Source organism: Streptomyces cyaneofuscatus, assembly GCF_042718795.1.
In the GTDB taxonomy this organism is placed as follows: Bacteria; Actinomycetota; Actinomycetes; order Streptomycetales; family Streptomycetaceae; genus Streptomyces; species Streptomyces cyaneofuscatus_A.
Window position 1 is genome coordinate 115,343 of the sequence record NZ_JBHXOX010000019.1, and the last position, 54,412, is coordinate 169,754.

The 54,412-nt window shown below is 72.4% G+C and carries 55 protein-coding genes (2 of these 55 cut by a window edge); 31 read left to right on the forward strand and 24 right to left on the reverse strand.

From position 1 onward, the window contains the following. The 3 genes in view from ACFWRT_RS22350 to ACFWRT_RS22360 are tightly spaced (each overlapping or abutting the next) and all read left to right on the forward strand, a layout consistent with a single transcriptional unit that may run on beyond the window. On the forward strand, positions 1 to 527 hold the 3' portion of the coding sequence (locus tag ACFWRT_RS22350; protein ID WP_380949357.1) for a Zn-ribbon domain-containing OB-fold protein. 439 nt of this gene lie to the left of the window's left edge; only the last 527 of its 966 coding nucleotides appear in the window; its start codon lies off the left edge, out of view; the stop codon is at positions 525 to 527. Beyond that, positions 528 to 1,580 carry a thiolase domain-containing protein gene (locus ACFWRT_RS22355; RefSeq protein ID WP_380949358.1) on the forward strand — a complete coding sequence of 351 codons (1,053 nt, stop codon included), beginning with the start codon at positions 528 to 530 and terminating at the stop codon, positions 1,578 to 1,580. Further along, positions 1,573 to 2,739: a thiolase domain-containing protein gene (locus ACFWRT_RS22360; protein ID WP_380949359.1), complete on the forward strand. Its 1,167-nt coding sequence runs from the start codon at positions 1,573 to 1,575 to the stop codon at positions 2,737 to 2,739. The genes ACFWRT_RS22355 and ACFWRT_RS22360 overlap by 8 nt, the downstream gene beginning before the upstream one ends. 24 nt (positions 2,740 to 2,763) lie before the next feature. On the opposite strand, the gene ACFWRT_RS22365 is transcribed toward ACFWRT_RS22360, so the two are convergent. Further along, positions 2,764 to 4,359, reverse strand: a complete 1,596-nt coding sequence (locus tag ACFWRT_RS22365; RefSeq protein WP_380949360.1) for a hypothetical protein — start codon at positions 4,357 to 4,359, stop codon at positions 2,764 to 2,766. A gap of 281 nt (positions 4,360 to 4,640) precedes the next feature. On the opposite strand from ACFWRT_RS22365, the gene ACFWRT_RS22370 reads away from it, so the two are divergent. Beyond that, a complete protein-coding gene (locus ACFWRT_RS22370) occupies positions 4,641 to 5,141 on the forward strand; it encodes a hypothetical protein (protein WP_026242033.1) in 501 nt (166 codons plus the stop codon). 168 nt (positions 5,142 to 5,309) lie between these two features. Here the strand turns inward: ACFWRT_RS22370 and ACFWRT_RS22375 are convergent, their stop codons facing one another. From ACFWRT_RS22375 to ACFWRT_RS22385, 3 genes are all read right to left on the reverse strand, one after another. Then, complete coding sequence (locus tag ACFWRT_RS22375; protein WP_380949361.1) at positions 5,310 to 7,523, reverse strand: terpene synthase family protein; 2,214 nt, start codon at positions 7,521 to 7,523, stop codon at positions 5,310 to 5,312. Between the two features lie 207 nt (positions 7,524 to 7,730). Further along, the gene (locus tag ACFWRT_RS22380; protein ID WP_380949362.1) at positions 7,731 to 8,441 is read right to left on the reverse strand and encodes a transglycosylase SLT domain-containing protein; all 711 of its coding nucleotides are present in this window, start codon (positions 8,439 to 8,441) and stop codon (positions 7,731 to 7,733) included. 444 nt (positions 8,442 to 8,885) lie between these two features. Next, entirely contained in the window at positions 8,886 to 10,022 is a 1,137-nt protein-coding gene (locus ACFWRT_RS22385; protein WP_380953759.1) for an aminoglycoside phosphotransferase family protein, read from the reverse strand. A gap of 231 nt (positions 10,023 to 10,253) precedes the next feature. Here ACFWRT_RS22385 and ACFWRT_RS22390 point away from each other — a divergent pair, with 231 nt between their 5' ends. Beyond that, entirely contained in the window at positions 10,254 to 11,750 is a 1,497-nt protein-coding gene (locus ACFWRT_RS22390) for a DNA-binding protein NsdB (protein ID WP_380953760.1), read from the forward strand. Positions 11,751 to 11,852: 102 nt separating this feature from the next. On the opposite strand, the gene ACFWRT_RS22395 is transcribed toward ACFWRT_RS22390, so the two are convergent. Beyond that, positions 11,853 to 13,277, reverse strand: coding sequence for a PP2C family protein-serine/threonine phosphatase (locus ACFWRT_RS22395; RefSeq protein ID WP_380953761.1), 1,425 nt, complete (start codon positions 13,275 to 13,277; stop codon positions 11,853 to 11,855). Between the two features lie 371 nt (positions 13,278 to 13,648). On the opposite strand from ACFWRT_RS22395, the gene ACFWRT_RS22400 reads away from it, so the two are divergent. From ACFWRT_RS22400 to ACFWRT_RS22410, 3 genes are all read left to right on the forward strand, one after another. After that, positions 13,649 to 14,497, forward strand: coding sequence for a phosphotransferase (locus tag ACFWRT_RS22400; RefSeq protein ID WP_380953762.1), 849 nt, complete (start codon positions 13,649 to 13,651; stop codon positions 14,495 to 14,497). Between the two features lie 127 nt (positions 14,498 to 14,624). Beyond that, entirely contained in the window at positions 14,625 to 14,789 is a 165-nt protein-coding gene (gene rpmG / locus ACFWRT_RS22405) for a 50S ribosomal protein L33 (RefSeq protein ID WP_380953763.1), read from the forward strand. An 85-nt stretch (positions 14,790 to 14,874) separates the two neighbouring features. Further along, positions 14,875 to 15,135 carry a type B 50S ribosomal protein L31 gene (locus tag ACFWRT_RS22410; RefSeq protein ID WP_380953764.1) on the forward strand — a complete coding sequence of 87 codons (261 nt, stop codon included), beginning with the start codon at positions 14,875 to 14,877 and terminating at the stop codon, positions 15,133 to 15,135. A gap of 224 nt (positions 15,136 to 15,359) precedes the next feature. Here ACFWRT_RS22410 and ACFWRT_RS22415 read toward each other — a convergent pair whose 3' ends face one another. Continuing rightward, positions 15,360 to 15,995, reverse strand: a complete 636-nt coding sequence (locus ACFWRT_RS22415; RefSeq protein ID WP_380953828.1) for a DUF1275 family protein — start codon at positions 15,993 to 15,995, stop codon at positions 15,360 to 15,362. A 222-nt stretch (positions 15,996 to 16,217) separates the two neighbouring features. Next, complete coding sequence (locus ACFWRT_RS22420; RefSeq protein ID WP_380953765.1) at positions 16,218 to 16,718, reverse strand: tetratricopeptide repeat protein; 501 nt, start codon at positions 16,716 to 16,718, stop codon at positions 16,218 to 16,220. Positions 16,719 to 16,864: 146 nt separating this feature from the next. Between ACFWRT_RS22420 and ACFWRT_RS22425 the strand changes: the two genes are divergently transcribed. From ACFWRT_RS22425 to ACFWRT_RS22455, 7 genes are all read left to right on the forward strand, one after another. Further along, a complete protein-coding gene (locus tag ACFWRT_RS22425) occupies positions 16,865 to 17,599 on the forward strand; it encodes a VanZ family protein (protein ID WP_380953766.1) in 735 nt (244 codons plus the stop codon). 237 nt (positions 17,600 to 17,836) lie between these two features. Further along, entirely contained in the window at positions 17,837 to 18,622 is a 786-nt protein-coding gene (locus ACFWRT_RS22430) for a DUF4389 domain-containing protein (RefSeq protein ID WP_380953767.1), read from the forward strand. A gap of 114 nt (positions 18,623 to 18,736) precedes the next feature. Then, entirely contained in the window at positions 18,737 to 19,441 is a 705-nt protein-coding gene (locus ACFWRT_RS22435) for a DUF4230 domain-containing protein (protein WP_380953768.1), read from the forward strand. Positions 19,442 to 19,716: 275 nt separating this feature from the next. After that, positions 19,717 to 20,232, forward strand: coding sequence for a lytic polysaccharide monooxygenase auxiliary activity family 9 protein (locus ACFWRT_RS22440; RefSeq protein ID WP_380953769.1), 516 nt, complete (start codon positions 19,717 to 19,719; stop codon positions 20,230 to 20,232). Between the two features lie 192 nt (positions 20,233 to 20,424). Beyond that, on the forward strand, positions 20,425 to 21,093 hold the full coding sequence (locus tag ACFWRT_RS22445) for a TNT domain-containing protein (protein WP_380953770.1): 669 nt from the start codon (positions 20,425 to 20,427) through the stop codon (positions 21,091 to 21,093). A gap of 6 nt (positions 21,094 to 21,099) precedes the next feature. Further along, on the forward strand, positions 21,100 to 21,333 hold the full coding sequence (locus ACFWRT_RS22450) for a hypothetical protein (protein ID WP_380953771.1): 234 nt from the start codon (positions 21,100 to 21,102) through the stop codon (positions 21,331 to 21,333). 168 nt (positions 21,334 to 21,501) lie between these two features. Next, positions 21,502 to 22,506 carry an alpha/beta fold hydrolase gene (locus ACFWRT_RS22455; protein WP_380953772.1) on the forward strand — a complete coding sequence of 335 codons (1,005 nt, stop codon included), beginning with the start codon at positions 21,502 to 21,504 and terminating at the stop codon, positions 22,504 to 22,506. 7 nt (positions 22,507 to 22,513) lie between these two features. On the opposite strand, the gene ACFWRT_RS22460 is transcribed toward ACFWRT_RS22455, so the two are convergent. Further along, on the reverse strand, positions 22,514 to 22,879 hold the full coding sequence (locus tag ACFWRT_RS22460) for an iron chaperone (RefSeq protein ID WP_380953773.1): 366 nt from the start codon (positions 22,877 to 22,879) through the stop codon (positions 22,514 to 22,516). Between the two features lie 74 nt (positions 22,880 to 22,953). Here ACFWRT_RS22460 and ACFWRT_RS22465 point away from each other — a divergent pair, with 74 nt between their 5' ends. The 3 genes from ACFWRT_RS22465 to lepB all read left to right on the forward strand — a co-directional run bounded on the left by ACFWRT_RS22465 (position 22,954) and on the right by lepB (position 24,710). After that, a complete protein-coding gene (locus ACFWRT_RS22465; RefSeq protein ID WP_380953774.1) occupies positions 22,954 to 23,463 on the forward strand; it encodes a mycothiol transferase in 510 nt (169 codons plus the stop codon). A gap of 112 nt (positions 23,464 to 23,575) precedes the next feature. Continuing rightward, a complete protein-coding gene (locus ACFWRT_RS22470; protein ID WP_380953775.1) occupies positions 23,576 to 23,887 on the forward strand; it encodes a hypothetical protein in 312 nt (103 codons plus the stop codon). A gap of 133 nt (positions 23,888 to 24,020) precedes the next feature. Next, a complete protein-coding gene (gene lepB / locus ACFWRT_RS22475) occupies positions 24,021 to 24,710 on the forward strand; it encodes a signal peptidase I (RefSeq protein WP_380953776.1) in 690 nt (229 codons plus the stop codon). A gap of 3 nt (positions 24,711 to 24,713) precedes the next feature. On the opposite strand, the gene ACFWRT_RS22480 is transcribed toward lepB, so the two are convergent. The 5 genes from ACFWRT_RS22480 to ACFWRT_RS22500 all read right to left on the reverse strand — a co-directional run bounded on the left by ACFWRT_RS22480 (position 24,714) and on the right by ACFWRT_RS22500 (position 29,532). Continuing rightward, positions 24,714 to 25,151 (reverse strand): protein-tyrosine phosphatase family protein, encoded by a 438-nt coding sequence (locus ACFWRT_RS22480; RefSeq protein WP_380953777.1) that lies wholly within the window; start codon positions 25,149 to 25,151, stop codon positions 24,714 to 24,716. A gap of 78 nt (positions 25,152 to 25,229) precedes the next feature. Beyond that, positions 25,230 to 27,224: a PTS fructose transporter subunit IIABC gene (locus ACFWRT_RS22485; protein WP_380953778.1), complete on the reverse strand. Its 1,995-nt coding sequence runs from the start codon at positions 27,222 to 27,224 to the stop codon at positions 25,230 to 25,232. A gap of 100 nt (positions 27,225 to 27,324) precedes the next feature. Further along, positions 27,325 to 28,272 carry a 1-phosphofructokinase gene (gene pfkB / locus ACFWRT_RS22490; protein WP_380953779.1) on the reverse strand — a complete coding sequence of 316 codons (948 nt, stop codon included), beginning with the start codon at positions 28,270 to 28,272 and terminating at the stop codon, positions 27,325 to 27,327. Beyond that, positions 28,269 to 29,030 (reverse strand): DeoR/GlpR family DNA-binding transcription regulator, encoded by a 762-nt coding sequence (locus ACFWRT_RS22495; RefSeq protein WP_380953829.1) that lies wholly within the window; start codon positions 29,028 to 29,030, stop codon positions 28,269 to 28,271. The genes pfkB and ACFWRT_RS22495 overlap by 4 nt, the downstream gene beginning before the upstream one ends. Before the next feature lie 253 nt (positions 29,031 to 29,283). After that, positions 29,284 to 29,532 carry a DUF6296 family protein gene (locus tag ACFWRT_RS22500; RefSeq protein ID WP_380953780.1) on the reverse strand — a complete coding sequence of 83 codons (249 nt, stop codon included), beginning with the start codon at positions 29,530 to 29,532 and terminating at the stop codon, positions 29,284 to 29,286. Between the two features lie 189 nt (positions 29,533 to 29,721). On the opposite strand from ACFWRT_RS22500, the gene ACFWRT_RS22505 reads away from it, so the two are divergent. Next, on the forward strand, positions 29,722 to 30,558 hold the full coding sequence (locus ACFWRT_RS22505; protein WP_380953781.1) for a PepSY domain-containing protein: 837 nt from the start codon (positions 29,722 to 29,724) through the stop codon (positions 30,556 to 30,558). A gap of 98 nt (positions 30,559 to 30,656) precedes the next feature. Here the strand turns inward: ACFWRT_RS22505 and ACFWRT_RS22510 are convergent, their stop codons facing one another. From ACFWRT_RS22510 to ACFWRT_RS22525, 4 genes are all read right to left on the reverse strand, one after another. Continuing rightward, positions 30,657 to 31,784 (reverse strand): serine hydrolase domain-containing protein, encoded by a 1,128-nt coding sequence (locus ACFWRT_RS22510; RefSeq protein WP_380953830.1) that lies wholly within the window; start codon positions 31,782 to 31,784, stop codon positions 30,657 to 30,659. Between the two features lie 488 nt (positions 31,785 to 32,272). After that, a complete protein-coding gene (locus ACFWRT_RS22515) occupies positions 32,273 to 32,776 on the reverse strand; it encodes a GNAT family N-acetyltransferase (protein WP_380953782.1) in 504 nt (167 codons plus the stop codon). A 64-nt stretch (positions 32,777 to 32,840) separates the two neighbouring features. Further along, positions 32,841 to 34,874, reverse strand: a complete 2,034-nt coding sequence (locus ACFWRT_RS22520) for an ATP-binding protein (RefSeq protein ID WP_380953783.1) — start codon at positions 34,872 to 34,874, stop codon at positions 32,841 to 32,843. 150 nt (positions 34,875 to 35,024) lie between these two features. Further along, complete coding sequence (locus ACFWRT_RS22525) at positions 35,025 to 36,005, reverse strand: LLM class flavin-dependent oxidoreductase (protein WP_380953784.1); 981 nt, start codon at positions 36,003 to 36,005, stop codon at positions 35,025 to 35,027. Between the two features lie 99 nt (positions 36,006 to 36,104). Here ACFWRT_RS22525 and ACFWRT_RS22530 point away from each other — a divergent pair, with 99 nt between their 5' ends. From ACFWRT_RS22530 to ACFWRT_RS22555, 6 genes are all read left to right on the forward strand, one after another. After that, the gene (locus ACFWRT_RS22530) at positions 36,105 to 36,809 is read left to right on the forward strand and encodes an alpha/beta fold hydrolase (protein WP_380953785.1); all 705 of its coding nucleotides are present in this window, start codon (positions 36,105 to 36,107) and stop codon (positions 36,807 to 36,809) included. 349 nt (positions 36,810 to 37,158) lie between these two features. Further along, the gene (locus ACFWRT_RS22535; RefSeq protein ID WP_018515143.1) at positions 37,159 to 37,320 is read left to right on the forward strand and encodes a hypothetical protein; all 162 of its coding nucleotides are present in this window, start codon (positions 37,159 to 37,161) and stop codon (positions 37,318 to 37,320) included. Positions 37,321 to 37,934: 614 nt separating this feature from the next. Further along, positions 37,935 to 39,287, forward strand: a complete 1,353-nt coding sequence (locus ACFWRT_RS22540; RefSeq protein ID WP_380953786.1) for an ABC transporter substrate-binding protein — start codon at positions 37,935 to 37,937, stop codon at positions 39,285 to 39,287. Between the two features lie 2 nt (positions 39,288 to 39,289). Next, positions 39,290 to 40,258, forward strand: coding sequence for a carbohydrate ABC transporter permease (locus tag ACFWRT_RS22545; RefSeq protein ID WP_380953787.1), 969 nt, complete (start codon positions 39,290 to 39,292; stop codon positions 40,256 to 40,258). An 18-nt stretch (positions 40,259 to 40,276) separates the two neighbouring features. Next, positions 40,277 to 41,230, forward strand: a complete 954-nt coding sequence (locus tag ACFWRT_RS22550; protein ID WP_202547390.1) for a carbohydrate ABC transporter permease — start codon at positions 40,277 to 40,279, stop codon at positions 41,228 to 41,230. A 155-nt stretch (positions 41,231 to 41,385) separates the two neighbouring features. Next, on the forward strand, positions 41,386 to 42,987 hold the full coding sequence (locus ACFWRT_RS22555; RefSeq protein WP_380953788.1) for a glycoside hydrolase family 13 protein: 1,602 nt from the start codon (positions 41,386 to 41,388) through the stop codon (positions 42,985 to 42,987). An 84-nt stretch (positions 42,988 to 43,071) separates the two neighbouring features. Here ACFWRT_RS22555 and ACFWRT_RS22560 read toward each other — a convergent pair whose 3' ends face one another. Continuing rightward, a complete protein-coding gene (locus tag ACFWRT_RS22560; RefSeq protein ID WP_380953789.1) occupies positions 43,072 to 44,025 on the reverse strand; it encodes an aminoglycoside phosphotransferase family protein in 954 nt (317 codons plus the stop codon). 238 nt (positions 44,026 to 44,263) lie between these two features. Here ACFWRT_RS22560 and ACFWRT_RS22565 point away from each other — a divergent pair, with 238 nt between their 5' ends. Next, positions 44,264 to 44,911, forward strand: a complete 648-nt coding sequence (locus ACFWRT_RS22565) for a lysophospholipid acyltransferase family protein (protein ID WP_380953790.1) — start codon at positions 44,264 to 44,266, stop codon at positions 44,909 to 44,911. Positions 44,912 to 45,007: 96 nt separating this feature from the next. Next, positions 45,008 to 45,829, forward strand: coding sequence for a VOC family protein (locus tag ACFWRT_RS22570; RefSeq protein WP_380953791.1), 822 nt, complete (start codon positions 45,008 to 45,010; stop codon positions 45,827 to 45,829). A gap of 26 nt (positions 45,830 to 45,855) precedes the next feature. Here ACFWRT_RS22570 and ACFWRT_RS22575 read toward each other — a convergent pair whose 3' ends face one another. The 4 genes from ACFWRT_RS22575 to ACFWRT_RS22590 form a co-directional block, all read right to left on the reverse strand. After that, positions 45,856 to 46,704 (reverse strand): endo alpha-1,4 polygalactosaminidase, encoded by an 849-nt coding sequence (locus ACFWRT_RS22575; RefSeq protein WP_380953792.1) that lies wholly within the window; start codon positions 46,702 to 46,704, stop codon positions 45,856 to 45,858. Positions 46,705 to 46,777: 73 nt separating this feature from the next. Beyond that, the gene (locus ACFWRT_RS22580) at positions 46,778 to 48,103 is read right to left on the reverse strand and encodes a sensor histidine kinase (protein ID WP_380953793.1); all 1,326 of its coding nucleotides are present in this window, start codon (positions 48,101 to 48,103) and stop codon (positions 46,778 to 46,780) included. Next, positions 48,100 to 48,762, reverse strand: coding sequence for a response regulator transcription factor (locus ACFWRT_RS22585; RefSeq protein ID WP_380953794.1), 663 nt, complete (start codon positions 48,760 to 48,762; stop codon positions 48,100 to 48,102). The genes ACFWRT_RS22580 and ACFWRT_RS22585 overlap by 4 nt, the downstream gene beginning before the upstream one ends. A 66-nt stretch (positions 48,763 to 48,828) precedes the next feature. Next, positions 48,829 to 49,764 (reverse strand): LysR family transcriptional regulator ArgP, encoded by a 936-nt coding sequence (locus ACFWRT_RS22590; RefSeq protein WP_380953795.1) that lies wholly within the window; start codon positions 49,762 to 49,764, stop codon positions 48,829 to 48,831. 66 nt (positions 49,765 to 49,830) lie between these two features. Between ACFWRT_RS22590 and ACFWRT_RS22595 the strand changes: the two genes are divergently transcribed. Next, the gene (locus ACFWRT_RS22595; protein WP_380953796.1) at positions 49,831 to 50,442 is read left to right on the forward strand and encodes a LysE/ArgO family amino acid transporter; all 612 of its coding nucleotides are present in this window, start codon (positions 49,831 to 49,833) and stop codon (positions 50,440 to 50,442) included. Between the two features lie 43 nt (positions 50,443 to 50,485). Here the strand turns inward: ACFWRT_RS22595 and ACFWRT_RS22600 are convergent, their stop codons facing one another. Next, complete coding sequence (locus tag ACFWRT_RS22600) at positions 50,486 to 51,124, reverse strand: ScbR family autoregulator-binding transcription factor (RefSeq protein WP_380953797.1); 639 nt, start codon at positions 51,122 to 51,124, stop codon at positions 50,486 to 50,488. Positions 51,125 to 51,350: 226 nt separating this feature from the next. Between ACFWRT_RS22600 and afsA the strand changes: the two genes are divergently transcribed. The 3 genes from afsA (at position 51,351) to ACFWRT_RS22615 (ending at position 54,060) form a co-directional block, all read left to right on the forward strand. Beyond that, entirely contained in the window at positions 51,351 to 52,220 is an 870-nt protein-coding gene (gene afsA / locus ACFWRT_RS22605; RefSeq protein WP_380953798.1) for a 2-oxo-3-(phosphooxy)propyl 3-oxoalkanoate synthase, read from the forward strand. Between the two features lie 114 nt (positions 52,221 to 52,334). Continuing rightward, complete coding sequence (locus ACFWRT_RS22610) at positions 52,335 to 53,195, forward strand: NAD(P)H-binding protein (protein WP_380953799.1); 861 nt, start codon at positions 52,335 to 52,337, stop codon at positions 53,193 to 53,195. A gap of 178 nt (positions 53,196 to 53,373) precedes the next feature. Further along, positions 53,374 to 54,060 carry a ScbR family autoregulator-binding transcription factor gene (locus ACFWRT_RS22615; RefSeq protein ID WP_380953800.1) on the forward strand — a complete coding sequence of 229 codons (687 nt, stop codon included), beginning with the start codon at positions 53,374 to 53,376 and terminating at the stop codon, positions 54,058 to 54,060. Between the two features lie 9 nt (positions 54,061 to 54,069). On the opposite strand, the gene ACFWRT_RS22620 is transcribed toward ACFWRT_RS22615, so the two are convergent. Then, positions 54,070 to 54,412, reverse strand: partial view of a GNAT family N-acetyltransferase gene (locus tag ACFWRT_RS22620; protein ID WP_380953801.1) — the 3' portion only. Its footprint extends 89 nt past the window's final position; only the last 343 of its 432 coding nucleotides appear in the window; its start codon lies off the right edge, out of view — the gene reads right to left on this strand; its stop codon occupies positions 54,070 to 54,072.

Genomic DNA, 54,412 nt, shown 5'->3' on the forward strand with positions numbered 1-54,412 from the left:
AGGCAGGGTACGACGGTGAGGCAGGGCCGGACGAACCCGCTCCCCACGAAGGGGAGTTCGCCGACCCCGTCACCGGCATCGTCGCCCCCGCCCGCCTCGACTACACCCACACCCCCGGCCGCGCCCAGAGCGCCTACCTCAAGGCCCTCGAAGGCCACCGCACCGTCGGCGAACGCTGCCCCGCCTGCCGCAAGGTCTACGTACCGCCGCGCGGAGCCTGCCCCACCTGCGGCATCGCCACCGCCGAACAGGTCGAGGTCGGCCCGCGCGGGACCGTCACCACGTTCTGCATCGTCAACATCAAGGCGAAGAATCTCGACATCGAAGTCCCGTACGTCTACGCGCACATCGCCCTCGACGGCGCCGACCTCGCCCTCCACGGCCGCATCGCGGGCATCCCGTACGACGAGGTCCGCATGGGCCTGCGCGTCGAGCCCGTCTGGGCGGAAGGCGCCCGCCACCCCGACCACTACCGGCCCACCGGCGAGCCCGACGCCGACTACGACACGTACAAGGAGCTGGTGTAGATGCGAGACGTGGCGATCGTCGCCTTCGCCCAGACCGCGCACCGGCGGCGCACCGACGAACTCTCCGAGGTCGACCTGCTGATGCCCGTCCTCCACGAGGTCCTCGGGGCGACCGGCCTCAAGGCGAACGAGATCGGGTTCACCTGCTCCGGCTCCGCCGACTACCTCGCCGGACGTGCCTTCTCCTTCACCATGGCCCTCGACGGCGTCGGCGCCCACCCGCCCATCTCCGAGTCGCACGTCGAGATGGACGGGGCCTGGGCGCTGTACGAGGCCTGGGTGAAGATCATGACCGGTGAGGCGGACACCGCCCTCGTCTACTCGTACGGCAAGTCCTCGCCCGGCGAGGTCCGCGACGTCCTCACCCGCCAGCTCGACCCGTACTACCTGGCCCCCCTCTGGCCCGACTCCGTCGCACTCGCCGCCCTCCAGGCCCAGGCCCTCATCGACGCGGGCGACACCGACGAGCCGGCCCTCGCCGCCATCGCCGCCCGCAGCCGCACCGACGCCATCACCAACCCGTACGCCCAGCTCACCGGCGACGTCCCCGCAGGTGACCACCTCGTGCGGCCGCTGCGCACCGGGGACTGCCCGCCCATCGGCGACGGCGCCGCTGCCGTGATCCTCGCCGCCGGGGACACCGCCCGCGCCCTGTTCGCCCGGCCCGCCTGGATCCGCGGCATCGACCACCGCATCGAGGCCCACAGCCTGGGCGTCCGCGACCTGACCGACTCACCCTCCACCCGGCTCGCCGCCCAGCACGCCGGAGCCTTCGAACGGCCCGTCGACACCGCCGAGTTGCACGCCCCCTTCACCTCGCAGGAGGTCGTCCTGCGCAAGGCCCTCGGCCTCGGCGACGACACCCGGATCAACCCGTCCGGAGGCGCGCTCGCCGCCAACCCGATCATGGCCGCGGGCCTGATCCGGCTCGGCGAGGCCGCCGCCCGCATCCACCGAGGCGAGTCCGACCGGGCCCTCGCCCACGCCACTTCCGGGCCCTGCCTGCAACAGAACCTGGTCGCCGTCCTGGAAGGGGAGAGCGCGCATGCCTAAGGAGCCCGTCGCCGTCGTCGGCATCGGCCAGACCAAACACGTCGCCGCCCGGCACGACGTCTCGATCGCCGGACTGGTCCGCGAGGCGGCTCTCCGCGCCCTGGAGGACGCCGAGCTGACCTGGAGCGACATCGACGCCGTCGTCATCGGCAAGGCCCCCGACTTCTTCGAGGGCGTCATGATGCCGGAGCTGTATCTCGCCGACGCGCTGGGGGCTGTCGGCAAGCCGATGCTCCGCGTCCACACGGCGGGCTCGGTCGGCGGCTCGACCGCACTCGTCGCCGCGGGCCTCGTCGCCGCCCGCGTCCACCGGACCGTCCTGACCCTCGCCTTCGAGAAACAGTCCGAGTCCAACGCCATGTGGGGTCTCTCCCTGCCCGTCCCCTTCCAGCAGCCCTTGCTGGCCGGTGCCGGCGGCTTCTTCGCCCCGCATGTGCGCGCGTACATGCGCCGTACGGGAGCCCCCGACACGGTCGGCTCCCTCGTCGCGTACAAGGACCGCCGCAACGCGCTCAAGAACCCTTACGCGCACATCCATGACGCGGACATCACCCTGGAGAAGGTCCAGGCGTCGCCCATGCTCTGGGACCCGATCCGCTACTCCGAGACCTGCCCCTCCTCCGACGGGGCCTGCGCGATGATCCTCACCGACCGCGAGGGCGCGAGCAGGGCCCCGTACCCGCCCGCCTGGGTCCACGGCGGCGCCATGCGCAGCGAACCGACGCTCTTCGCCGGCAAGGACTTCGTCTCACCGCGGGCCGGCAAGGACTGCGCCGCCGACGTCTACCGGCAGGCCCGGATCACCGACCCGCGCCGGGAGATCGACGCCGTCGAGATGTACGTCCCGTTCTCCTGGTACGAGCCGATGTGGCTGGAGAACCTCGGCTTCGCCGGTGAGGGCGAGGGCTGGAAGCTCACCGAGGCGGGCGTCACCGAACTCGACGGCGACCTCCCGGTCAACCCCTCGGGCGGTGTGCTGTCCACCAACCCGATCGGCGCGTCCGGCATGATCCGCTTCGCCGAGGCGGCCCTCCAGGTACGGGGACGGGCGGGCGAGCACCAGATCGACGGGGCCAGGAGGGCGGTCGGCCACGCCTACGGGGGCGGGGCGCAGTTCTTCGCCATGTGGCTCGTCGGATCACAGCCTCCGCCGGGCTGACCCGCCTGGTCCGGTGCGCGGCGTTCACGGCAGCGGGCAACTGACCTGAAGCACCCGTTCGGCCAGCCGGCCCGTGAGGCGGCCGTCGGCGACGGCGGCCTCCTCCAGCCAGTCCGCCGCCGTCAACTGCTCCACCAGCGGCTCCAGCTCGTCGGGCTCGACGGCGCACCAGGAGGTCAGGACCGCCAGGTCGACGCCCTCGCCCTCGGGCCCCAGCCGGCCGTCGGTCGTGGTCCGGACGGCCAGGGCCAGGGCGAGGAGACGGGTGGCGGCACCGGTCTTCTTCTTGCGGAGCTTCTTGTCCCCGACGACCCGCTGGGCCCATCCGCTGAGCTTGGGACGCGTCTTCCGGCCGAAGTCGAACGGGCCCTGTCCGTCGTCGTCGGGCACCAGAGACGGGATGGTGATCGGGGTGGGGCTCTCCGGGCGGGAGTCGAGCAGATCGTCGGCGGTGCCGGGGAAGGACAGCCAGCCGGAGTCCACGAGCCGTTCGAGCAGCTCCTCGGGATCGGTCAGGGGCCAGCCCTTGACGTCCTGCCCCACCAGGTTGCCCGTACCGGTGAGCGCCGAGCGCAGGGTCAGCATCACCGCCATCAGCCGGGCCTCCGGACCGGGCAGCGGGGTGTGCTCGGCGACGTGGGCGAGGACCGTCCGCGCGTGCTCCCACTGCGTGAGTCCGGGCAGCAGCCGGTTGGTGACCTCTCCCTCGCCGACCGGGCTCTGGCCGGTGCGCTGCTGGTGCTGGAGGAGGGCGGCGGCGGCCGCCTGCTCGGCGCGTTGCGCGTCCAGCCGCAGCTCGGTCTCCCCGGTGACCTCCGCCCACGTGCGGAAGGCCTTCGCCTTACGGGAGTGGAGTTCGGCGAGCTGCTCCAGGTCCGGTTCGGGGCGCTGCTGATAGGCGCGGAAGAGGTTGCCCAGCTCGATCAGCTCGTCGCGCAGGGCGACGGGGTGCAGGTCGTACGGCACGAAGCGCTGCGCGATCTTCCCGGTGCGGCGGTTGCGCCGGGGCTTCGGGCGGGGGGCCGGGACCGCTCCGGCCACGGGGGCGGGGGCGGGGGGCGAGGTGGCGTGGGAGAAGTGCGGGCCGGCCGGGGCGGGTGACGAGGAGGCATGCGAGAAGTGCGGCCCGACCGGGGCGGGCGGTGGGCCCGCGGCTCCCTGCGCTCCTGCCGCGGGGGCCGGTCCGGCGGCGGCCGGGGCGGTGGCGACGATCTTCGCCGAGGGGTGGGCGGCCGCACAGCGTGCGCAGCACTCCAGCGCCTGCCACCAGCGGCCCTGCCGGTCGTTGATGACCGCCAGGACGACCGGGCCTCCGCATCGCAGGGCCGGGGCGCGGTCGCGTGGGCCGTCGGCCCGGACGTGCGTGTGGCACTCCTCGGCCCGGCAGGCGCAGGACGCCCCGGGCCGGGGCCCCGAGGCGGCTCGCAGGTGCGTCGCGAGGTGCGCGACGGCAGCCGTGCGGCCGGCGGCGGCGGAGGGCAGAACCTGGGGGGCGCAGGCCGGCCGGCCGCACGAGACGCGCACCGCCGCGCCTCCCCGGTCGGCCGGGTCCAGGCGCACCATCCACGCGCGCCCCGCCACCCGCTCTTCCAGCCCGCTCACTGTGCCCTCCACCGTCATCCTGTCCTCTCTCCCGGCGTATCGCCGTACCCGTGCTGTTTCGGCGTATCGCCGTTCCCCTGCTGCTCGCCGCTGCCGCTACGGACGGCGCACGGCGGTGATCCAACGGTATGCGGCATGGGGCCTCGTCGCGGGCGAACTTGCTCCGATTCCACGCGGAAGAGTCTGCGCGGGGGCGCCGCTCGTGCTTTCCGCCGACGGGCGGAGGGCCGATGCGGCGGAGCGGTGTTCCGTCCCGGGCCCGGCTCCGCAACGTGAGCCGGGCCACGTAACATGGCAGCATGTCCTTCCTCCGCCGCCGTAGCGCCGCAACACCCGCGGGCCCGGACTTCGATGTCCTGGCCATGGACCCGGGGGACTGGCCCGGCAACCTCGGCGCCGGTCTGCTCCCCGCCCCCGACGGCAGCTGTCAGGGCGTCTTCCTCCGTTACGACCTGTACGGCGGCCGCGGACCGGCCATGATCATCGGTAATCTCCCGGCCGGTTCGCCCGCCCGCGAGACCGAGGACGGCCAGGTTCCCTTCGAGGTCGCGCAACTGCTGCTGGCCCTGGAGAACGACGAGCCGATCGAGGTCGTGAGCAGCGAGGACGTCCCCGTGATGCAGGGCGACAACCTGCTGATCGTCCGCCGGGTGAAGCTCTCGGAGAGCCGCATCGCCTGCGTCCAGTTCGACCGCAGCGACGGGGTGCTCGTGACCATTGCGAGCTGGGACCGGCCCATCACCGACGACCTGTACACCCTCCTCAAGCCCCTTCCGGCAGAGCTGTTCCAGCAGGGCTGAAACGTCACTGCATAGGCCGCCCGCATATGCGGGCGGCCTATCGCGTATACGGCCCCTGCGCGTCGTCGGGCCCCGACGCATTCGGCCCGGCCCGTCGCGTGAAAGCTTGCGACGGGCCGGGGCCGGCTTGGATCCGTGACGCCCGCACCCCCTGACGCGGGTGCCGGACTACGCCCGGCTGCCCGCGAGCTCGGCCATCAGCCGCGTCACCTGCGCCGCCGACGTGCCGAGCCCCGTGGGACCGCCGAGGTGCCAGGGAGCACCGTGCCCGCGCCGCAGGTCCTCCTCGCGGTAGCGGCGGCAGCCCCGGTGCCAGATCAGGATGCCCGCGAGCCAGTGCTTGAGCTCCAGCACATAGCCGGCCAGCACCTCCCGCGCCTCCGCGTCCAGGCCGAAGTCGTCGTACAGCACCGGAAGTTCGACCTCCGCCACGTGCAGGAACTGCCGTAGCCGCGAGTTCATCAGGTCGTGCACGATCGCCACGCCGGTCGGGTAGTCGACCCCGAAGAAGTTCTGCACGACCAGGACGCCGTTGTGCACCTCACCCTCGTACTCGATCTCCTTCTGGTACGAGAACAGGTCGTTCAGCAGGCACGCGTAGTCGGCGGCGGCGTTCTCCAGCGACCGCATCGAACCGCTCCGGTAGATCGCCTCCGGCACCGTCCTGCCGTGGGCGAGCCGGCACAGGCTCATCGTCAGGTTCGAGCCGAAGGTGTCCCGCCGCATCTCGGCGTAGTCGACCGGATCGGGGATACGGTTCTGCGCCTGGTTGGCCAGCTCCCACAGCCAGCTCTCGGTCATCGACTCGACCGCGTCCCGGAAGGTGCGCCGTGCGCCCGGGTCCATCGGCGCCGACGTCCTGCTCCACAGATCGCCCAGCGACCGCTCCAGCGCGTTCACCGGCTCGGGGGTGGACTCCCCGTCCAGCGGCATGAACAGCGAGAGCCGCTCGTTGGCCGCCCGGGCCCCGGCCAGGTCCCTGGCCCGCCCGTGCACCACCGGGAACCAGTCGTCACCGTACGTACCCCAGGCCAGCCATCCCGAGGAGAGGTCCAGCTCCTCCGGTGAGGCGTCCGGATGGATGCCCGCCGCGCACAGCGGGAGGTCGATCGCGATGATCCGTTCCTCGTCCCAGATGTGCGAGCCGGGAACCCCCGGCTGCGCCTCCAGGATGCCCATCCGGCGTGCCCAGTCGACGAGCCGGTCCCGGGCACCCCTCAGGTGCGGACTCAGCGTCGTCCCGAACGGCAGCTCCAGGTCGGGAATGAGGGAGGGGCCCACGTGCTGGAACGGCAGGTGGCTGTGGCTGCGGGCCCTAGCCGTCTCCGAACGCGGCGTGAACCTGATCGAGGCGGCGGACATGCCGAAGCCCGCCACCGCCTCGCCGGCCCCGCCCCCGTTCATGTACCGGCTGGAGCGCAGGTGCCACTCATGGCCTCCGGACTGCCAGTCCTGGAGCCCCTTGACGTACGCGAGGACGGACGCGGTCTGCGTCGGGTCCAAACCCTTCTCCGCGCAGAGCGGGCCCAGTTCGGTGAGGGCGGTGTTCTCGAACTGCTGGAGCCGTGAGGTCAGCAGGTCGTTGACGGCCTCGGCGGCCTCCTGCGTGGAGCAGCCGAGGAACTTCTCCAGGACGAGCACGCCGTTGCTGTTCTCGCCCTCCTCCTCGACCTCGCGCTGGTACGAGAAGAGGTCGTTGCGCAGGTGCACCGCGTCGGAGAAGGCGTCGCGCAGGACGCGCAGCGGGCGTGAGCCGGCCACCTCGGCGGGTACCTCGGCGCCGGCCGCGTACTCCACCAGCCCGGCCGACCAAGGGGCGCCGCCGACCTTGCGGCGCATCTCGATGTACTCGACGGGGTTGGCGATCCGGCCCTCGTTGATGTTGGAGAGCTCCCACATCGACTCGTTGAGCAGGTTCTCCGTCGCCTCCGCGAACCGGGCCCGCCAGGCGTCCGTCATCGCGGGGACCGTACGCGTCCACAGATCGGCGAGGCCCGCCTCGACGGGGTTCTCCGGCTCGGGCGTCGCGGCTCCGCGCTCCATCGGCATGAAGGCGGGCAGCCGGTCCAGATACCGCTTGGCGCCCTCACGGTCGGGGGTGCGCTTGAACAGCTCCAGGAAGTGGTCGTCGAAGAAGAAGACCCAGACGTACCAGTCGGTGACCAGGGACAGTGCCTCGGCCGAGCAGTCGGGGTGGGTGTAGGCGCAGAGCAGGGCGTAGTCGTGCGCCTCCAGGTCCTTCTCCTCCCAGATGCCGGATCCCTCCAGCATCCCCATGCCGTGCGCCCACTGACGCGTGTGCGTCCGTGCCACCTCGACATGAGGGTTGAGCCGCGCCGGATACGGAACATAGAAGTCCGGCAGTGAGAAGGGCTGTGCCATGTGCGTCAGGCCTTTCCGAAGCCTCCGCGCGGCGAGCGCGCGGACCAGTGGTGTCCGCGCCAGCTCTACCCTTCGGCCAACCGGGGCACGCACCAGGGCGATTAGTCGGATAATCGCGGTCTGATCTGTGCCCGTTCGGTGGCGGTCCGCCCCGAGGGCGGACCCGTCTCAGCGTACGCATGCTCAGTACGCGGAGTCGGTGTTTTCTCAGTACGCGGAGTCGACGTTGTCGATCGAGCCGTACTTGTCCGCGGCGTAGTTGGCGGCGGCGGTGATGTTGGCGACCGGGTCGGTGAGCTTCTTCTCGGTGCCGCCCACGTGGTACGCGTCGAAGGTCGGCTGGATCACCTGGAGCAGGCCCTTGGAGGGAATGCCGTTCTGCGCGTTGATGTCCCAGTCGTTGACGGCGTTCGGGTTGCCGCTGGACTCGCGCATGATGTTGCGGTGCAGCCCCTCGTAGGAGCCGGGGATGTTCTTCTTCTTCATGATGTCGAGCGACTCGCGTATCCAGCCGTCGAGGTTGTTCTTGTACTGCTTGGGTGCGGCGACGGCCTTGCGCTCGGTGGAGCGGTTGGCGGCCTGCTTCTCGGAGCGCGCCTTCTCGGCGGCCTTCTTCGCCTCGGCCTTACGGTCGGCCACAGCCTTCTCCGCGGCGGCCTTGCGCTCCGCCACGGCCTTCTTCGCGGCGGCGTCGGCCACAGCCTTCTTCGCGGCGGTCTCCTGGGCGGCCTTCTCGGCCGCGGCTTCCTTCGCCGTGGAGACACCGGCGACCTTCTCCGCGGCGATGGAGGTCTTGGCCGCGGCGGGCTGTGCGTCGCTCTGCCCGCCGGTCGCGGCGATGGCCGTGACGGAACCGGCCGCGACGAGCACGGCGGTGGCGAGCTTGTGGGAGCGGGTGATGCGGATGGTGCGGGGCATGCGTGAGCTCTTCCTTTTGGGGACGGGGACTGCGGCCGGTGGCCGCGTGAGCAGAGACCGAGGGGGATCGGCTGCCGACCGCCGGGGGCGCTCGTCGCAGGCTCGGTCTCGGTGCTTGCCGAGATCCATGGTTAGCGGCCACCAGGACAGGTGGCAATGACCCCTTTTACTACCCCTGATAGGAGAAAGAGAGGAATATTCGCATTGGGTGTTTCGCGGCGCCGCCGGGCAGGACTCGCACCCACTACCGCGGTTCGTAGGTGACGTGGGTCTCGTGGCGCGCCTCACCCGGGGAGGGCCCCGACGCGTCGCAGAGTCAGTGCCCCGTCACGCGGGGCGGAACGCGAAACAGCGCGCTGCGCGACCGGTTTGTCGGCACCGGTCGCGCAGCGCGCTCTCTTTACACAGTGGTTTCTTCGGCGGGGGCGCGGATCACGCGCTCGATCAGCGCGTCCCGACCGCCGCCCGCACCGCCCGCCGCGCCATCGCGCAGTCGTCGTGCAGCCGGCGCAGCAGCAGCCGCTGCTCCTCGCCCGAGGAGAGCACCCCCGGCCGGTCCTGGCCCGCGCCCGCGGCGGGCGCCTCACGCATGGTGCGCTGCACGGCCGTCTCGTAGTTACGGATCTCCCGGGTCAGGACGAGCATCAGGTTCACCAGGAACGCGTCCCGCGCGGCCGGTCCCCTGGCCTGCGCGAGCTGGCTGATCTGGCGTCGCGCCACCGGGGCGTCACCGAGCACCGCCCACAGGGTCGCCAGGTCGTAGCCCGGCAGATACCAGCCCGCGTGCTCCCAGTCGACCAGCACGGGACCGGTCGGGGACAGCAGGATGTTGGAGAGCAGCGCGTCGCCGTGACAGAACTGGCCCATGCCCTGGCGGCCGCCCGCCTGGGCCAGACCGTGCAGCAGCTTCTGCAGGTCACCCAGGTCACGGTCGGTGAACAGACCGAGCTCGTGGTAACGGGAGATACGCGAGGCGTAGTCCAGCGGTGCCTCGAACAGCCCGGGCGGCGGCCGCCAGGCGTTCACCCGGGCGATCGCCCCGAGCGCCGAACGGATGTCGGCCCGTGGCGGCGCCTCCGCCGGGTGCCGGGTCAGCGCGGCCACCCGGCCGGGCATCCGCTCGATCACCAGCGTGCAGTTCTCCGGGTCCGCCGCGATCAGCCGGGGCACCCGAACCGGGGGCCGGTGCCGGACGAACGCGCGGTACGCCGCTATTTCGTGCTGGAACCGCTCCGTCCAGGCGGGGGAGTGGTCCAGTAAACACTTCGCCACAGCGGTGGCCCGCCCGGTGGTGCCCACGATCAGGACCGAACGGCCGCTGCGCCGCAGCACCTGGACCGGGTTGAACTCCGGGCAGATGCGCTGCACGGAGGCGATGGCCATCCGCACCTGCGCGCCCTGCGGCCCGGAGAGGTCGATGCGTCCGCTAAGAGGTCCGGCACCCGGTCCCGCCGCCCGCCGGGTCCGGCCCAGACCCTGCGCCGGCGCACCGGCGTGGGGGGCGAGATACGGCCCGCCGCCCGTCCCCATGGGACGGAGCGGCCGGGGCGGGGCGGACACGGAGGACGATGCTGTGTACATGGGCGAGACAGATCCCTTCGTGCGCCGACAAGTTACGTGCGCCAACCCGGCCGACGGCCGTTCGGCACCCTGGGGAGTACCTAGGGCTGCCGGGCGGGGTGGCGCTTTCCTACCTGACACCGGGTCACGGGTGGCAGACCATCTGGCGGACCCTGGCGAACCCTGGCGAATAGTCACAGCGCATCTGACAGGGGGTTAGTGTCAAGTCAGCCGAGAACCTGGGGGCTTGACGTGACCGGAGAACCCAACACCCGCCTTTCTGACCTGTTCGGCCTGGCCGGCTGGTCCAAGGGCGAACTCGCGAGAATGGTGAACCGGCAGGCGGCGGCCATGGGCCACCCGCAGCTGGCCACCGACACCTCGCGGGTCAGGCGCTGGATCGACATGGGGGAGTCCCCCCGTGATCCCGTGCCCGAAGTGCTGGCAGCCCTGTTCACCGAGCGGCTCGGCCGTGTCGTGACCATCGAGGACCTCGGGTTCGGCCGGCGCGGGCGTGTGGGGAAACGGCGTGACGCGGGGAAGGAACACGACCCCGACCAACTGCCGTGGGCGCCCGAACGGACGGCAGCGGTCCTCACCGAATTCACGGGAATGGACCTCATGCTCAACCGACGCGGCATGGTGGGCGCGGGCGCCGCGCTCGCCGCCGGCTCAACCATCGCCGGCCCCATGTACGAATGGCTGCGCAGCAGCCCCGCTTCCGCGGCCGACGCGCCACGCGCCAACGATCCCCAGCACGCCGACCCCGCCGGTCTCGACCGGTACGAGGCCGCGCCCGTGGGCTCCGAGGAGATCGAGGCCCTGGAGCACTCGGTCGAGGTGTTCCGCGCCTGGGACGCCTCCCGCGGCGGCGGCCTCCAGCGCAAGGCCGTCGTGGGCCAGCTCAACGAGGTGGGCGGCATGCTCGCCTACCGCCACCCCGACCATCTCCAGCGCCGCCTGTGGGGCGTCGCCGCCAACCTCGCCGTACTCGCGGGCTGGATGTCCCACGACGTCGGCCTCGAACCCACCGCCCAGAAGTACTTCGTCATCGCCGCCCACGCGGCCAGGGAGGGCGGCGACCGGCCGCGCGCCGGTGAGGCGCTCTCCCGCGCCGCCCGCCAGATGGTCCACCTGGGCCGCCCCGACGACGCCCTCGACCTGATGAAGCTGGCGAAATCCGGCTCGGGCGACGAGACCCTGCCCCGTACGCAGGCGATGCTGCGCACCATCGAGGCCTGGGCACAGGCGGCGATGGGCAAGGGCCAGGCCATGCGGCGCACCCTCGGCGAGGCCGAGGAGCTCTTCGTCTCGGACAAGGGCGACGTACCTGCGCCGAGCTGGATGCAGCTGTTCGACGAGGCCGACCTGCACGGCATGCAGGCCCTGGCGTTCCGCACCCTGGCCGAGCACGATCCGGCGGCCGCGTCCATCGCCCAGCGTCACGCCAAACAGGCCCTGGATCTGCGGGTCAACGGGCGGCAGCGCTCCAAGATCTTCGACTACATTTCGCTCGCCTCGGCCTGTTTCATCGCCAACGACCCCGAACAGGCCGACCGGTACGCCCGGCTCGCGCTGGTGTCGATGGGGGAGACCTCCTCGCACCGTACCTGGGACCGGCTGCGCGAAATGTACCGTCTCACCGGCCAGTTCGCGGGGTACGCCAAGATCCAGGACCTCCGCGAGCAGATCGAGCTCTCGTTGCCACAGAGCCCGGTCGCGCACAAGGCCAGGGGTACGCAGGCCTGATCCCCGTACGTGCCCGCCGGCGGAGGCCGTAACCGCCGCGCGCGCGCCCACCGCCAACCGTCATGACGGCCCGGCAGTCCTGGACACCGGTCCCGCGCTCCCTCACGCCCCGAACCGGGCGACCAGCACACACGCGTCGTCCAGGCGCTCGGCCCCGCCGAACTCCTCGACCACGCCCCGCACGCACTCCTGCGCGTCGCGGGCCCGGGTGAGCCGAGGGGCGAGGGCGAGCAGCCGCTCCGGGCCCGCACCCCGGTCGTCGCGCCGCGTCAGGCCGTCCGTGTGCAGGACGAGCACGTCGCCGGGGAGCAGGCGCACCTCGTCCTGCTCGTAGGCGACGTGGGAGGCGGCACCGAGCAACGCCCCCTCGGGGGGCGGCAGTCGGCGCCCCGTTCCGTCGCGGAAGAGCAGGGGCGCGGGGTGTCCCGCCTGCGCCCAGGAGAGGAGACCGGTCGCCGGGTCGAAGCGGCAGCACAGTGCGCTGCCCAGGGCGGGCCGCATCGATGTTTCGAGGAGGTGGTCGAGGTGACCCATCAGGGCGCCCGGCTCGATACCGGCGACGGCCATGCCGCGCACCGCGCCGAGCATCATGGCCAGGGCCGAGGTGGCGCTGTCGCCGTGCCCGGACAGATCGCCGACGCTCAGCAGGGTCCGGCCGTCCGGCAGCTCCATCGCGTCGTACCAGTCGCCGCCCATGAGCCCGCCGGCCACGGAGGGGAGGTGGTGGGCGGCGATGTCCAGGGAGCCGGGTCCCGGGGGCGGCAGGCGCAACGAGCCGTGCCACGGGGGCGGGACGGTCTCCTGGACCTCGGTGGCCGTCCGCTGCCGCGGGTGCTCGACGTGCTCGTCGCGCCGGGCCGAGTCCCGGTTCCGGCTGACGGTCTCCTCGCTGCGGCGCAGGTCGCCGACGTCCCGGAGCACGGCCCACATGGAGGCGGTGCAGCCCTCGGAATCGAGGACCGGCTCGCCCGTCATGTGCAGTGTGCGCACCTGGCCGTCGGGGCGCACGATGCGGAACTCCCCGTCCATCGGCTGCCCGTCCACCAGGCAGCCCGTCACCATGGAGGTCAGTTTCGGCTGGTCGTCGGGGAACAGGACGGACGGCAGGTCGTCCAGGGAGAGGGGAGGTGAACCGGGAGGCCGGCCGAAGATCTCGTACAACTCCTCCGACCAACTGACCTCGTCGGTGAGGAGGTTCCATTCGGCGCTGCCCACCCGGTTCGCCGAGGAGCCCGCCGACGCGTCGTCCACGGTCGCGCGGTCGTCCCGGTCCATCGAACGCTGCGCCGGCGGACCGGCCCTGAGCTGACCGAGCTGCTGGTCCAGATTGTCGAGGTGCTGGACGGCCAGGTCGCACAGGGCGCGCTGCCAGCGCGCCTGGGGGTTGTCCTCGTCGGTCATCGCCGTGTTCCGCCCCACGGCTTCCACTTCTCCGCGCAGTCGACGCGCACGGTGGATCAAGGCGTCGACGGCATCGTGCGCGGGGGGCTGTGGTGCGGGGCGGTCCGCGAACAGATGGGACGGCATCTCGTACTCCGATACAGGCGCGGTGCGGCCGGGTCTCAGGGGCGGCCGCTCTCGACTGTCGCACAGGCTGCGGCGGCCCGTAAGGGATTCGACGACACTCGATGCGTTGTTGCTTCTGGCATATGCCAGCGGCTGCATGAAACGGGCGAGTCCCCGAACGGGCGTACGGTTGTGGGGTGTTGGCCTGCCCCCGTGGCATAGGCGCCCCGCGCTGAACGCGCTGAACGCGCTGAACGCGCTGAACGCGCTGAACGCGCTGAACGCGCTGAACGCGCTGAACGCGCTGAACGCGCTGAACGCGCTGAGCGGGCTCAGCGGAGTGACAGGGAATGCGCGTGCGCGCGGCCGGGCCGCCCGGCAGGATGCCTCGCATGCCCGACCAGCCGCGTGTCATGCTGCCCTCGCAGTCCGTTCTCGACGCCTTCGAGGTGCGCGGAGTCCCCGAGCCGCTGACCGGCGGTCAGGGGCGCAGTGTGCGGGTCGGCGGGGTCGTCCTGAAACCGGCGGAGGGAACCGAGGGCGAGTCGGAGTGGGCCGCGTCCGTCTTCGAGCGGCTGCCCCGGGGAGCCGGCTTCCGGGTGCCGCGGCCGCTGCGGTCGGCCGACGGGGACGCCGTGGTCGAGGGCTGGACGGCTGCCGAGTTCATCGACGGCCGCCCCGGTCCGAGCAGGTGGTGGCCCGGGGTCGTCGCGACCGGCCGCGCCTTCCACGCCGCCCTGCGCGAGCTGCCCCGCCCCGCCTTCCTCGACCGCCGGACGCACCCGTGGGCGGTGGCCGACCGGGTCGCCTGGGGTGAGGGGGAGGCCGGCGTGGTCCCGGAGCTGGCCGAGCCGTTCGCGCGCCTGCTGTCCCTGCGGCGGCCCGTGGAGGCGGCGGCGCAGATCGTCCACGGCGACCTCACCGGCAATGTGCTCTTCGCGCCCGGCCAGGACCCCGTCGTCATCGACTTCTCCCCCTACTGGCGCCCACCCCTCTACGCGGAGGCCGTGGTCATCGGCGACGGCCTGCTCTGGTACGACCCCGCCCCCGCACTCCTGACCGGCGGCGGAGGCGACCCCCGCTGGCGGCAGATGCTGATCCGGGCCCTGATCTTCCGGCTCGTCGCGCTGAGCGGGTTGGTCGGCCCGTCCTGGCGCGCCGGGGACAAGGAGGCGGCTCGGTTCCTGGCGGCCACGGAGGCCGTGGAGCGCGGAACGTACGAAGGTCGGACGCGGCTCTGAGGACTGCCGGGGAAGGGCGGTCCGGTCCGGGAATGCCGACGGGGTGGGTCGCGTTACCCCATCAGAACGAAAACGAATCCCATTCCCGTTACGGGGGTGGAGTCGTCGAGCACCACGGGAGGCGCCCATGGCGCGCAGCGAACTCAGGCCCGTCGTGACCCTCCGGTCCACCGCCGGAACGGGGAGCAGCTACGTGACCCGAAAGAACCGCCGCAACACCCCCGACCGGCTGGAACTGCGCAAGTTCGATGCCGTCGCCGGGCAGCACGTCCTCTTCCGCGAGACCCGCTGACCGGATCGCGCGGAGGAACCCCGCACGTCATCGCCGCAACCGCGACTGTCACCGCCGACGCCGTCGGTGAGGAAGGAACGCATCCATGAAGCCTCGTATCCACCCCGTCTCCCGGCCTGTGGTCTTCCGCGACCGTGCGGGCGGCGTCGCCTTCCTGACCCGTTCGACCGCCGACTCCGGCGCGCGCGTGACATGGGAGGACGGCAACACCTACCCCGTCATCGACGTGGAGACCTCGTCGGCGAGCCACCCGTTCTACACCGGGGGCCGTCAGGTGCTCGACACGGCCGGCCGCGTGGAGCGGTTCCGGCGCCGTTACGGCACCGACGAGGCGTCCCGGAGCTGACCGCCGTCGGCCCCGGCCGACGGCGGAACCGGGGATTCCGTGCCGTGGATCACATCCACGGGGGCGGGTTCCCGGGAACAGTCCGAGATGGTTTATCGTTCATCTATACGTGGGTGTGAGGGGGACAGTGTCCCCGGGCCTCACCACCAGCCCATGGGGAAGTTCGCCCGGCCGAAGCCCCATGGAGCCCCTCGCCGAGAGGCGACCGCCCTTCGCCCCCACACTCAAGCCGCCCCGGCTGGATTCCCCCGATCCGGCCGGGGCTTCCCCTTGCTCCGGCCCCCGCGCCGCCCGGCTTCGAGAACCGTCGCCCCCGCCACCAGGACCACCGCCCCCAACGCGGCTCCTGGGCTCCACCACCGCTCCGTCAGCGCCGCGAGCGCCGCCCCGGCCACCACCGCCCCCAGCCGGCCCAGCACCCAGCCGTCCCCCGGCTCCGGTCGCCGCGCCGCCGCACGGCCGGCGAGAGAGGTGAGGGTCCCGGTGAAGTAGTTCGTCGGCGTCACCCGGACCCGCCCCTGGACGCCCATCGCCAGCGACACGAGGGCCAGCAGCCCGAGCCGGTCACCGTACGACGCGACCAGCCCGAACCCCCACAGCCCGGCCGCCACCCCGAGCAGGACGGACTCGGCCAGCAGCGTCACACCCAGGGGGAGTCCGGCCATCAGCGTCCCGGCCGCCACCCCGCACGCGTACGCCGCCAGGGCGGTGACCACCCGCAGCGCCACCCCCTCCTCGCCCGCCCCGGCCGCCGAGGCACCCAGCAGGACCAGGTTCCCGGTCATCACCCCCGCGAAGACCTGGCCCACACAGAGGAAGGCGAACGCGTCCGCCGCCCCGGAGGCCGCGGAGAGGAGCAGCAGCGCCCACGCGCCGCGCAGGGAAGGGGTGTCGGCCCGTGACCCGGCGGAAGAAGGAGAAGAAGGAGAAGAGGGCGGGGGAGGGGAGTGCACGCGAGCATTCTCGGTACGTACGCACTCCGGTGCCGCGCGCCGCGCTGGATACGGCGCGCGACTGTCCAGCACCCGCCCCGCGTGCTCCGGCCGGCCGGGCGGGAGAACCCGGGCGGGCCGGAGCGCCGGTCACATCGTCTCGTGGAGGTCCTTGGCGTAGTGCTCGATGGCCGCCCGGTACTGCTGGACGTGCCGGTCCTCACTGGTCGACGCCACCACCCGCAGCAGCAGCCGCATCGCCTCGTGGTGCTCCTCCGTGTTGAACAGGGCCATCGCCAGGAACGTCTGGAGCGCCCCGTCGTCCGGGAACTCCTCGATTCCCCGGCGCAGCGTCTCCACGGCCTGCCCGTACCGCCCCAGCACCCGGTAGGTGCTGCCGAGACCGAGCAGCGCCCCCCGCCGGTCCTCCGCGCCCAGCCCCGTCCCCGCCAGGCTGCGCTCGTAGTACGCCACCGCCTCGGTCTCCAGGCCCAGGACGTCGTGGACCCACGCGGTCCGATAGGCCACCTCCGCGTCGTCGGGGAACTCGGCGGTCAGGGCGAGCAGCCGCTCGCGCGCCTCCCCGGCCCGGCCCTCCTCGCGCAGCCGGTCGGTCTCGGCCAGCAGGTCCTTCTTCTCACGTGCGCTCATGAGGTCCATCGTCGCAGGCGGTGGCGGACGGCCGGGCGATTTTCACGCCCGGACGTCCACCCGGGTGTTTTCCGGCCCGGCGGGGGCATCTGACCGCCATGACTGCAGAGACGAAGCCCCGTGCGCGACAGGGGACATGGGCACGCGTGCTGTTGAGGGTGACCGTCCTGACCGTGGTGCTGCTGGGGCTGGTGGCGTTCTCCATCCTCCTGGCGAAGGTGACACTCACCCCCTCGCCGGCCTCCGCGGACATCGTCACGTCGAATCTCCGGCCGGGCCGGTCGCTGCGCCAGTACGCCGAGGACTACACGTTCCTCGCCGCGTGCAAGCAGGCCGGCGGCAATGTGCTGCTGGGCGTCCCCTTCGGGCTGCTGCTCCCGTTCCTCGTGCCGCGGCGTCTGCGGATGATCAGCATGACGCTGCTGACCGCCGCCGCCATGGTCGTCGTGGAACTGATCCAGGGCGCCCTGGTCACCGGCCGCGCCTTCGACATCGACGACGTCATCCTCAACACGTCGGGTGCCCTGCTCGGCTACTTCCTGCTGGGCCGCCGGATCAGCCACAGTTACCACGCGTACGTACACCCTTCGAAGGGCGAGGTGGCCGAGGCGGAAGCGGAGCCGAGGACCGCGGAGAGGACGACGCCTTCCGCGACCAAGGCGAAGACACAGGCCAAGGCCGGAGCGCAGACGAAGTCCGGGACGACGAGGACCGGGATCCTTCCCCAGCGCACGACCAAGGCCAAGGAGCCCGTCGAGGCCGGGGCGCGGCCCCGCTCCTCCCGACTGACGAAGGCCAGGGGTGCGGGCGGCCATCCCACCGCGGGCGCCGCACAGGCCGGCTCCGGCCGCGCCCTGCTGGACCGGCTCCGCAGGCGCTGACCGCAGCGGGAGCAGGGGAGGGGCAGAGGCGGAGGCCGGCAGGGCAGGGCCAGGAGCGCGAGCGCGGGCAGAGGCAGGGCCAGGAGCAGGAGCGCGGGCAGAGACAGGTGCTGCCCGCGCTCCGCTCGCTCCACCCGTTCGGGCCGCGGCCGTTTGCCGGCCGTCCCGTGCGGCCGCAGCGTGGGGGCATGTCCTGCGCGCGGCTGCCGCACGGACCCCCTGCCGAGGAGGAGCGACATGGCCGACGGCCGGTGGAGCCCGGGCCGCAAGGAGACCGACGCCGACGAGTTCCGGCCCGCCCTCGACATCGTCGAGCCCGGCCGCCAGCGCAGGCTGACCGTCTTCTTCCGGCTGCTGATCCTGATCCCCCATTTCATCGTGCTGTTCTTCCTGCACATCGCCGCCTTCTTCACCGTCATCGTGGGCTGGTTCGCGGCCCTGGTGCTGGGGCGGCTCCCCGACCCCCTCTTCCGCTTCCTCGCCCGGTTCCTCGGGTACGACATGCGCGTGTCGTCGAGCCAGATGCTGCTGATCGACCGCTACCCGCCCTTCGCGCTGACCCCGCCACCGGACTACCCGGTCCAGATCGACGTACGGCCCACCGCCCTCAACCGGCTCGCGGTCCTCTTCCGGATCTTCCTGATGATCCCGGCGGCGATCGTGCAGAGCCTCGCCGTATACGGCTGGTGGGCCCTGGCCTTCGTGTGGTGGATCATCACGCTGGTCCTCGGCCGGATGCCGCGCCCCCTGTTCGAGGCGACCGCGGCCACCCTGCGCTACCGGATGCGGTTCTCCGCGTACGCCATGATGCTCACTCCGGCCTACCCCAAGGGGCTCTTCGGCGACGACGACCTCGCCGCGCCGGGACACGCACGCTCCGCCACCCGGCCGCTGGTCATGAGCAGCGCCGGGAAGTGGCTCGTGGTGCTCTTCCTGGTGCTCGGCCTCGCGGGCAACGTCACCACCTCGGTGACCACCACCACGACCTCCGACGACACCACGGAGCTGACCGGCCGCCCCTGACGTGTGTCCCGGCGGATCAAGGCCTGAAGCCCGTCGTCTGTAACCGTCTGCCCGAACTGGCTGATTGGGCACCGGAGATGGGTTGAAATCGCGCCTGGGGGTCACATGCACTCCATGACGTCCAGCGACGCAATCACGGATACCGCCCCGCAGAGCGGGAAGAAGCCCACGCCCCGTCCCGGGCGGGGCCTGTTGAAGGTCGTCGGCGTCTGCGCCGCCGTCCTGGCCCTGATCTTCGCCGCCGGCAAGCTCAGCCTGCTGCCGGGCCTCGACAGCCTCTTCGGCGAGGAGACCAACGACCGGACCGGCCCCGCGGTCCTCAAGTCGATCCAGGACATGAGCGCGTACGAGGCGGCCTCGGGCAACTTCCAGGTCGTCGTCGACCTGGAGAAGGACGCCAAGTTCCTGCCCGACGCGGTACGCGGCACCCGCACCCTGTTCGTCGGCGCGGGCACCGTCGGCGCCTCCGTCGACCTCGGGAAGGTCACCGAGGACGGGGTCGTCATCAACGAGGACCGCACCACCGCCGAGATCCGGCTGCCGCACGCGGTACTGGGCAAGCCGGCCCTGGACCCGGACCGCTCCTACGCCGTCTCCAAGCAGCGCGGGTTCCTGGACCGGCTCGGCGACCTCTTCTCCGACAACCCGAGCAGCGAGCAGGCGGTCAACCAGCTTGCCGTCCGGCACATCGGCGAGGCGGCGCAGGACAGCGGGCTGACCGCCCGGGCCGAGAAGAACACCGCGGACATGCTGAAGGGGCTCCTCGGCTCCCTCGGCTTCGAGCGCGTCACCGTCCGCTACGGCGACGACCAGGGCTGATGGGCTCCGGCGACCCGGCGCGGTGACCGTCCGTCGTGGCCCGCGCCCGGTCGCCGCCCCACCCACCTCAGGCTTCCCTCCCTTGACGCGTACGCGACGGTGAGTATGGTCTAGGCCAAGTGCAAGGCCTTTCCGGCACCGGCCATCAGGCCTGTCCGGCAAGGGACTTGCGGCCCTTCGCGCCTCGTAGGCCCCACACTCACGAGGCCTCGCCGCCCAAGCCGGGCCCCCCACGGCCCGCCACCGCGCGGTGCGGTCTCAAGTGAAGGAGAAGCATGCACACGAAGAGGAAGACCGCCCTCGCCGTCGGTGCCGTTCTGGCTCCGGTCCTCGCCCTGAGCCTCCCGGCGAGCTCCGCCAACGCCCACGGCTACATCTCCAACCCGCCCAGCAGGCAGGCCCAGTGTGCCGCCGGCACGGTCAGCTGCGGCTCGATCAGCTACGAACCCCAGAGCGTCGAGGGCCCCAAGGGCCTCACCAGTTGCAGCGGCGGCAACAGCGGATTCGCCGAGCTCGACGACGACTCCAAGGGCTGGGCGGTCACCCCGGTGAACCGCTCGCAGCAGTTCGAGTGGAAGCTCACCGCCCGCCACTCCACCAGCACCTGGCAGTACTTCGTCGGTGGCGAGAAGATCGCCGAGTTCGACGACGGCGGCGCGCAGCCCGGCGCGACCGTCACCCATCAGGTCGACTTCGGTGACAAGACCGGTCGGCAGAAGGTGCTCGCGGTCTGGAACATCGCGGACACCGTCAACGCCTTCTACGCCTGCATCGACGTCAACGTCGGCTAGCGGCAGGCCCTGTTCCACCCATCGCGCCCCGGCCGGGCCCAGCTCCACCCGGCCGGGGCGCGGTGCTGCCCCCCGAGGATCGGCACGGTCCGTCCTGGCCGGAAAGCGGCATGGCGCGGATGCTCCAGGTAGTCGAGCGGTTACCCTTCGTCGGCTAGCTGATTGATCATCAGTGTTCGAGGGGATCCCTGAATGAACCGCATGCGTACCGTACTTGCCGCGCTCGGCATCACCGCCGGACTGATCACCGCCCCCGCCGCGAACGCCGCCCCGCAGCCGGACGCCCCGGCGGCCGCCGAGCGGCACGAACCCTGCACCGGCGAATACCGCGGCGACGCCCGGCTCGGCCCGAAGTGGCTGCCGAACCAGCGCCTCGCCCCGGTCGGCCCGCTGCTGAAGGGCTACCAGCGCACCGGAGACCTCTCCCCGCAGGCCTTCCTCAAGAAGTACTGGGAGGGGCCCGCGGACACCGGAAGCTGGAAGTACCCGCCCAACGACGGCTTCGGCGAGGTCAACGGCGAGATCGACAAGGAGCCCTCCAAGCTCCGCCCCGGCCAGCGCCTGGACCGCTTCGGCTCGGAGTACGGCGGCTATCTGGCCCCGGCCGGTGACGCCTACGCCGAGCGCGCCCTGCCCCCGCAGAACCTCAACACCCGGGAGGCGGCGACCCCCTGCGACTACCGCGTCTACAAGGTGGCGAAGCCCTTCTGGGTCTGGCAGGGCAGCATCGCCCCGTGGTTCGAGCAGCCCGGCGGCGGCCGGCAGATCAAGCTCGACCCGGTCTTCCTGAACCCGGGCGAGGGTGAGCGGCTGAACGTGAAGTGGCTGCTGGACCACGGCTACCTCACGTCGGCCGCGTAACACCCCGTGGACCGTCGGGCACTGCACGCCGCACTCATGGAGGCCGGAATCCCCGGCGGCTACTACCGGATCGAAGGCGTCCACGAGCCGGTCCCGACGCCGCCCGACTTCCTCTTCGTACGAAGGGCTGTGGACGGCGGATGGGAGACAGGAGCGTACGAACGCGGCCAGGACGACGTCCTCGCCCGCCACCCGGACGAGGCCACCGCCTGCTCCCACCTGCTGCGGCTGCTCGTCTGACCGCCCGCCGCCCGCCGAACTCCCTTTGCCGGTCCGGCAAAGATCCTTGTGCGGGCGGCGGACGCCCCCGAATGATCGTGACCGGGCGGCCGGACCGGGCTCCGGCCCGGCCGCCCGACCGCCCCGTCACGACGGCCCCCGTACCCCTGGGGCGCCCGAGGAGGAACCGTGCCGCAGCCCCCGACGGACGACCCCACCACCCCCGCCGAAAAGGGCGCGGTCCACCGCCTGGTGGACACCCCCGGCGGCCGCATCCACCTGGTCGAGCAGGGCACCGGCCCCCTCGTCCTCCTCGTCCACGGCTTCCCCGAGTCCTGGTACTCCTGGCGCCACCAGCTCTCCGCGCTCGCCGCCGCCGGATACCGGGCCGCCGCCATCGACGTACGCGGCTACGGGCGTTCCGCCAAGCCCGCCGCCACCGACGCATACCGCATGCTCGCCCACGTCGCCGACAACACCGCCGTCGTCCACGCCCTCGGCGAGGAGACCGCCACCGTCGTCGGCCACGACTGGGGCTCGCCGATCGGCGCCCACAGCGCCCTGCTCCGGCCGGACGTCTTCACCGCCGTCGGCCTGCTCAGCGTCCCCTACGCACCCCGGGGCGACCATCGCCCCACCGACGGCTTCGCCCGGATCGGCGGTGACGAGGAGTTCTACGTCAGCTACTTCCAGGCCCCCGGCCGGGCCGAGGCGGAGATCGAACGGGACGTACGCGGCTGGCTCGCCGGCTTCTACACCGGCCTGACCGGTGGCACCCTCACCCCCGAGGAGCACGGCCGCCTCTTCTTCGTACCCCCGGGAGCGCGCCTCTCCGACCGATTCCCCACCGGCCCGCTGCCCGCCTGGCTCACCGAGGCCGACCTCGACGTCTACAGCGGCGAGTTCGAACGCTCCGGCCTCACCGGCGCCCTCAACCGCTACCGCAACGTCGACCGGGACTGGGAGGACCTCGCCGCCTGGCACGGAGCGCCGATCACCCAGCCCTCCCTGTTCATCGGCGGTGCCCTCGACGCCTCCACCACCTGGATGGCCGACGCCATCGACGCCTACCCGGCCACTCTCCCCGGCCTCTCCGCCGCCCACATCCTCGAAGGCTGCGGCCACTGGATCCAGCAGGAACGCCCCGACGAGGTCAACCGGTTGCTGACCGGGTGGCTGGACGGGCTGCGGTAGGCCGGGCTCAGCCGACAGGGCCCCGCGTCGCCGCCGTTGCCCGGAGCAGATCCCGTACGAGCGTGAAGTCGATCTTCTCCGGCGTACGGAAGCGGAGGCACCCCTTGCCCATGTCGTGGCCGGCCAGCCGGTCCGCGAACGCGTCCCGGAGATCGGTGCGCAGGAGATAGACCGAGATGTACTGCTTCTGGCTGGCGAAGGCGACCTCGCCGGTCCCGTCCCGCTCGTAGACGGGCATGCCGTACGCCATCACCTCCGAGAACCCCGTCAGCTCCGCGCGGCAGAGCGCGCGCAGCTCGGTGAGCGCGGTCTGGCGCTCCTCCGGCAGTTCGGCGAGGTACTGATCGACGTCTTCCGCACGGCTCTGGACCATGCGCCGATCCTAAGGCGACCGGCGCGCGTGTGTCGGAGCGTGGTTCGCGCGGGCCAGGAGGCGAAGGTGAACGGATGAACAGTGCGAACATGCTCGCCGAGGCGTTCGACCGGGTCGCGGAAGCGGTCCACGGGGCCGTCGAAGGGCTCTCGGCCGACGACCTCAATGCCAGGATCGACGGCGGGGCGAACTCGATCTCCTGGCTGATCTGGCACCTCACCCGGGTCCAGGACGACCACATCGCCGACGCCGCCTCCACCGGCCAGGTCTGGCTCACCAAGGGCTGGGCCGAGCGCTTCGGCCTCCCGTTCGACGAGGAGGCCACCGGGTACGGGCACAGCAGCGAAGAGGTCGGCGCCGTCCGCGTCGACTCCGCCGACCTGCTGCTCGGCTACTACGACGCCGTCCACGAACAGACCCTCGCCTTCGTCCGCGGACTGGACGGCCGGGCCCTCGACCGCATCGTGGACGAGGCCTGGTCGCCCCCGGTCACCCTGGGCGTCCGGCTGATCAGCGTCATCGCCGAGGACCTCCAGCACGCGGGCCAAGCCGCCTTCGTCCGGGGCGTACGGGAACGCGGCTGAGACCGGGTTGCGGAGGAAGCGCCTCCGCAACCCGTGCACCCGCCAGGCAGCGGTGCCATACTCGGAAGCAGTCCGCCGCAGAGGCTTGTCATCGTCCGAAAGGCGACACGTCATGAGCTGGGCATCGTGGACGACCAGCGGTGTCTTCGCGGGAACAGGCGGAGTCCGCACCGAAGAAGCCGGCATCCTGAGCGGAGACCTCACGGTGCACACGACGTGGTCCGAGGGGCAGGCGTCGGTGGCCGTGCAGTACAGCGGCTCGTCCGACTGGTTCACCCTGGCGGGCAGCCCCGTGCCGTGCGCCTCCGAAGAGGAGAGCCGGGCCTTCCACCAGAGCATCGTCGAAGCCGTGCGCGCCGGTGACGGGGCCACGGTCCCGCCGGACGGCGCCGCCCCCGCCGCACCGCCCGCCCCCGCCTCCTAGCGATCAGCCCCCGCCTCCCGGCCCCGCCCCCGGAGGCGCGGTCCGCCGCGTCCGCAGCGCCCCATAGAGTGACCCGACAAGATCCGTTCCCCACCGGGGCGGGTGCGCGGGACACGGGGCGAGGAGCGGCGTGATGGTGCGTGCGGGTGCACGGCGGGCGGGGACGAGACGGAAGCGGCCGTTCTGGGTGGAGCTCCCGCTCCTCGTCGGAATCGCCCTGATCCTGGCCCTGCTCATCAAGACCTTCCTCGTCCAGGCCTTCTCCATCCCGTCGGAGTCCATGCAGAACACCCTGCAGAAGGGCGACCGGGTCCTCGTCGACAAGCTGACCCCGTGGTTCGGATCCGAGCCGGAACGGGGCGAGGTGGTCGTCTTCCACGACCCGGACGGCTGGCTCGACGACGTGGCCGTCGACCCGCCCAACACCGTGCAGAAGGCGCTGAGTTTCGTCGGTCTGATGCCGTCGGCCGAGGAGAAGGACCTCATCAAGCGGGTGATCGGCGTCGGTGGCGACACCGTGGAGTGCGCGGGCGACGGACCGGTGAAGGTCAACGGCAAGGCCCTGGACGAGCCCTATGTGTTCCCCGGCAACACCCCGTGCAGCGACGACGACAAGGGGACCTTCAAGGTCACCGTCCCGCAGGGCAAGCTCTGGGTGATGGGCGACCACCGCCAGGCGTCGGCGGACTCCCGCTACCACACCGACGACCGCAACAAGGGCATGGTCCCGGTCGACGAGGTCGTCGGCCGGGCCGTCGTCATCGCCTGGCCGGCCGGACGCTGGGACACCCTGCCCGTCCCCGACACCTTCTCCGCACGCTGACGGCTACCGGGGTCGGCCGAACTTGCGTACGTAGCGCCGCTGCCACGGGGTCTCCACCGCGCGCGGGTGATACCCGCGGCGGACGAACGCCACCGCCTCATCGGAGGGGACCCCGTCCAGCACGGCCAGGCAGGCCAGCGCCGTCCCGGTCCGCCCCATCCCGCCCCCGCAGGCGACCTCCACCCGCTCGCCGGGGGCCCGCCGCCACACCTCCTCCAGCAGCTCCCGGGCCTGGTGCGGGTCGGCCGGAAGCCGGAAGTCCGGCCACCGCAGCCACCGCGACTCCCAGCCGACCTCGGGAGGCGTACGCCCCAGCAGATACACGGCGAACTCCGGCTCGGGCCCTTCGGGCAGGGGGTGGCGCAGGCCACGGCCGCGTATCAGGCGTCCGGAGGGCAGTGTCAGTACGGCCCGGTCGGCCGCGTCCCAGCTCTCGCTCATGCCGGTCAATCTAGCCACCGGCAGCGGTAGGGGGCACAAGATCGGAGATCTTGTGCCCCCTACCGTGAGCGCGCCGGGTCAGGCGGTCACCCCCACCCGGGAGTCGGCGGCCGTGGCCCCCGCCTCGTCGGCGGGCACCGGGACCGTCCCGCGGGCGCCCTTGAGCAGGACGACCAGCGCTGTCGCCACGAGGGTGCCCGCGGCGATCGCCAGCAGGTACAGGAACGGTTCACCGATCAGCGGGACGACGAAGATCCCGCCGTGCGGAGCGCGCAGGGTGCACCCGAAGGCCATCGACAGCGCACCGGTCACCGCGCCGCCCGCCATCACCGACGGGATCACCCGCAGCGGGTCGGCGGCGGCGAACGGGATCGCGCCCTCCGTGATGAACGAGGCGCCCAGCACCCAGGCCGCCCGCCCGTTCTCCCGCTCCGTCTTCGTGAACAGCTTCTTCCGTACGGTGGTGGCGAGCGCCATCGCCAGCGGCGGGACCATGCCGGCCGCCATGACCGCCGCCATCACCTTGAGGCTGCCGTCGGTCGGATCGGCGAGACCGCCGACCGCGAACGCGTACGCCACCTTGTTCAGCGGGCCGCCCATGTCGAAGCACATCATCAGGCCGAGGACGACACCGAGGATGACCGCGTTGGAGCCGGAGAGGCCGTTGAGCCAGTCCGTGAGGGCGCTCTGCAGCGCGGCGATCGGCTTGCCGACCACGATGAACATCAGGAACCCGACGACGGCCGACGCGATCAGCGGGATCACCAGCACCGGCATGATCCCGCGCAGCGTCGGATGGACCGGGACCCGCTGGATGGCCATCACCACCGCACCGGCCAGCAGACCCGCGACCAGGCCGCCGAGGAACCCGGCATCGACGGTCAGCGCGATCGCCCCGCCGACGAAGCCGGGCACCAGCGCCGGCCGGTCGGCCATCCCGTACGCGATGTACCCGGCCAGCACCGGCACCAGGAAGCCGAAGGCGGCGGAGCCGATCTGGTTGAGCAGCGCGGCCCAACTGTCCGCCTGGCCCCAGACGAAGTGGTCGGCGACCGACTTGGCGTCCACGATCTCGTAGCCGCCGATGGCGAACGACAGGGCGATCAGCAGACCGCCCGCCGCGACGAACGGCACCATGTAGCTCACGCCGGACATCAGATACGTACGCAGCCGCACCCCGAAGTGCGCACCGTCCGCACCCGATCCGCCGTCCGCACCGTCCGCCGGCCCGTCCCCGCCCTGCGGTACGGCGGCGATCTCACCGCGCTCCGCCTTGCGGCGGGCCTCCGCGATCAGTTCGGCGGGCCGGTTGATGCCCGCCTTCACCCCGACGTCCACGAGCGGCTTGCCCCGGAAGCGGGCCCTCTCCCGCACCTCGACGTCATGGGCCCAGATGACCGCGTCGGCGGCGGCGACGACGGCGGGGTCCAGCTTGCTGAAGCCGGCCGACCCCTGGGTCTCCACCGTCACCTCGACGCCCTCGGCCCGGCCGGCGGCGGTGAGGGACTCGGCGGCCATGTAGGTGTGGGCGATGCCGGTGGGGCAGGAGGTGACGGCGACGATCCGGAAGGGCCTACCGGCGGTGTCATCGGCCGCCGGTATCGGCGTCGTGGCTTCGGGCTCCGGCGCCGGCTCCTCGCCCCGGATCAGCGCGGCGACCCGGCCCGGGTCGTCCCCGGCGCGCAGGGCGGCGGTGAACTCCGGGTCCATCAGCCTGCGGGCAAGACCCGACAGGATCGTCAGATGGTCGTCGTCCGCCCCGGCCGGAGCGGCGATGAGGAAGATGAGGTCCGCCGGTCCGTCGGCCGCGCCGAAGTCGATGCCCCGGGCGCTGCGCCCGAAGGCCAGCGTCGGGGCGCTCACATGCTCGCTCCGGCAGTGCGGGATGCCGATCCCGCCGTCGAGGCCGGTCGGCATCTGCGCCTCGCGGGCGGCGACATCGGCCAGGAAGCCGTCGAGGTCGGTGACGCGGTGCGCGGCCACCATCCGCTCGGCGAGCGACCTCGCGGCGGCGTCCTTGGTTGCGGCGGACAGATCGAGGTCGACCAGTTCCGCGGTGATCAGCTCACTCATCGCGGTGCTCCTTGCTCGGGGACCGCCGGGAGGCGGCGCGGGGGATGGAAGGCGGCGGGCTCGTCAGGGGAGATGCGGGGGAGTGCGGGGGGCGTGGCGTTCACGGGGCGGGCTCCGTCAGCGGGCGGTCCAGGGGGACCTCCGTGCTCAGCGCGACCGCGGAGGGGTCGAGATCGGCCGGGGTGGGCATGAGGCTCCCGGCCAGTTGCACGGCCGCCGCCCCGTGGGCGACGGCCGAGACAAGCGCCTGCGGCCCCCGGCCGCCCGCCGTCAGGAAGCCGGCGAGGGAGGCGTCGCCGGCGCCGACGTTGCTGCGTACGGTCGCCACCCGGGCGGTCGCGAAGTACGCCCCGGCCTCCTCCACCAGTAGCTGCCCGTCGGCCCCCAGGCTGGCCAGCACCGCTCCGGCGCCCCGCTCGCGCAGTTCCTCGGCCGCCTTCAGGGCGTCGCCCACCGTGGCGAGCGGACGGCCGACGGCCTCGGCGAGCTCCTGGGCGTTGGGCTTGATCACATCGGGTCCCTCCTTCAGCGCGGCGGTCAGCGCCGCACCGGAGGTGTCCAGTGCGATCCGCGCACCGGCCCGGTGGCTCCGCGCGACCAGCTCCGCGTACCACTGCGGCGGCAGCCCGCGCGGCAGGCTTCCGCAGCAGGCGATCCAGTCGGCGGACGCGGAGCGCGTACGCACCGCCTCCAGGACGTCCTCCGCCTCGGCGGCGCTGAGCTCGGGCCCGGTGGCGTTGATCTTGGTGAGGGTGGAGTCCGGTTCGACGAGCGTGATGTTGATCCGGGTGGAGCCGGTGACCGGGACCCCGGCGGCCTCGATGCCGTGCTCGCCGAGCAGCCGGGCCAGGAGCGCGCCCTCCGGCCCGCCCATCGGGGCGACGGCGACCGTGCGGTGGCCGGCCGCCGCGACCGCGCGCGAGACGTTGACGCCCTTGCCGCCCGGGTCGACGCGGTCGGCCGTGGCCCGCAGGACGCTGCCGCGGACCAGGTCCGGCAACTCGTACGTCCGGTCCAGGCTGGGGTTGGGGGTGACGGTGAGGATCATGCGCGTACCACTTCCGTGCCCCGGCTCTCGATGGAGCGGGCGTCGTCGGGGCTGAGGCCCGTGTCGGTGATGAGGAGGTCCACGTCGGTGAGGTCACCGAAGCGGGCGAAGTGCCGCTGCCCGAACTTGCCCGAGTCGGCGAGCAGGACGACCCGGCGGGCGGCCTTGACCACCGCGCGTTTCACGGCGGCCTCGGCGAGGTCGGGCGTGGTGAGGCCGCTGTCGGGCGCGAAGCCGTTGGTGGCGAGGAAGACGACGTCGGCGCTGATCTCGGCGTACGCGCCGAGCGCCCAGGCGTCGACCGCCGCCCGCGTCCGGTGCCGGACCCGGCCGCCGACGAGGTGCAGCGCGATGCCCGGGTGGTCGGCGAGGCGGGCGGCGACCGGCAGGGCGTGCGTCACCACGGTCAGCGCGGTGTCGATGGGGAGTGCCGCGGCGAGCCGGGCCGTCGTGGTCCCGGCGTCGATGATCACGTTGCCGTCCGCCGGCAGCTCGGCGAGCGCCGCCTGCGCGATGCGGTCCTTCTCGTCGGCGGCCAGGGCGTCGCGCTCGGCGAGGTCCGGCTCGAAGTCGAGCCGCCCGACCGGGATGGCACCGCCGTGCACCCGGCGCAGCAGCCCCGCCCGGTCCAGCGCCTTGAGATCCCGCCGGACGGTCTCGGCGGTCACCTGGAACTCCTCGGCCAGGGAGAGCACGTCGACCCGGCCGCTCTCCTGGGCGAGGCGGAGGATCTCCTGCTGACGCTCCGGTGCGTACATGTGGTTTCGTATCCGTTTCATGCCCGAGTCTGTGGTTTCGCGCTCAGGTTACGTCCGAGATTCGGGAAAGTAAACACATTCGGGCGGGAAGTGGGCGTGGCTGGGCATGGATGGGCATGGATGGGCGTGATTGGGCACGACCGAGCGTGGCTGGGCATGGGCGGGTGCGAGGTGCGCACCGACGGCGGGACAGCTCGGCGGGGCGCGCCGTTTCGCCGGTGCGCCCCGCCGGTCATCCGTGGGCTCGGTCCGCTCAGCGCCTCCGGGGAGCCCCTTCGGCGAGGGGCCGGGCGAGCAGCGGGGTGCCGGGGATCTGGTGGCCTCCGCTGGCGAGCATCCGCACCTCGCCCCGGTCGCTGATCTCGGCGCGGACGATCCCGGTCTCGTCCTCGTACACGGGATATCCGCCCGCTCCGGTCCGGTCGGTCAGCCGGACGGCGACCACGTCGTCCTCGGCGCCGGACATCTGGAAGATGAGTTCGTAACGTTCCGTGTGCTCCATGACGGCCTCCCGGCGGGGCCAGGACGACAGCCTGCCCCGCCCCCATTGTTCCGCACCCGGGTGCGCCCCGCCCGGGGGGAGCTGCGCGCGGCCTCGCGGGCGGCCAACGGGCGGAGGCGCCCGGTCGATCGGGTGACTCCGCCCGGTAGGACAACATGACTGATTGCTGGGAGGGCTAGGCATGCGTACATGAGACTTGAGCCCCGACGAAACAACCGTCTTTCCCTACGCTCCCGCAACCTCAGGGCGACCGGTGCCGCCGCCTGCCTGGCGGCCGCCGCTCTCCTGCTGACGGCATGCGGTCAGAGCTCGGACAGTGCGACGTCCGCGGCCACCGAAGCCGCGAAGGTCCTCCCGCAGAGGACGACGGCGTCCCCGTCGTCCACCGCCGACCTGACCGAGGACCAGCAGGAACGCAAGAGTGTGCTGGACGCCACCAAGGTCACCTTCGACGACGCGGCGACGACCGCGGTCGGCGAGGTGGCGGGCGGCAAGCTCGTCGACCTGGACCTGGAGGGTGTGGACGACGACGACCGCGACGAGAGCCCGAGTCCGACCGGAACCGGCAGCCCGACCGGCAGCCCCAGCCCCAGCCCCACGGGCACCGCGAGCCCGACCGGCAGCCCCGACACGACCGGTTCGCCGTCCGCGAGCCCGGGCGCCGACGGCCCCGTCTGGGTCGCGGAGGTCGCCGAGAAGGACGGCACGGTCCACACCGTGCGGATCAACGCGGTCGACGGCAAGGTGATCGAGGCCCGCGTCGACGCCGACCAGGACGCCGAGGACAAGAAGCAGACGGCCGACCGGCTCGCCCAGGCCACGCAGACGCCCGAGCAGGCGGCCAAGGTCGCCACGGAGAAGAAGAAGGGGACCGTCACCTCCGTCAGCCTGGACGAGGCCGACGGCAACGACGGCGGCAGCGTCGTCTGGTCGGTCGACGTCGTCGGCTCCGACTGGAAGAAGACCACGTTCGACGTGGACGCCAAGAACGACACCATCGTCCGCGAGGAGACCGACAACGACTGACCGTCCCCGGACGGGTCACCGCTACGTGAGGAAGGGGTACGCCGACACTCGGCGTACCCCTTCTCCTATGCCCCGTCTCTGCTACGCCCCGTCTTCTCCTATGCTCCGTGCGGTTTGCGCCGCTCCAGCAGCCGGCAGACGAAGTCCTCCTGGAGGCCGCGGAGGGTGGCCAGCAGCCGCGGGTTCGTCTCGCTGTTGACCTGCGAGGTGAGCGAGACGGTCAGCGACCGCTTGCCATCTTCGGTGGCCGCGGCGAGCTGGGTGTAGCCGGGGAAGTTGCCGGTGTGGCCGTACACCGTTCCGCACTTCGTCCGGTACGCGAAGAGGGCGGGTCCGGCCTCGTTGCGCCCGGGGCCCGCCGGTTCGGAAGCGCCCGCGACGAACGTGAGCTGCTTACGGCGGATCTGCGGGCTCAGGTCCCGGCCGCCGGCCCAGGCGCGGATGAAGGTGCCGAGGTTCTCGGGCGTGGAGACGATGCCGCCGGACGCCCACACCCCCGAGGCGCTGATCGCGGTGGAGAGGTCCTCCGGCGGGTTCGGCGGCTCCACGTCGTAGCCGTGCAGATACGGCTCCGGCAGCCGGTACCCCTGGGGGAGCGAGGTGGCGCGCAGCCCCAGTGGCCGGTAGACGATCTCGGTCAGCAGCCGCTCGTACGGCGTGCCCGTCGCGGCCTCGGCGATCAGGGCCACGGCGATGTTGTCGGAGTTGGAGTAGCGGTATGCCGAACCCGGCCGGAACCGCAGCGGTTCCCCGGCGACGTACCGCAGCAGCTTGCGCGAGTCGAAGCGGCGGCGTGGATCGGCCGCGAACTCGGCGATGAACGTGGGCGACTCGGTGTAGTCCGGCAGCCCGCTGGTGTGGTTCAGGAGCTGGGCGACGGTGACCCGGTGCCAGGCGGCGGGGAGGCGGGGCAGCCACCGGCCGAGCGTGTCGTCCAGCGAGAGGCGCCCCCGGTCCGCCAGGTGCAGCGCGACCGCGCCGCTGAAGGCCTTCGCCACACTGGCGATCCGCATGTGGTCGGAGGGCTGCGGCGGCCGGCCGGTCCCCACCTCCGACGTACCGGCCCGGTACACCTCGCTGCGACCGCCGGCCGTCAGTACGGCGATGGCCCCGGGCGGTCCGCCCGGGGTGTCGACGAGTGCCTGGAGCCTGCGCTGCAGCCCGCGGTCGACCGGGCTGTGCGGGCGCTCGCCCCCGTCACCGCCCGCCTGGACCGGGCCGGTCATCAGCCCGGCGAGCGAGGCGGCGGCCAGCACGGCGACGACGGCTTTCCGCCGTAGCGGCCGGGAAGGGGCGCGCAGAAGGGGACGAGTGGGCACGGGTACCTCCTGAAGGTGGGGCCGGAACGGTCGGGCCGGGCCTCAGGAAGGGCTGGGCGGTGTGGGGCGATCGGGCCGGACATTCCCTGAACGCGTCGGGGCCTGATCCTTTGACGACCCTGGGGTGTCCCCGGCCTTATGCCTTGACGACCCTGGGGTGTCCCCGATCTGATCCCTCGACGGCCCCGGGGTGTCCCCGGCCTGATCCCTCGACGGCCCCGGGGTGTCCTGGGCCTGCTTCCCCGACGACCCCTGGACGTCCTGGGCCTGACTCCACGGCAGCCCCTGGCCGGCGGCTGCCGCGAGCCCAGCATCCGGCGGCGGGGCGGAGCCCGCCCCCGGAGTGGACCATCCGGCCGTCTCGCCGTCCCCCTCCGTCCCTCAGGAGGTGCCGCTCACCGGGCCCGGGACGTGTCCCCGCGCAGATCGAGGACGTACCGGCGCCCCGGCCGGACGCCGAACATGACGTCCTGCACCGGCTCGAACCCCGTACGGGCCAGCACCGCGCGGGAACCCGCGTTGTCGAGCGTCGTCTCCGCCCGCAGGGCGGTGAGCCCGTACTCCGCGACCGCCACGCCGCAGATCTGCCGGACCGCCCAGGTCGCCAGCCCACGCCCCGCCGCCTTCTCGGCGATCCGGTAGCCGAGCTCGGCCGAACCGTCCGCCACCCCCACGAGGTTGATCCGGCCCAGCACGGTGCCGTCGGCCTCCTCGACGAGGTGGAAGTGGTGCAGCCCGGCGTCCTGCTCGGCGAGCAGCTCGCGGTGGCGTGCGGCGAAGCCGGTGAAGTAGTCGTCGCCCCGGTCGGGCACGGAGGCCGAGAAGTACGCGCGGTTCTCCCGCTCGAACGCGAGCAGTGCCTCGGCATGACCGGGCCGGAGTCGGCTGATGATCGTCATACCGGGAGGCTGGCGAGCGCTCCGGCGGGCGGAGCCACAGAGCCGTTACGGCGGACGGGCCCGGTCACGAGGGGAGCTGCCGCTCCAGGGCATCGGCGAGGCCGCGCTCGGCGTCGTCGGCCGAGGCCCGGCGGTAGGCCCTCTCGTACGCCGAGTTCCCGGCCGCCTGCCGGGCCTGGAGCTCCCACTGTTCCCGGATCGCCCCGAGCTCGGGGGTGCCGCGGTGCGGGTGGCCGATGATCCGCCAGTACGTGTGTCCGGTGCCGGAGGTACGGGCCGCCGCGACCCCGTCCCCCTGGGCGGCGATGGCACCGGCGAGCAGGTCGAGGCCGAGGGCGATGCCGAGACTGTCGCGGAGCTCGTGCTTGCTCGCGAGCATCGCGCGGGCGTGGCCCTCGGCGTGTCGGGGGCGGCCCTGGAGGAGGTGAATGAGGGCGAGCTGGTGGTCGGCGTAGGCCCGCGCCCAGTGCTCGCCGAAGCGCAGGCTTATCCGCTGGAGCCGGGTCGCCTCCTCGTACGCCTCGTCCAGGCGGCCCAGCGCGGACAGGGCGAAGAGCCGTATCACCCGGCAGCGCATCTGGGAGGGGGCGTCGGCGGGATCCCCTGGGTGCCGGCGCAGGGCGTGGTCGCTGACCAGGTGCGCGGTCTGCGGGCGGCCCATCATCAGATAGGTGAAGCTCATGGAGTGGGCCGCCGAGAGGGCCCCTTCGGCGTCCTGCCCGAGGCGGGCCGCCTCCTCGCACTCCGTACCCACGCGGCGGGCCGCCTCATGGTCCCCCTGCAGCGTCAGCGTGATGCCGAGGGCCCAGAGCGCACGGGTGCGGTGCGGACCGGCCGAGAGGGGCAGGGCCAGCACCCGCTCCAGATAGGTCCGGGCCTGGTGGAGGTGGCCGCAGCAGCTCCAGAACAGACCGGCGCACCCGGCCATCTCCATCGCCCGCTCCGGGTCCTCGGCCAGCAGATGCTCCAGGGCCGCGCAGAGATCCGCGTGCGTGGAGGCGACCCTGCGGTACCACTCGACCTGCTGGGGGCCCAGCCAGCCGGCGTGCGCCTGCACGGCCGTCTGCGCGAAGTGCCGGGCGTGCCGGTCCGCAAGGAGCGCGTCCTCCCCCAGTTCGGCCAGCCACATCGCCCCGTACTCGCGCAGCGTGTCCAGCATGCGGTAGCCGTCACCGGACCGCCGGAGCACCGACTGCTCGGCGAGGCTCTCCAGCGCGGGGCCGACCTCCTCGGCGCCGAGGGGCCCGCCCGCGCACACCGCCTCGGCGTCGGCCGGCATGATGACGCCCCGGAAGACGGAGAGCCGCGCCCACAGCAGGCGCTCCAGCGGGGCGCAGAGCTCGTGGCTCCAGCCGATGGTGGTGCGCAGGGCGCGGTGGCGGCGGGGCCAGAGCGTGTCGTCGCTCAGCGCGTCCAGCCGGGAGGCCAGCCGCCCGGTGATCTCCTGCGCGCTGCTCTCCCGGAGCTGCGCGCAGGCCAGCTCGACGGCGAGCGGTATCCCTTCGAGGCGGCGGCAGATCTCCGCCACGGCGGCCGCGTCGCCGGGCGCGTCGAGCACCAGTCCGGGGACGACGGTGGCGGCCCGGTCGTGGAAGAGCCGGACGGCCTCGTCGCCGTCCTCGCCCGAGGAGAGCGGGGCAACCTCCAGGGCGTGCTCGCCCTCCGCGCCGAGCGGCTGTCGGCTGGTGGCCAGGACGGTCAGCCCCGGCGCGGCGGAGAGCAGTTCGGTGACGAGCTGCCGGCAGGAGTCGACGACGCGCTCGCAGCAGTCGAGGACGAGCAGCAGCCGGCGGTCGGAGAGCCACTCGCAGAGCGCGGCCACCGGGCGGCGGGAGCTGTGGTCCAGCAGCCCGACGCCGTCGCACACCGTCGTGCTGAGGAGCTGGTCGTCGTCCAGATGGGAGAGGTCGGCCCACCACACGCCGTCCACGTACCGGTCCCGGACCTGCCCGGCGGTCTGCAGGGCCAGACGGCTCTTGCCGACCCCGCCGCTCCCGCTGAGCGTGACCAGCCGGTGATCACGAAGTGCCCGGTCGATACTGTCCAGTTCGCTGTCGCGGCCGACGAAGCTGGTCGTCACGACAGGGAGGTTGCCCATCACGCAGGCCATCCTGCCTCGCCGAGCCCCGCGGCCTCCGTTCATAGCGAAAAGCAGTCAAGAACGGCTGACAATGCCCCCTGTCCGATCGGAAGTTGACACATACGGAAGGTGGGGCCCGCAGCCGTCCGGAAGGCGTGGCCCGAGCCGTCAGAGGACGCCGGCCAGCGACTCCAAGGCCCTGAGCAGGTCCGGTCCGACCGGGGCGAGGACGGCGTCGGTGACGCCCGCCGCCCCGAGCTCGCCGAGCCGGGCGCGGGCCGCCTCCGGCGTTCCCGTGACCGCGAGCCGCGCGACCCAGGCATCGGGCAGGCGGCGGACGAACTCCTCCCGGGTCGCGCACGCCGCCCGCAGCTCCACCAGCTCCGCGGCGAACGGGAGCGGGGCGATGTGGGCGTGCCACTCCGGCTCGCCGATCCACTCCAGCCCGGGCCGTGCCGCGGCGAGGGCCGCCGCGGGATCGGGGTCGACGGAGCCGATGTTGTACGCGACCAGCCGGTGCGGGCGGGTGGCGGCGATCTGCCCGAGGGCCGCCCGTACGTACTCGGGGGCGACGGGCTCGGCGAGGATCGTCCCGTCCGCCACCTCACCGGAGACCGCGAGGGACTTCGGCCCCCGCACGCCCGCCAGGATGTCGGGCACCACGTCGGGCAGCGCGCAGCTCTCCAGCCGGACGCAGTCGAGGTGCACGTACCGCCCGCGGACCTCCGGCGCCTCGCCCCGCAGCAGCGCGCGCAGGGCGTCGATGTACTCGTGGAGGAAGGTGAGCGGGCTCCCGGGCCACTGGCCGACGCTCCGCATCCAGCCGGGCATCCCGTGTCCCACGCCGATGTCGGTCCGGCCGGGGAAGAGCTGGGCCAGGGAGGCGATCTCCATCGCCGCGAACGCCACGTTGCGGGCGCCTGCGGGCAGCAGCCCGACGCCCACCCTGATCCGGGACGTGGAGGCCAGGACGGTGGCGGCCTGGGTGATCCCGCCGCGGAACCCCAGATCCTCCACCACCCACACCGAGGCGAACCCCAGCTCCTCGGCCCGGCGGGCGAACGGCAGGATCAGCTCCGTGGGCAGATCGCGCGGCAGCAGGACGCCCACGGCGGGAGAGGAAGCCGGGGCGGGGGTGGGGGAAGGCACAGCTGTTCTCCTCGGGTTCTTCGGCGTACGGAGAACCTAGCGAACGCGGCCCCGCAGGAATCGGAGGGGACTGTCAGACCCCTGCGTTACGTTGCTGCCATGACGAACTTCGTACTGGTGGCAGGCGCCTGGCTCGGCTCGTGGGCATGGAGCGATGTGCTGCCCGGCCTCCGTGAGGCCGGGCACACGGCCCATCCGCTGACCCTGTCGGGCCTCGCCGACCGGCAGGGCGTGCGGGCAGGACAGCAGACCCACGTCGACGACATCGTCGGCCATGTCGAGCGCCTGGACCTGCGGGACGTCGTCCTGGTCGGGCACAGCTACGCGGGCATTCCGGTCGGACAGGCGGCGGAGCGGATCGGCGACCGGCTGGCCCGTGTGGTCTTCGTCGACTCCAGCGTTCCGGCCGACGGCGAGTCGTTCGTTTCGGGCTGGCCGGAGGGCCGGGCACAGGTCGAGGCGGCGATCGCCGCGAACGACGGCTTCTGGCCCGCGCTGACCGCTGCCGACTGCGCGGGCCAGGAGCTCGGCGACGAGGAGACGGCCCGGATCGTGGCGGGAGCCACACCCCACCCGGGCGCCACCCTCACCGAACCCGCCGTCCTGCGGGGCTCCCTCGGCGAGTTCCCCGCGACGTACGTCAAGTGCCTGCTCGACGGAGCCGAGCCGGGCCCCGACGTGGCCGCGCTGCTGAAGGGCGAGCGGTGGGAGCTGGTCACCCTGGACACCGGCCACTGGCCGATGTTCTCCCGGCCGGGCGAGCTCGCCCGCGTCCTCGTGGACGCCGCCGGAACCGGGCGATGACGGTGGGCGCCGACCCGAGGCCCGCCGGGCCGGTGGCGGAACACACAGAACACCCGCCACACACGGAACATCCACCACACACGGAACACCCGGAGATCACGTTCATCGGATGCGCCCGGTGCGGCACCCAGATCGCCGGGCTCGACGGCCGGTACGCCTGCTCGGGCTGCGGCTGGGTGAACGAGTGGACCGAGGGGCACCGGCCTCTGCCCGGGAGTCGTTCCGGCAGCTCCGGGGGCGTCTCGGTCCCCGGACCGGGAATCGCGGCGTCCGCCGCCCACCACGTACACTCGCCCCCGCTCCGCCGACCGGCGGGGCTTTCCGCACCAGATCAGACGGGGACATCCGCATGAGTTCCGCAGACAGCACCGAAGCACCGATCTACGCCGGCCTCGTGGAGGAGCAGGGAGACGTCCTCGCCGAGGTACGGCGCGTGGCCGAGGAGGTCCTGCGCGACGCGGACCGCGCGATCGACTTCGGCGCCGTACGGTCGTCCGCCGCCTACCGCTAGGGCGCGCCGGGGCACACCGCCCCAGGATGGACATGTCCATCACGAGACGATAAACGTCGTGCAACTATTGCCATATTCTTGCGTATCCGAGGCGACTGCTTACTGAAGAAGCGTCGTCGGCGAGAGTGGGTGGGGCCGCGGTCCGGCCGCGTGCCCGTCGGGGCGCCGGTGTCACCGCGGCCACCCGGCGGCCGGGCATGGGATATTCGCCCCCGCCCCCGGTGAGCGGCCCGCACATCGGTGCGGAGAGCGCTCCCAGACTGTTCGTGACAGACGGCGGGCGATCGTGTCGTCGCCGCCGCAACCGGCCTCCGTCACCTCCCCGCATCCTCGCGTCCCCCGCGCTCCCGAGCCGGCCCGCAGCCCGTCCCGCTGCCGCCGCTTGCGGACGTTGCGCAGTCGACGTGCCCGTAATAGCCGGATCCACCCCTCCGTGCACAGCCTTCCGTCCGTACTTCTGCGGATGCTTGTCGCATGCGACGGGCCAGAGCTGTCAATGATTTACGAAATCAACGTGACATCTTGCGGACATTCGTCGGCGGTGGTTGAGTGTGGTCCGCCGCACAGCTCGGAGCTGTGGGCTTCCCGCACTCCTGCCCTTAAGGGGTCCACCGATGAGAAGTTCTGTTCTTCGTCGTACCTGCGCCACCGCCGTCGCCACCGCACTGGCCGTCACCGGTCTGGCCGCCTGCAACTCCGAGGGCGAGAGCGCCGCGGACGGCAAGACGCGCATCACGGTCAACTGCCGGCCCCAGCCGAGTGCGAAGATCGACCACCAGCGGTTCGACGAGGACGTCAAGACGTTCGAGAAGCAGAACCCGGACATCGACATCACCGCGCGCGACGCCTTCCCGTGCCAGGACCCCAAGACGTTCGACGCGAAGCTGGCCGGCGGTCAGATGGAGGACGTGTTCTACACGTACTTCACCGACACCGAGCGGGTCGTCTCCATCAACCAGGCCGCGGACATCACCGAGTACGTCAAGGACCTCAAGGCGTACAAGGACATAGCCCAGCCGCTGCGGGACGCCTACACGGTCGACGGGAAGATCTACGGCGTCCCGCGCACCAACTACTCCATGGGCCTCCTCTACAGCAAGACGCTCTTCACCAAGGCCGGCCTCGACCCGGAGAAGCCGCCGGCCACCTGGCCCGAGGTCCAGGCCGCCGCCAAGAAGATCGCCGGCCTCGGCAACGGCACCGTCGGCTTCGCCGAGTACAGCGCCCAGAACCAGGGCGGCTGGCACTTCACCGCCCACATCTACTCCCAGGGCGGCTCGGTCATCAGCGAGGACGGCAAGAAGGCCACCGTCGACACCCCCGAGGGCAAGGCCGTCCTGCAGAACCTCAAGGACATGCGCTGGCGCGACAACTCCATGGGCGCCAAGCAGCTCCTCATCATCAACGACACCCTCCAGATGATGGGCTCCGGCAAGCTCGGCATGTACCTCGCCGCCCCCGACAACGTGCCGCGCATCGTCAAGGAGGCCGGCGGGAAGTACGAGGACCTCGCGTTCGCCCCGATGCCCGGCGGCCAGGGCACCCTCATGGGCGGCGACGGCTACATGTTCAACAAGAAGGCCACCCCCGAGCAGATCAAGGCCGGCCTCAAGTGGCTGGAGTGGACCTTCCTCACCCCCGGCCAGGGCTACATGAACAACTACGCCCGCGCCGCCGAGGACAAGTCACCGGTCGGCCTGCCCGAGCCGCGCCTGTTCACCGGCGCCACCGACGCCAAGGACCAGGAGCTGAAGAAGGCCTCCGCCAACGTCCCGGTGGAGAACTACCAGGCGTTCATCGACGGCGGCCAGCAGCTCGACATGAAGCTGGAGCCCAAGCACGGCCAGCAGATCTACGCCGTCCTCGACGGCGCCGTCTCCGCGGTGCTCACCAAGAAGGACGCCGACATCGACCAGCTCCTCAAGGACGCCCAGTCGAAGATCGACGGAATCCTGACCCGGGGCTGAGCATGAAGACCACGTCCCAGCCCGCACCACCCGCGGTGACGCGGCCCGTCGGCACGGCGCCCCCCTCGGGGGGCGCCCGCCCGGCGGGCCGCGGGCCCCTCACCCCGCTCCGCCGGAAGATCGCCGACCAGGCCACCGCCTACGCGTTCCTGACCGGCGGCCTGCTCTGCTTCATCCTCTTCTCCTGGTACCCGGCCATCCGGTCGGTGATCATCGCGTTCCAGAAGTACACGCCCGGCTCCGACCCCCAGTGGGTGGGCACCGCCAACTTCACCCGGGTCTTCCAGGACCCGGAGTTCACGGCGGCCTGGCGCAACACGCTCACCTTCACCGTGCTCGCCCTGGTCATCGGCTTCGCCATCCCGTTCGTCATGGCCCTCGTCCTCAACGAACTCCGCCACGCCAAGGCGTTCTTCCGGGTCGTCGTCTACCTGCCGGTGATGATCCCGCCGGTGGTCAGCGCCCTGCTGTGGAAGTGGTTCTACGATCCGGGCGCCGGCCTCGCCAACGAGGTGCTCGGCTTCCTCCACCTGCCCACCTCGAACTGGACCAACGGCGCCGACACCGCGCTGGTCTCCCTCGTCATCGTCGCCACCTGGGCCAACATGGGCGGCACCGTCCTCATCTACCTCGCCGCACTCCAGGGCATCCCCGGCGAACTGTACGAGGCGGCCGAGCTGGACGGCGCCTCGCTCTGGCAGCGCATCCGGCACGTCACCATCCCGCAGACCCGCTTCATCATCCTGATGCTGATGCTGCTCCAGGTCATCGCGACGATGCAGGTGTTCACCGAACCCTTCGTCATCACCGGGGGCGGGCCGGAGAACTCCACCGTCACCGTGCTCTACCTGATCTACAAGTACGCCTTCCTCTACAACGACTTCGGCGGCGCGTCCGCCCTCAGCGTGATGCTCCTGCTGGTGCTCACCGCCTTCTCCGCCCTGTATCTCCGACTCACCCGCACCGACTGAGAGGAGCGGCCGCCCACCATGACCCAGACAGCTCCGCCCCCGGTACAGCAGCCCGTCGCCGCCCTCGCCGGGCGGCCGGCGGACGCACCCGCCGAGCGCTCCGTACGCACCATCGTCTCCCCGCTCGCGCTCGCCGGACGGCGCGGCAAGGTCACGTACTGGTCGGTGTTCGCCCTCGTCGTCGTCCTCTTCGCCTTCGCGTTCCTCTTCCCCGTCTACTGGATGGTCACGGGCGCGATGAAGCCGCCCGAGGAAGTGGTGCGCACCCCGCCCACCCTCGTCCCCGAGCAGTGGCAGGTGACCGGCTACACCGACGCCTGGGACCTGATGCGGCTGCCGACCCACCTGTGGAACACGGTGGTCCAGGCGACCGGCGCCTGGGTGCTCCAGATCGTCTTCTGCACGGCCGCCGCCTACGCGCTGTCGAAGCTGAAGCCCGCCTTCGGCAAGGTGATCCTCGGCGGCATCCTGGCCACCCTGATGGTCCCGGTCCAGGCCCTCGTCGTACCGAAGTACCTGACCATCGCGGACATGCCGCTGATCCACGTCAACCTGCTGAACGACCCGCTGGCCATCTGGCTGCCGGCCGTCGCGAACGCCTTCAACCTCTACCTGCTCAAACGGTTCTTCGACCAGATCCCGCGCGACGTCCTGGAGGCCGCCGAGATCGACGGCGCGGGCAAGCTCCGTACGCTCTGGTCCATCGTGCTGCCCCTGTCCCGCCCGGTGCTCGGCGTCGTCTCGATCTTCGCGCTCGTCGCCGTGTGGCAGGACTTCCTCTGGCCCCTGATGGTCTTCTCCGACACCGAGAAACAGCCGATCAGCGTCGCCCTGGTCCAGCTCTCCCAGAACGTGCCCCTGACCGTGCTGATCGGCGCCATGGTCATCGCGAGCATCCCGATGGTCCTGATGTTCCTGGTCTTCCAGCGGCACATCATCGCCGGAATCAGCGCGGGCAGCACCAAGGGCTGACCGGCCGCCAGCACCGAAGGCCCCCAGGACCCGCCGCCGCCCCCGGCCTTCCCGCCCCGCTCCGGGGCGGCGGCGCCAGAACCTCCAGCTCCTCCCTGTTGCGCGGACCGGCACACCCCGCCGGCGACCGCGCCCGTCCGAAAGGAACCCGCCTTATGGAAGGCAGCCAGCTTGCCGCCGACGACTGGTGGCGCTCGGCCGTCATTTACCAGGTCTACGTGCGCAGCTTCGCCGACGGCGACGGCGACGGCACCGGCGATCTGACGGGCGTGCGGTCCCGGCTGCCCTACCTGGCCGAACTCGGGGTCGACGCCCTGTGGTTCACCCCCTGGTACCTCTCCCCGATGGCGGACGGCGGCTACGACGTCGCGGACTACCGGGTGATCGACCCGGCCTTCGGCACGCTCGCCGAGGCCGAGAAGCTCATCGCCGAAGCCCGGCAGACGGGCATCCGCACCATCATCGACGTCGTCCCCAACCACGTCTCCGACCAGCACGTCTGGTTCAAGGCGGCGCTCGCCGCGGGCCCGGGCAGCCCGGAGCGCGAACTCTTCCACTTCCGCCCCGGCCGCGGCGAGGACGGCGAACTCCCGCCCAACGACTGGGAGAGCGAGTTCGGGGGAGTGCCCTGGACCCGCACCGAGGACGGCGAGTGGTACCTGCACCTCTTCGCCACCGAACAGCCCGACCTCAACTGGGCCCACCCGGCCGTACGCCAGGAGCACGAGGACGTCCTGCGCTTCTGGTTCGAGCGGGGCGTCGCCGGGGTCCGCATCGACTCCGCCGCCCTCGTCGCCAAGGACCCCGCCCTCCCCGACCTCGCCGGACACCCGGGACCGCACCCGTACGTCGACCGGGACGAACTGCACGACATCTACCGGAGCTGGCGGGCGATCGCCGACGAGTTCGACGGCATCTTCGTCGGCGAGGTCTGGCTCCCCGACTCCGAGCGCTTCGCCCGCTACCTGCGCCCCGACGAGCTGCACACCGCCTTCAACTTCAGCTTCCTCAGCTGCCCCTGGGACGGCGAGCGGCTGCGCCGGTCCATCGACGAGACCCTCGCCGAACACGCCCCGGTCGGCGCCCCCGCCACCTGGGTCCTCTGCAACCACGACATCACCCGGACCGTCACCCGCTACGGCCGCGAGGACACCAGCTTCGCCTTCACGGCCAAGGCGTTCGGCGTCCCCAGCGACCCGGAACTCGGCACCCGCCGCGCCCGCGCCGCCGCCCTGCTCTCCCTCGCCCTGCCCGGCTCCGTCTACCTCTACCAGGGCGAGGAGCTGGGCCTCCCGGAGGCCGACGTACCGCTGGACCGCATCCAGGACCCGATGTACTTCCGCTCCCAGGGCCGGGCCCCCGGCCGCGACGGCTGCCGCACCCCGCTGCCCTGGGCGGCGGACGAACCGTACGCGGGCTTCGGCTCCACGGTGGAGCCCTGGCTGCCGCTCCCGGCGGACTGGGCCTCCCGCGCCGCCGACCTCCAGGCCACCGACCCCGGCTCGATGCTCGCCCTCTACCGCGAGGCCCTGCGGCAGCGGCGCTCCCTGCCCGAGCTGCACACCGGGCAGTTGCGCTGGCTGAGCGAGGAGCGGGACGTCCTCGTCTTCGCGCGCGGCGCCACCCTCGTCTGCGTGGTCAACCTGGCCGAGACCCCCGCCGAACTCCCGGCGCACACCGGCGTACTGCTGTCCAGCAACGCCCTGGACGGGGACGGCCGGCTGCCGAAGGACACGGCGGTGTGGCTGGCGGTCTGATCCCGTACGAGGAGGAATCCGCCCCGGACGCCGACGCGGTGTCCGGGGCGTGCTTCAGGCCGCCACGACCGCCCCCGCGCCGGATCATCCGGACCGGTGTTCCAGCAGGGTCGCGGCGAGGGCGACCTGGGAGGGTTCCAGCGCCGTCCTGCCGTCCTCGATTTCCCAGAGGGCGTTCTGCAGCACCCGGCCGAGCGTCCAGCCGGCGGCCCGCCGCCGGTCCAGTCCGAGCGCCTCGGTGAGCTGGTCGAACCGGCGCAGCACCGGGTCCGTCACCCCGCCCTCCACCACCTTCTCCCAGCGGATGTCCAGGGCGGGCCACAGCTCGAACCCCGGGTCCCCGGCCAGCGGCTCGGGGTCGATCGCGAGCCACGGCTCGCGCTCACCGGCCAGCACGTTGCCGTCGTGCAGATCCCAGTGGAGCAGCCGGTCACCCGCCTCGCCGGTCAGTTCGGACACGGCGGCCGCACAGGTGCGTACGAGCTCCCGCTCCGCCGGATCACGCAGCAGCACCAGCGCCTCGGGCGTTCGCTCCACCATGGCACCGGCGATGTCGGCGAGCCGGCGCATCCCCGGCGGCGCGGGCACCGCCGACAGCCGCGCCATGAGCCCCGCCAGCACCCCCATCACCATCTCGTCGTCCGGCTCCGCCGACAGCGGGCGCCCCGCGTCCAGCCGCTCCAGCAACTGGGCACCCGCCACCGGATCGATCTCGATCAGCCGCACCACCCCGCCCCCGTCCCAGGCCCGGAGCCCGGCGGCCACCCCCGCGTTCTCCTCACCGGGCGGCTGGAGCTTGAGCACGGCGCGGGTCCCGTCCGCGCGGACCACCGGCAGCACCAGCCCGGCCATGCCGTGGGCGACCGGCCCGTCCCGGCGGAGCTCCCAGCGGCCCAGGAACTCGGCGGCCAGCCGGGGCAGCGCGGCCAGCCACGCCCGGCCCCGGGCATCGCCGGGGGACCCGTACGACGCGGCCAGGGCGTCCGGGACGTCGAAGGCGGGGGAGGGGACGGAGGGGATGGCAGGGACGGGGCTCATACGGGACAACTCCTCGGGGAACGCCTCCGCATCGAGTCAGGGAGGCACCATCGGCGACCCCCGCAGTCTGCCGCCGTGGCCGCACGCCCCGCGCACCCTTTTCCGCCGGGCAGGGCAGGAAGGCCGAGCACCACACCCACCCCCTGCTGAGTATCCGAACTCAGGTCCGATCCCCTCGCCGCCGCGACGATGAACCAGGTCACCCCGCCGACCAGGACCCCAGGACCCCAGGAGAACCGTGCTCAGCAACGTCGCAGCCGCCGTCATCCCTTGCCTCGGCCGCCTCACGGTCACCTCCGACCACGGCAGCGCCCCGGCCCCCGGCTCCATCATCGTCGCCAACCACACCTCCCTCGCCGACCCCGGCGTCGTCCTCGCCGCGCTACGGCGCCTCGACGTCGAACCGGTCGTCCTGGCCACCGCCGGCCTCTGGCGCATCCCGGTCCTCGGCCACCTCCTGGAGCGCGGCGGCCACGTCCCCGTACACCGCAACACCCACCGGGCGGCCGACGCCCTCGACACGGCCGCCGCCGCGCTCAGGTCCGGCCGCCACGTCCTCATCTACGGGGAGGGCCGGATTCCGCCGCGCACGGACGCGTCCGAGGCGCCGCCGGAGAGCTTCCGCAGCGGCCTCGCCCGCCTGGCCCACGCGTCCGGCGCGCCCGTCGTCCCCCTCGGCCAGGCCGGCGCCCGCCGGGTGACCTCCGGCTCGGTCGCCAAGCAGATCGCCGGGTTCCTCACCGCCCCCGCTCGCCGCCCCCGCCTCCACGTCCACCTGGGTGCGCCGCTGCACCTGCCCCCGGGCGTCGAAGCCGCGACCGCCACCGCCCGCGAAGCCGTCACCACCGCCTGGCGCACGGCCGCCCGGCACCTGGGGGGTGTCTGACCATCCCGCGTGGGCGGGCGACGCCCGGGTGGCGCCGGTGACCCGGGCGGCGTAGGTATGTAGGGCATGTTGTTCCGGCGAGGAGACGGATCGGCGATGACGGAGGCAGTGCGGACCACCCCTGTGCACGGCGTTCCCTGCTGGGTCAGTCTCATGACCCGGGACCTGCGCGCCGCCCAGGACTTCTACACGGCCGTCCTCGGCTGGGACTTCCGCTCCGGCACCCTGGGCGAGGGATTCACCGTCGCCCACGCCGACGGCCTGCCCGTCGCCGGGATCGGCCGCATCGGCCCGGGCCTGCCCACCGCCACCACCTGGACCCCGTACTTCGCCGTCGCCGACGTGGACGCCACCGCCGCCCGGGTACGGGAACGCGGCGGCACGATCGCCGTCGGCCCGCTCCGGCTCGGCCCCGGCAGAGGAGCCGTGGCCGCGGACCGCGAAGGGGCCGGGTTCGGCTTCTGGGAGGGCCGCACCCCGCCCTGGTCCATCGGCCGCGGCAGTGCGCCCGCCTCCCTCGAACTGCGCACCAGCCACGCCTTCGACGCCGCGATCTTCTACTCCGAGGTATTCGGCTGGGACCCCCACGACCCCGGCGGCTGCGAGGTCGGCTACGTCTACCAGCAGGACACCGTGGTCGTCCGCCAGGGCGGCCACACCGTGGCCACCCTGCGCGGCGGCGGCGACGGGGCGTCCCCCGACCCCCGGCTGCGCCCGCAGTGGCACGTCCGCTTCCGGGTCGACGACCTGACGGCGGCCACCGAGGCCGCGCGGAAGGCGGGCGGTGAGGTGTCCCCGCCGACCATCTCTCCGGACGACGGACCCGAGTCGATGATCGGCGACCCCCACGGCGCCGTCTTCACGCTCACCTCCCGCCGGTCACCCACAGCCCCGAGTGACCTGACCGGTCCCGGGTGACCTGACCTGACCGGTCCCGGTCCGTCTCAGCAGGTCCGGAAGACGTACCCCTGCTGCCCCGCCGGCCGGACGTCGAGGTCCCGCTGGACCACGGAGAGCTTCGCCCCCGCGGCGGAGCAGGCCTTGGAGAAGTCGCGGGCGGTGTATTCGATGACGAAGACCCGGTTGCCGTACGCGGTGGCGTAGTCGGCGCACTCGTCGTAGCGGCCGCACTCCTCCGCGACCGCGAAGTCGAAGCCGATGCTCTTGCGCTGGGCCAGCAGGTCGGTGGTGTTCTTCTGGCCGATCGCCAGCCCCGCCGTGTGCGCCCGCGTGGCCAGCAGCTTGGCGAACGCGGCGTTGTGCGCCTTGGTGAGCCGGCCCCCGGAGCGCTCGTACGAGTCGAGGTTGTCCGGCTCGACCGCCTGGAACCCGGACTTCGCGCAGCCGTCGATCCAGCCGCCGACGATCTTCGCGAGCCGGGTCCGCTTGGCGGCGGTCGAGGTGTCGAGCAGCGCCTCGCCCCACGCCTCGTCGTTGACCGGCTCGCCGCTGCGGTCGCGCAGCAGCAGGTCCGGGTTCTTCTTCTGCCACCAGTCCATCGCGTCCGGCTGGGTCTGGAAGGCGTTGACGTAACAGACGTTGTACAGACCGCGTACGGGCTGGGCGCCCCGGTCGCGCGAGAGCGCCTTGACCCCGGCGGGTGGGGTGTAGGCCCCGCCGATCTGGTAGTCGAACGTGGCGTTCGCCTTCGGGAGGACGACCTTCGGCGCGGGCTTGGCCGCGAACGCGCTGGAGAGCAGGAACCCGGCGCCGGCCGTCACGGCGACCCCGCCGGCCAGGGCCGCGAGGGTGGAGCGGCGACGGAGGAACGGGGTGGCGGCGTGCTGGGGCATGGGGAACTCCTGTGCGTGGTCTGCGTACCTGCCCCCGCATCATGGACGGCCGATCATGAGCGAATCGTGAGCGTCACCTCTCGCCCCTCCGCCTCCGCCGCGACCGGGCCGGCGCCAGCCGCAGCACGAACACCGCACCGCCGCCCGTCCGGGCCCGCACGGCCAGGGCGCCCCGGTGGGCGAGGGCCACCCGCCGCACCAGTGAGAGGCCGATCCCCGTACCGCCGCCCGGCGAGCGGAAGCGCTCCATCAGCTCCGGCAGCCGACCGGGCTCCACCCCCGGACCCCGGTCGGCGACCGCGACCTCCGGTCCGCGTACGGTCACCAGCAGTTCGGCGGTGCCCGGCTCCCCGGGCGTACGGCCATGACGTACGGCGTTGTCGAGCAGGTTGCGAACGGCCACCCGCACCAGCGCCGCGTCCGCGTCGACCACCGACTCCTCCAGCCGCAGCTCCAGCCGGTGCCCGCCCTCCGGCAGATCGGCGCACACCTCCTCCACGAGCTGGTCCAGCCGCAGCGGCTCGGCCCGCACCGACTCCACGGCGGCCTCCAACCGCCCCCGGGTCAGCAGGTTCTCCACCACATGGCCCATCCGGTCCGCCGCCCGCCGGATCCTCGGCAGATGGGCCGCCGGCTCGCCCGCACCGCGCTCGGCCATCTCCACCGAACCGCGCATCACCGCCACCGGCGTCCGCAGCTCGTGCGCCGCGTCGGCGAGCAGCCGCTCCTGCTGCTCCAGCGCCTGCCAGGCGGGCCGCATGGACCGCCCGGAGAGCACATGGCCCGTGAGCGCGGCCAGTGCGGTGAGGGCGGCGCACCCGAGGGCGAGGGAGAGGACCAGGCTGCGGTGCTCGGCCGACCCGTACGCCGGGTCCCCGACCGCGACGGCCGCACCCGCCACCTCGTCGGTCGCATCGTGCCAGAAGGGCACGGCCAGCAGCCGGACGGGACCGCCCGTTCGGTCGCGGGCCTCCTGCCGCATCGCCTCCTCGGTGCGCATCGCCGATCCCGCCGCCCGGGCGAGCGCCGTGGCCGGTACGTCGAACTGCTGGACGCTGCCCCGGAACACCACGGCCGGATCCCCGCCGGGCCGCTCCTCCAGCACCACGATCTGCGGCGTGCCGGCGGTCGCCTCGTCGTCGGCCAGGCCGTCGAGGCGGATGCGGTCGTCCTGGTAGTAGACGAGGGAGGCCGCGACCGAGGCCCGGCGGCGCATCTCGTCGTACTCGGCGGCCTCCCGCGACCGGTCGTCGGTGCGGATCACCAGCCAGGACAGGCAGCTCAGGCCGACGAGGGTGATCAGGGTGTACGCGGCGGTCAGCCGTAGCTGGAGCCGGCGCAGCCCTCTGCGGGCCGGGGAGCCGCGCCGCGCGGACCCGGCGCCTGCCGTCCGGGTCATGCCGCGCCCAGCAGGAACCCCTGGCCGCGCACGGTGTGCACGAGGGACGGGGTGCCGAGCTTGCGCCGTACGCCGGCGATGACGGCGTCCACCACATTGGAGACCGGGTCGGCCATCTCGTCCCAGCAGTGCTCCAGCAACGCCGTACGCGTGACGACGCTGCCCTGGTGCACCAGGAGCTGCTGGAGCACGGCGTACTCCTTGGGGCTCAGCGAGAGCAGCACCCCGCCCCGCCGCACCTCGCGCCGCGCCAGGTCCATCACCACGTCCGCGCAGCTCAGGAAGGCGGGCAGCCGCTCGGCCGACCGCCGGGTCAGGCTGCGCACCCGCAGGACCAGCTCGCGCATCGCGAACGGTTTGGCCAGGTAGTCGTCCGCCCCGCTCTCCAGCCCGAGCACCCGGTCGTCCAGGGCGTCCAGAGCGGTGAGGCAGAGCACGGGCACCGACCAGCCGGACCGGCGCCTGCTCTCCAGCCGCGTGAGGGAGTCGCCGGAGGGCAGCATCCGGTCCAGGACCACACAGTCGTACGCGGTCACGTGCAGCATCACGTCCGCCTCCGGCCAGTCGTCCGCACCGTCGACGGCGAAGCCCGCCTCGCGCAGCCCGGCCGCGAGCACCGCCCGCAGATCGTCGTCGTCCTCCACCAGCAGCACACGCAAGGAGACGCCTCCGGGTCTCTCGGGATGGCCCCCGGCGCTCCGGGCCCGGGGGACGGACCCGTCATCCTAAGGGTCCCGGTGAGCTGGCCGAGCGGCCCCGTCGAGCGCCTCGGCGGCCTCCGCCACCACGGCCTCGGCCACGGTCGCCAGGGCCGGTGAGTCCAGCTTCCACTGCTGCCAGTACAGGGGCACGTCCACGTGACGGTCCGGGGCGAGGGCGACCAGCCGGCCCGCGCGCAGCAGCGGGCGCGCCTGGACATCGGGCACCACGCCCCAGCCCATCCCGGCCACCACGGCGTCCACGAACCCCTCCGACGTGGGCACGAAGTGGCGCCGGGAGCCCGACCGAGGGCCGCATCCGAGCGCGCGGACGAAGGAGTCCTGGAGGTCGTCGCGCCGGTCGAAGTCCACCACCGGAGCGTCCGCGATCAGCTCGCGCAACGGGGTCGCCGTCCCCAGCCCGAGCCACCGCCCGGCGAAGGCCGCCGTCGCCACCGGCAGATAGCGCATCCGGCCCAGACTCCGCACCGAACAGCCGGACACCGCCTCGGGCGAGGACGTCACCGCCGCCATCACCAGCCCCTCGCGGAGCAGCGCGGCCGTATGGTCCTGGTCCTCCCGGCGCAGCTCGTAGCAGATCCCCAGCTCCTCCGGCACCCGCCCGAGGGCGGGCAGGAACCAGGTCGCCAGGGAGTCGGAGTTCACCGCGACCGTCAGCCGCGTCGGCTCGCCGGACCCCGACATCCCGAGGGCCGCCTGCGCGTCCTGCTCCAGCCGGGCCAGTTGGCGGGCGAAGCGCACCAGGACCTCACCGGACTCGGTGGGCCGGACCGGCTTCGTCCGCATCAGCAGCACCCGCCCGGTGCGCTGTTCCAGGGCCTTCACCCGCTGGCTGACCGCCGAGGGCGTCACGTGCAGGGCGTTCGCGGCCGCGTCGAAGGTGCCTTCGTCGACGACGGCCAGCAGGGTCCGCACCTGGTCGAGGGGAAGCTCGGACATCACACCGGCTAATGATACGTAAGGATCATTAGCTGTACACGTGGAGGGGATCTCCCTAGCGTCGGCACCATGACCAACGCTCTGACCACCGCGGCCGCCGGGTTCGGTACCGGCCTCTCCCTCATCGTCGCCATCGGCGCCCAGAACGCCCTGGTCCTGCGCCAGGGCGTCCGCCGGGAGGCCGTTCTCGCGGTGGTGGTCATCTGCGCCCTGTCCGACGCCGTCCTGATCGCCCTCGGCGTCGCCGGGGTCGGTGCCGTCGTCGTGGCCTGGCCGTCCGCCCTGACCGTGGTCTCCCTGCTGGGCGGCGTGTTCCTGATCGCGTACGGCGCCCTGGCCGCACGCCGGGCCTTCCGTCCGTCGGCCCTGCACCCGCAGGACGCGCCCTCCGGGGCGAAGCGGGGCGTCGTGCTCGCCTGCCTCGCCATGACCTGGCTCAACCCGCACGTCTACCTCGACACCGTCTTCCTGCTCGGCTCGGTCGCCGCCGACCGCGGCCCGCTGCGCTGGACCTTCGGGCTGGGGGCGATCCTCGCCAGCGTGTGCTGGTTCGCGGCTCTCGGCTTCGGTGCCCGGCTGCTCAGCGGGGTGCTCGCCCGCCCGTCGTCGTGGCGTGTCCTGGACGGGCTGGTCGCCGCGATGATGATCGGCCTCGGCCTGCGACTGGCCCTGACCGCCTAGGGACGACGTGCGCGAGCTCAGTACGCGGACGGGTTGCGCGCGCTCAGTACGCGGGGATGAGCCGGGCGAGGCGGGCGGTGCGGTCGGGGCTGAGGTCCAGCGCGGTGAGGACGGAGGGGGCGGCGATGCTGGGCAGGATGTGCCGCTGAAGCGTGATGTACCGCTGCTCCAGATCGCGGTAGTCGGCGAGGGTCTGGGAGACCGCCTGGATACCGGTGAAGGCCGCGACGTAGAGGTCGGCGGTCTCCGCGGGGTTGACGTGCGGGAGGAGTTCGCCGTTCTCTTCGGCTTGGGCGAGCAGGCCGTGGGTGGTCCGCTGCCACCGGAGGAAGGGGCCGGTGCGATCCAGGCCCTGGGCCTGCTGGTCCATGGAGAGACGGACACCGGCACGGGTGAGGAGACTGGTGTGGAGGCGGTGGCTGAACATCATCCCCATGTCCACGAGCTCCTGGAGCTTGAGGCGTTGGTCGGGGGTGGGCGGTGGGGGGTCCTGGGCCTCGATCACGCCGAGCGCCAGCTCCTCCTTGGACGGGAAGTGGAAGTAGAGCGCGCCTTTCGTCACTCCGGCGATCTTGAGTATCTCGGTGATGGTGGCGGCTTGGTAACCGTGCTTCTCGAACGTCTCGGCCGCTGCCATCAGGATGGCCTGGCGGGTGCGGATCGCCCGGTCCTGCTTGGCCATCCCTGTCTCCTTCGTCGGGCGGTGCCGGCTGTGAGGCCGGGCGGGCGGCTGGTGGGGATAGAAAAAAAACCGCTTAGTCTGTATCTTATCAGCGCGTGCGCACCGCAGGAACGGCTCGCCATCACATGACCCCTGGGGGGGAGTTATGCCAGAAGCAGCAGTGTTGACCGATCCTGTAACGGCGTCGGCCGAGGGTTCGGAGGCCCGAGTGGTGCATCCGGTGGGAATGGAACTGGTTCACAGGAGCAGGGCGGAGGACGCCTTTCCGCGCAAGTGGCAGCGGCTGGGGCCGGACCGGTTCCACGTGGAGGCGGTGCTTCCGCACGATCATCCGTTCTTCGCCCCCGTGGGAACGGACCGTCATGATCCGCTGCTGGTGACGGAGGCGATGCGGCAGGCGGCGATGCTGGCCTTCCACGCCGGATACGGAGTCCCCGTCGGCTACCACTTCCTGATGGCTGATCTGGACTACGCGACCCACCCCGATCACCTGGTCGTGGGCGGCCTGCCCACCGTGATCGACGTGGAGGTGACCTGCTCCGAGCTCAAGTGGCGCGGCGGGCTGCCGGTGCAGGGCCGCGTGGACTGGGTGGTGCACCGCGCGGGCCGGCTGGTCGCGACCGGTATGGGCGCGACGAGGTTCACCAGCCCCCGCGTCTACCGGCGGATCCGCGGTGGATCGGCGGAGCCGGGCGTGGCGATACCGCGGACGGCGCCGGTGGACCCCGCCCGGGCGGGGCGCGCCCGGGCTCAGGACGTGGTGCTCTCGGAGGGCTCCCGCGAAGGGGTCTGGGAGCTGCGCGTGGACACCCGTCACCCGACGCTCTTCCAGCGGCCCAACGACCATGTGCCCGGGATGCTGTTGCTGGAGGCGGCGCGGCAGGCGGCATGCCTGGCCGCCGGGGACGGTGGGTTCGTCCCCGCCGAGGGGCGTACGCACTTCCACCGGTACGCGGAGTTCGGCAGCCCGTGCTCGATCGCCGCGGAGATCCTGCCGGGCGGGGGACCGGGCGAGGCGAGGATCCGGGTGACGGGCAGTCAGGACGGCGAACCCGTCTTCGATACGGTCCTGTCGGGCCCGGTGGGGGCGGACTGAAAGCCCGGCCCATCGGCGCACGTGAGAGCTGAGAGTCCAGCCCGTCGGCGCACGTGTGGGCGGTGCGTCGCGGGTGGACGGCAAGCTGATGACGGTGTGTGAGGAGTACGTGGCGTGATTCTGGTGACAGGGGCGACCGGGACGATCGGCCGTGAGGTCGCCCGTCTGCTGGCGACCGCCGGCCCGGTGCGGATCCTGGCGAGGCGGCCGGAACGCGTGACGGTGCGCGGACCCGAAGTCGACGTCGTGGCGGGGGAGTACGGGGACCGCGCCTCCCTCGACCAGGCACTGCTGGGGGTCGACGCGGTGTTCCTGGTGACGAACAGCCCCACGGAGCCCCATGACGCGTGGGTCGCCGCCGCGGCCGCGGCGGCGGGAGTCCGCCACCTCGTGAAGCTGTCGATGATGGCGGTGGAGGAACCGGGCGCGGAGGACTTCATCACCCGGCTCCAGCGGGACAACGAACAGGCCATCAGGGAGTCCGGGGTCCCGTGGACCTTCGTCCGCCCCAGAACGTTCATGTCCAACACGCTCTCCTGGGCGAAGGGCATCGCATCGGACGGTGTGGTGCGGGCCCTCTACGGGCGGTCGCCGGTGGCGGCCGTCGATCCGCGGGATGTCGCGGCGGTGGCGGTCGCCGCCCTCACCGGTAGTGGCCACGAGGGACGGGCGTACGGGGTGTCGGGCCCGGAGGCGATCAGTGCGCACGAGCAGACGGCACAGCTCTCCGAACTGCTGGGCCGGCCGCTGCGCTTCGAGGAACTGCCCCTGGACCGCGCGCGAGAGGCGCTGCTCGCCACGTATCCGCAGCGGGTGGCCGAGGCGTTCCTGGAAAGCGCGGAGCGCCAGCGGGCAGGAGCCAAGGCGGCCGTGGTGCCCACCGTCGAGGAGCTGACGGGCCGCCCCGCCAGGTCGTTTCGCACCTGGGCCGCGGACCACGCGGAGTCCTTCGGCGCGGTCGGCCGCCCCGGATAGCGGCCCGGCGGCGGATGCGGGGACCGACCGCGCATACGTTCCTCTGGATATCAAACCGGTAAGTTGGTTTGATATTCCCCATGATGCTGCTTCACCGCTTCGGCGGAGAGCCCCCGGCCTTCGTGGCCCACGGCCCAGGGCCCTGTTCCACCCGCTTCTCCCTCCGGCGGAGGACACGGTGACCAAGCAGGTGCGCGCCGCGCGTACCCGCCGGGCTCTGATCCGCTCCGCGGCGATCGTGTTCGAGCAGCACGGGTACGGACAGGCCCGCGTGGCGCTGATCAGCTCCGGCGCGGGCGTCAGCACAGGAGCCCTGCACTTCCACTTCGAGAACAAGGCCGCGATCGCCGAGGCCGTGGTCGCGGAGGGGTCGCACGGTCTGCTGGAGGTGTCCAGCGCCATCCGCCGGAGGACGGACACGGCCCTGCAGACCCTGGTCGACACCTCGCACGCCCTGGTGGACCTGCTCGGCCGCGATCCGGTGACGCGGGCCGGATTCCGGCTCAGCTACGGCGGTGAGCGCGGCGGTGAACCAGGCCTGCCCGTGCAGTGGCAGGGCTGCGTAAGGGAGTTGCTCGACGAGGCGGCCGCCGTCGGCACCCTCGTGGAAGGCGTCTCCCGCACGGATGTCACCGCCGCGACGGTCGCCGCGACCACCGGGTTCGAGGTGCTCGGACGGTGCGACGCCCAGTGGCTGTCCGCCCGGACGCTCACCGGCTTCTGGCAACTGCTGCTGCCCTGCCTCGCCGCCCCGGATGTCCTGCCGCTCCTGGACCCGTCGGGGACCGTCGCGGCGACGGAAGCCATCGCCGCGGGCCGGCCCGAAACCGAGCCGTACGGGGCGGAAACGGCCACGCCGACCTGACCTCGCGGCTCAGCCCGCGCCCATCGAGCGGTACATGCCGATCGAGTCGTGCGCGGCGGTGTCGGCGAAGCCGAACTTCTCGTACAGGAAGCGCGCGGGCCCGTCCGCGATCAGCGAGACGTACGCGGTGGCGGGCGCCCGGCGTTCGAGCTCCTCGGTGAGCGCGGCCATGATGCGCCTGCCGAGCCCCCGGCCCTGGTGCGCGGGGTGTACGCAGATGTCGACCACCTGGAACGCGGTGCCGCCGTCACCGATGATCCGCCCCATGCCGATCGGTTCGCCCCCGTGGTGGAGGACCACCCCGTGCCACGTGTTGGGCAGGGCGATCGCGACCGCCTCGGGTGCCCTGTCG

Excerpts from the sequence above, each read along its gene's own strand:
- ACFWRT_RS22420 (WP_380953765.1), bottom strand. The coding sequence starts at position 16,718 with ATGAGCGCACGTGAGAAGAAGGACCTGCTGGCCGAGACCGACCGGCTG.
- pfkB (WP_380953779.1), bottom strand. The coding sequence starts at position 28,272 with ATGATCCTCACCGTCACCCCCAACCCCAGCCTGGACCGGACGTACGAG.
- ACFWRT_RS22515 (WP_380953782.1), bottom strand. The coding sequence starts at position 32,776 with ATGACGATCATCAGCCGACTCCGGCCCGGTCATGCCGAGGCACTGCTC.
- ACFWRT_RS22535 (WP_018515143.1), top strand. The coding sequence starts at position 37,159 with ATGAGTTCCGCAGACAGCACCGAAGCACCGATCTACGCCGGCCTCGTG.
- ACFWRT_RS22495 (WP_380953829.1), bottom strand. The coding sequence starts at position 29,030 with ATGTACGCACCGGAGCGTCAGCAGGAGATCCTCCGCCTCGCCCAGGAG.
- ACFWRT_RS22355 (WP_380949358.1), top strand. The coding sequence starts at position 528 with ATGCGAGACGTGGCGATCGTCGCCTTCGCCCAGACCGCGCACCGGCGG.
- ACFWRT_RS22505 (WP_380953781.1), top strand. The coding sequence starts at position 29,722 with ATGAGACTTGAGCCCCGACGAAACAACCGTCTTTCCCTACGCTCCCGC.
- ACFWRT_RS22440 (WP_380953769.1), top strand. The coding sequence starts at position 19,717 with ATGCACACGAAGAGGAAGACCGCCCTCGCCGTCGGTGCCGTTCTGGCT.
- ACFWRT_RS22485 (WP_380953778.1), bottom strand. The coding sequence starts at position 27,224 with ATGAGTGAGCTGATCACCGCGGAACTGGTCGACCTCGATCTGTCCGCC.
- ACFWRT_RS22555 (WP_380953788.1), top strand. The coding sequence starts at position 41,386 with ATGGAAGGCAGCCAGCTTGCCGCCGACGACTGGTGGCGCTCGGCCGTC.
- ACFWRT_RS22550 (WP_202547390.1), top strand. The coding sequence starts at position 40,277 with ATGACCCAGACAGCTCCGCCCCCGGTACAGCAGCCCGTCGCCGCCCTC.
- ACFWRT_RS22540 (WP_380953786.1), top strand. The coding sequence starts at position 37,935 with ATGAGAAGTTCTGTTCTTCGTCGTACCTGCGCCACCGCCGTCGCCACC.
- ACFWRT_RS22575 (WP_380953792.1), bottom strand. The coding sequence starts at position 46,704 with ATGCCCCAGCACGCCGCCACCCCGTTCCTCCGTCGCCGCTCCACCCTC.
- ACFWRT_RS22435 (WP_380953768.1), top strand. The coding sequence starts at position 18,737 with ATGACGTCCAGCGACGCAATCACGGATACCGCCCCGCAGAGCGGGAAG.
- ACFWRT_RS22430 (WP_380953767.1), top strand. The coding sequence starts at position 17,837 with ATGGCCGACGGCCGGTGGAGCCCGGGCCGCAAGGAGACCGACGCCGAC.
- afsA (WP_380953798.1), top strand. The coding sequence starts at position 51,351 with ATGGAACTGGTTCACAGGAGCAGGGCGGAGGACGCCTTTCCGCGCAAG.
- ACFWRT_RS22560 (WP_380953789.1), bottom strand. The coding sequence starts at position 44,025 with ATGAGCCCCGTCCCTGCCATCCCCTCCGTCCCCTCCCCCGCCTTCGAC.
- ACFWRT_RS22600 (WP_380953797.1), bottom strand. The coding sequence starts at position 51,124 with ATGGCCAAGCAGGACCGGGCGATCCGCACCCGCCAGGCCATCCTGATG.
- ACFWRT_RS22465 (WP_380953774.1), top strand. The coding sequence starts at position 22,954 with ATGAACAGTGCGAACATGCTCGCCGAGGCGTTCGACCGGGTCGCGGAA.
- ACFWRT_RS22375 (WP_380949361.1), bottom strand. The coding sequence starts at position 7,523 with ATGGCACAGCCCTTCTCACTGCCGGACTTCTATGTTCCGTATCCGGCG.
- ACFWRT_RS22370 (WP_026242033.1), top strand. The coding sequence starts at position 4,641 with ATGTCCTTCCTCCGCCGCCGTAGCGCCGCAACACCCGCGGGCCCGGAC.
- ACFWRT_RS22500 (WP_380953780.1), bottom strand. The coding sequence starts at position 29,532 with ATGGAGCACACGGAACGTTACGAACTCATCTTCCAGATGTCCGGCGCC.
- ACFWRT_RS22470 (WP_380953775.1), top strand. The coding sequence starts at position 23,576 with ATGAGCTGGGCATCGTGGACGACCAGCGGTGTCTTCGCGGGAACAGGC.
- rpmG (WP_380953763.1), top strand. The coding sequence starts at position 14,625 with ATGGCGCGCAGCGAACTCAGGCCCGTCGTGACCCTCCGGTCCACCGCC.
- ACFWRT_RS22460 (WP_380953773.1), bottom strand. The coding sequence starts at position 22,879 with ATGGTCCAGAGCCGTGCGGAAGACGTCGATCAGTACCTCGCCGAACTG.
- ACFWRT_RS22530 (WP_380953785.1), top strand. The coding sequence starts at position 36,105 with ATGACGAACTTCGTACTGGTGGCAGGCGCCTGGCTCGGCTCGTGGGCA.
- lepB (WP_380953776.1), top strand. The coding sequence starts at position 24,021 with ATGGTGCGTGCGGGTGCACGGCGGGCGGGGACGAGACGGAAGCGGCCG.
- ACFWRT_RS22400 (WP_380953762.1), top strand. The coding sequence starts at position 13,649 with ATGCCCGACCAGCCGCGTGTCATGCTGCCCTCGCAGTCCGTTCTCGAC.
- ACFWRT_RS22570 (WP_380953791.1), top strand. The coding sequence starts at position 45,008 with ATGACGGAGGCAGTGCGGACCACCCCTGTGCACGGCGTTCCCTGCTGG.
- ACFWRT_RS22445 (WP_380953770.1), top strand. The coding sequence starts at position 20,425 with ATGAACCGCATGCGTACCGTACTTGCCGCGCTCGGCATCACCGCCGGA.
- ACFWRT_RS22595 (WP_380953796.1), top strand. The coding sequence starts at position 49,831 with ATGACCAACGCTCTGACCACCGCGGCCGCCGGGTTCGGTACCGGCCTC.
- ACFWRT_RS22545 (WP_380953787.1), top strand. The coding sequence starts at position 39,290 with ATGAAGACCACGTCCCAGCCCGCACCACCCGCGGTGACGCGGCCCGTC.
- ACFWRT_RS22395 (WP_380953761.1), bottom strand. The coding sequence starts at position 13,277 with ATGCCGTCCCATCTGTTCGCGGACCGCCCCGCACCACAGCCCCCCGCG.
- ACFWRT_RS22510 (WP_380953830.1), bottom strand. The coding sequence starts at position 31,784 with ATGACCGGCCCGGTCCAGGCGGGCGGTGACGGGGGCGAGCGCCCGCAC.
- ACFWRT_RS22385 (WP_380953759.1), bottom strand. The coding sequence starts at position 10,022 with ATGTACACAGCATCGTCCTCCGTGTCCGCCCCGCCCCGGCCGCTCCGT.
- ACFWRT_RS22580 (WP_380953793.1), bottom strand. The coding sequence starts at position 48,103 with ATGACCCGGACGGCAGGCGCCGGGTCCGCGCGGCGCGGCTCCCCGGCC.
- ACFWRT_RS22380 (WP_380949362.1), bottom strand. The coding sequence starts at position 8,441 with ATGCCCCGCACCATCCGCATCACCCGCTCCCACAAGCTCGCCACCGCC.
- ACFWRT_RS22360 (WP_380949359.1), top strand. The coding sequence starts at position 1,573 with ATGCCTAAGGAGCCCGTCGCCGTCGTCGGCATCGGCCAGACCAAACAC.
- ACFWRT_RS22520 (WP_380953783.1), bottom strand. The coding sequence starts at position 34,874 with ATGGGCAACCTCCCTGTCGTGACGACCAGCTTCGTCGGCCGCGACAGC.
- ACFWRT_RS22480 (WP_380953777.1), bottom strand. The coding sequence starts at position 25,151 with ATGAGCGAGAGCTGGGACGCGGCCGACCGGGCCGTACTGACACTGCCC.
- ACFWRT_RS22410 (WP_380953764.1), top strand. The coding sequence starts at position 14,875 with ATGAAGCCTCGTATCCACCCCGTCTCCCGGCCTGTGGTCTTCCGCGAC.
- ACFWRT_RS22365 (WP_380949360.1), bottom strand. The coding sequence starts at position 4,359 with ATGACGGTGGAGGGCACAGTGAGCGGGCTGGAAGAGCGGGTGGCGGGG.